41 protein-coding genes (2 of these 41 only partly in view) are annotated in these 57,671 nt (G+C 72.4%); 33 read left to right on the forward strand and 8 right to left on the reverse strand.

The window, feature by feature from the left end:
- From ACZ6ZT_RS22390 to ACZ6ZT_RS22430, 9 genes are all read left to right on the forward strand, one after another.
- Positions 1 to 30, forward strand: the 3' portion of a protein-coding gene (locus ACZ6ZT_RS22390) for an ROK family glucokinase (protein WP_469721519.1). It extends 1,158 nt beyond the left edge of the window; the window shows 30 of its 1,188 coding nt (coding positions 1,159-1,188); its start codon lies off the left edge, out of view; it ends in the stop codon at positions 28 to 30.
- Positions 27 to 638 carry a hypothetical protein gene (locus ACZ6ZT_RS22395; protein WP_469721520.1) on the forward strand — a complete coding sequence of 204 codons (612 nt, stop codon included), beginning with the start codon at positions 27 to 29 and terminating at the stop codon, positions 636 to 638. The genes ACZ6ZT_RS22390 and ACZ6ZT_RS22395 overlap by 4 nt, the downstream gene beginning before the upstream one ends.
- Positions 639 to 673: 35 nt before the next feature.
- Positions 674 to 1,306: an MBL fold metallo-hydrolase gene (locus ACZ6ZT_RS22400; RefSeq protein WP_469721521.1), complete on the forward strand. Its 633-nt coding sequence runs from the start codon at positions 674 to 676 to the stop codon at positions 1,304 to 1,306.
- 30 nt (positions 1,307 to 1,336) lie between these two features.
- Complete coding sequence (locus ACZ6ZT_RS22405; RefSeq protein ID WP_469721522.1) at positions 1,337 to 2,116, forward strand: exodeoxyribonuclease III; 780 nt, start codon at positions 1,337 to 1,339, stop codon at positions 2,114 to 2,116.
- Positions 2,117 to 2,208: 92 nt separating this feature from the next.
- Positions 2,209 to 2,649, forward strand: a complete 441-nt coding sequence (locus ACZ6ZT_RS22410; RefSeq protein ID WP_469721524.1) for a DUF6278 family protein — start codon at positions 2,209 to 2,211, stop codon at positions 2,647 to 2,649.
- 227 nt (positions 2,650 to 2,876) lie between these two features.
- A complete protein-coding gene (locus ACZ6ZT_RS22415) occupies positions 2,877 to 3,620 on the forward strand; it encodes an amino acid ABC transporter ATP-binding protein (RefSeq protein ID WP_469721525.1) in 744 nt (247 codons plus the stop codon).
- 11 nt (positions 3,621 to 3,631) lie between these two features.
- Positions 3,632 to 4,546, forward strand: coding sequence for a glutamate ABC transporter substrate-binding protein (locus ACZ6ZT_RS22420; RefSeq protein WP_469721526.1), 915 nt, complete (start codon positions 3,632 to 3,634; stop codon positions 4,544 to 4,546).
- Positions 4,547 to 4,563: 17 nt separating this feature from the next.
- A complete protein-coding gene (locus ACZ6ZT_RS22425; RefSeq protein ID WP_469721527.1) occupies positions 4,564 to 5,208 on the forward strand; it encodes an amino acid ABC transporter permease in 645 nt (214 codons plus the stop codon).
- Complete coding sequence (locus ACZ6ZT_RS22430; protein ID WP_469721528.1) at positions 5,205 to 6,083, forward strand: amino acid ABC transporter permease; 879 nt, start codon at positions 5,205 to 5,207, stop codon at positions 6,081 to 6,083. Before ACZ6ZT_RS22425 ends, ACZ6ZT_RS22430 begins: the two co-directional genes overlap by 4 nt.
- A gap of 31 nt (positions 6,084 to 6,114) precedes the next feature.
- Here the strand turns inward: ACZ6ZT_RS22430 and ACZ6ZT_RS22435 are convergent, their stop codons facing one another.
- Positions 6,115 to 7,704: a CocE/NonD family hydrolase gene (locus ACZ6ZT_RS22435; RefSeq protein ID WP_469721530.1), complete on the reverse strand. Its 1,590-nt coding sequence runs from the start codon at positions 7,702 to 7,704 to the stop codon at positions 6,115 to 6,117.
- A 135-nt stretch (positions 7,705 to 7,839) separates the two neighbouring features.
- Positions 7,840 to 9,018, reverse strand: coding sequence for a L,D-transpeptidase (locus ACZ6ZT_RS22440; protein WP_469721578.1), 1,179 nt, complete (start codon positions 9,016 to 9,018; stop codon positions 7,840 to 7,842).
- Positions 9,019 to 9,391: 373 nt separating this feature from the next.
- On the opposite strand from ACZ6ZT_RS22440, the gene murJ reads away from it, so the two are divergent.
- From murJ to ACZ6ZT_RS22465, 5 genes are all read left to right on the forward strand, one after another.
- Positions 9,392 to 11,053 carry a murein biosynthesis integral membrane protein MurJ gene (gene murJ / locus ACZ6ZT_RS22445; protein WP_469721531.1) on the forward strand — a complete coding sequence of 554 codons (1,662 nt, stop codon included), beginning with the start codon at positions 9,392 to 9,394 and terminating at the stop codon, positions 11,051 to 11,053.
- 39 nt (positions 11,054 to 11,092) lie between these two features.
- On the forward strand, positions 11,093 to 11,773 hold the full coding sequence (locus ACZ6ZT_RS22450) for a response regulator (RefSeq protein WP_469721532.1): 681 nt from the start codon (positions 11,093 to 11,095) through the stop codon (positions 11,771 to 11,773).
- Positions 11,774 to 11,784: 11 nt separating this feature from the next.
- On the forward strand, positions 11,785 to 13,230 hold the full coding sequence (locus tag ACZ6ZT_RS22455) for an ATP-binding protein (protein ID WP_469721533.1): 1,446 nt from the start codon (positions 11,785 to 11,787) through the stop codon (positions 13,228 to 13,230).
- On the forward strand, positions 13,227 to 13,748 hold the full coding sequence (locus ACZ6ZT_RS22460) for a hypothetical protein (RefSeq protein ID WP_469721534.1): 522 nt from the start codon (positions 13,227 to 13,229) through the stop codon (positions 13,746 to 13,748). Before ACZ6ZT_RS22455 ends, ACZ6ZT_RS22460 begins: the two co-directional genes overlap by 4 nt.
- Before the next feature lie 92 nt (positions 13,749 to 13,840).
- Positions 13,841 to 15,118 (forward strand): cytochrome P450, encoded by a 1,278-nt coding sequence (locus ACZ6ZT_RS22465; RefSeq protein ID WP_469721535.1) that lies wholly within the window; start codon positions 13,841 to 13,843, stop codon positions 15,116 to 15,118.
- Here the strand turns inward: ACZ6ZT_RS22465 and ACZ6ZT_RS22470 are convergent.
- Positions 15,078 to 15,803: a hypothetical protein gene (locus tag ACZ6ZT_RS22470; protein WP_469721536.1), complete on the reverse strand. Its 726-nt coding sequence runs from the start codon at positions 15,801 to 15,803 to the stop codon at positions 15,078 to 15,080. The two genes, ACZ6ZT_RS22465 and ACZ6ZT_RS22470, sit on opposite strands and share 41 nt — an antisense overlap.
- Positions 15,804 to 15,904: 101 nt before the next feature.
- Between ACZ6ZT_RS22470 and ggt the strand changes: the two genes are divergently transcribed.
- The gene (ggt, locus tag ACZ6ZT_RS22475) at positions 15,905 to 17,701 is read left to right on the forward strand and encodes a gamma-glutamyltransferase (protein WP_469721538.1); all 1,797 of its coding nucleotides are present in this window, start codon (positions 15,905 to 15,907) and stop codon (positions 17,699 to 17,701) included.
- Positions 17,702 to 17,713: 12 nt separating this feature from the next.
- On the opposite strand, the gene map is transcribed toward ggt, so the two are convergent.
- Complete coding sequence (gene map / locus ACZ6ZT_RS22480; RefSeq protein WP_469721539.1) at positions 17,714 to 18,481, reverse strand: type I methionyl aminopeptidase; 768 nt, start codon at positions 18,479 to 18,481, stop codon at positions 17,714 to 17,716.
- A 66-nt stretch (positions 18,482 to 18,547) separates the two neighbouring features.
- On the opposite strand from map, the gene ACZ6ZT_RS22485 reads away from it, so the two are divergent.
- The 10 genes from ACZ6ZT_RS22485 to ACZ6ZT_RS22530 all read left to right on the forward strand — a co-directional run bounded on the left by ACZ6ZT_RS22485 (position 18,548) and on the right by ACZ6ZT_RS22530 (position 27,585).
- Complete coding sequence (locus tag ACZ6ZT_RS22485; RefSeq protein ID WP_469721540.1) at positions 18,548 to 18,799, forward strand: helix-turn-helix domain-containing protein; 252 nt, start codon at positions 18,548 to 18,550, stop codon at positions 18,797 to 18,799.
- Between the two features lie 103 nt (positions 18,800 to 18,902).
- Positions 18,903 to 19,064 (forward strand): hypothetical protein, encoded by a 162-nt coding sequence (locus tag ACZ6ZT_RS22490; RefSeq protein WP_469721541.1) that lies wholly within the window; start codon positions 18,903 to 18,905, stop codon positions 19,062 to 19,064.
- 201 nt (positions 19,065 to 19,265) lie between these two features.
- Entirely contained in the window at positions 19,266 to 20,108 is an 843-nt protein-coding gene (locus ACZ6ZT_RS22495) for a nitrilase-related carbon-nitrogen hydrolase (RefSeq protein WP_469721543.1), read from the forward strand.
- Positions 20,105 to 21,400, forward strand: coding sequence for an aspartate aminotransferase family protein (locus ACZ6ZT_RS22500; protein WP_469721545.1), 1,296 nt, complete (start codon positions 20,105 to 20,107; stop codon positions 21,398 to 21,400). Before ACZ6ZT_RS22495 ends, ACZ6ZT_RS22500 begins: the two co-directional genes overlap by 4 nt.
- 20 nt (positions 21,401 to 21,420) lie before the next feature.
- Positions 21,421 to 22,821, forward strand: coding sequence for a dihydropyrimidinase (hydA, locus tag ACZ6ZT_RS22505; RefSeq protein ID WP_469721546.1), 1,401 nt, complete (start codon positions 21,421 to 21,423; stop codon positions 22,819 to 22,821).
- Positions 22,822 to 22,832: 11 nt separating this feature from the next.
- Entirely contained in the window at positions 22,833 to 23,831 is a 999-nt protein-coding gene (locus tag ACZ6ZT_RS22510; RefSeq protein WP_469721548.1) for a TIGR03842 family LLM class F420-dependent oxidoreductase, read from the forward strand.
- A gap of 22 nt (positions 23,832 to 23,853) precedes the next feature.
- The gene (locus ACZ6ZT_RS22515; RefSeq protein ID WP_469721549.1) at positions 23,854 to 25,248 is read left to right on the forward strand and encodes a flavin monoamine oxidase family protein; all 1,395 of its coding nucleotides are present in this window, start codon (positions 23,854 to 23,856) and stop codon (positions 25,246 to 25,248) included.
- A 266-nt stretch (positions 25,249 to 25,514) separates the two neighbouring features.
- Positions 25,515 to 25,931, forward strand: a complete 417-nt coding sequence (locus tag ACZ6ZT_RS22520) for a hypothetical protein (protein ID WP_469721550.1) — start codon at positions 25,515 to 25,517, stop codon at positions 25,929 to 25,931.
- Between the two features lie 120 nt (positions 25,932 to 26,051).
- The gene (locus ACZ6ZT_RS22525) at positions 26,052 to 26,807 is read left to right on the forward strand and encodes a GAF and ANTAR domain-containing protein (RefSeq protein WP_469721551.1); all 756 of its coding nucleotides are present in this window, start codon (positions 26,052 to 26,054) and stop codon (positions 26,805 to 26,807) included.
- A gap of 43 nt (positions 26,808 to 26,850) precedes the next feature.
- Positions 26,851 to 27,585 carry a GAF domain-containing protein gene (locus tag ACZ6ZT_RS22530; RefSeq protein WP_469721552.1) on the forward strand — a complete coding sequence of 245 codons (735 nt, stop codon included), beginning with the start codon at positions 26,851 to 26,853 and terminating at the stop codon, positions 27,583 to 27,585.
- Between the two features lie 33 nt (positions 27,586 to 27,618).
- Here ACZ6ZT_RS22530 and ACZ6ZT_RS22535 read toward each other — a convergent pair whose 3' ends face one another.
- Positions 27,619 to 28,149 carry a DUF4142 domain-containing protein gene (locus tag ACZ6ZT_RS22535; protein WP_469721553.1) on the reverse strand — a complete coding sequence of 177 codons (531 nt, stop codon included), beginning with the start codon at positions 28,147 to 28,149 and terminating at the stop codon, positions 27,619 to 27,621.
- A gap of 264 nt (positions 28,150 to 28,413) precedes the next feature.
- Between ACZ6ZT_RS22535 and ACZ6ZT_RS22540 the strand changes: the two genes are divergently transcribed.
- Together ACZ6ZT_RS22540 and ACZ6ZT_RS22545 are read left to right on the forward strand one after the other, a co-directional pair.
- Positions 28,414 to 28,986, forward strand: coding sequence for a DUF6328 family protein (locus ACZ6ZT_RS22540; RefSeq protein ID WP_469721554.1), 573 nt, complete (start codon positions 28,414 to 28,416; stop codon positions 28,984 to 28,986).
- A gap of 145 nt (positions 28,987 to 29,131) precedes the next feature.
- Positions 29,132 to 29,632 carry an STAS domain-containing protein gene (locus ACZ6ZT_RS22545; RefSeq protein WP_469721579.1) on the forward strand — a complete coding sequence of 167 codons (501 nt, stop codon included), beginning with the start codon at positions 29,132 to 29,134 and terminating at the stop codon, positions 29,630 to 29,632.
- On the opposite strand, the gene ACZ6ZT_RS22550 is transcribed toward ACZ6ZT_RS22545, so the two are convergent.
- Positions 29,513 to 30,517: a glutathione S-transferase family protein gene (locus tag ACZ6ZT_RS22550; protein WP_469721556.1), complete on the reverse strand. Its 1,005-nt coding sequence runs from the start codon at positions 30,515 to 30,517 to the stop codon at positions 29,513 to 29,515. The two genes, ACZ6ZT_RS22545 and ACZ6ZT_RS22550, sit on opposite strands and share 120 nt — an antisense overlap.
- A gap of 306 nt (positions 30,518 to 30,823) precedes the next feature.
- On the opposite strand from ACZ6ZT_RS22550, the gene ACZ6ZT_RS22555 reads away from it, so the two are divergent.
- Positions 30,824 to 31,591, forward strand: a complete 768-nt coding sequence (locus tag ACZ6ZT_RS22555; protein WP_469721558.1) for a thioesterase II family protein — start codon at positions 30,824 to 30,826, stop codon at positions 31,589 to 31,591.
- A gap of 222 nt (positions 31,592 to 31,813) precedes the next feature.
- Positions 31,814 to 34,747, forward strand: coding sequence for a helix-turn-helix transcriptional regulator (locus ACZ6ZT_RS22560; RefSeq protein ID WP_469721580.1), 2,934 nt, complete (start codon positions 31,814 to 31,816; stop codon positions 34,745 to 34,747).
- A gap of 140 nt (positions 34,748 to 34,887) precedes the next feature.
- Here ACZ6ZT_RS22560 and ACZ6ZT_RS22565 read toward each other — a convergent pair whose 3' ends face one another.
- On the reverse strand, positions 34,888 to 35,520 hold the full coding sequence (locus ACZ6ZT_RS22565) for a response regulator (protein WP_469721559.1): 633 nt from the start codon (positions 35,518 to 35,520) through the stop codon (positions 34,888 to 34,890).
- Positions 35,513 to 36,811, reverse strand: a complete 1,299-nt coding sequence (locus ACZ6ZT_RS22570) for a sensor histidine kinase (protein WP_469721561.1) — start codon at positions 36,809 to 36,811, stop codon at positions 35,513 to 35,515. The genes ACZ6ZT_RS22565 and ACZ6ZT_RS22570 overlap by 8 nt, the downstream gene beginning before the upstream one ends.
- 167 nt (positions 36,812 to 36,978) lie before the next feature.
- On the opposite strand from ACZ6ZT_RS22570, the gene ACZ6ZT_RS22575 reads away from it, so the two are divergent.
- The 4 genes from ACZ6ZT_RS22575 to ACZ6ZT_RS22590 form a co-directional block, all read left to right on the forward strand.
- Entirely contained in the window at positions 36,979 to 37,536 is a 558-nt protein-coding gene (locus ACZ6ZT_RS22575) for a hypothetical protein (RefSeq protein WP_469721563.1), read from the forward strand.
- A gap of 68 nt (positions 37,537 to 37,604) precedes the next feature.
- On the forward strand, positions 37,605 to 38,105 hold the full coding sequence (locus ACZ6ZT_RS22580; protein ID WP_469721565.1) for a PH domain-containing protein: 501 nt from the start codon (positions 37,605 to 37,607) through the stop codon (positions 38,103 to 38,105).
- Entirely contained in the window at positions 38,102 to 39,667 is a 1,566-nt protein-coding gene (locus tag ACZ6ZT_RS22585; protein ID WP_469721566.1) for a PH domain-containing protein, read from the forward strand. The genes ACZ6ZT_RS22580 and ACZ6ZT_RS22585 overlap by 4 nt, the downstream gene beginning before the upstream one ends.
- Before the next feature lie 375 nt (positions 39,668 to 40,042).
- Positions 40,043 to 57,671, forward strand: partial view of a type I polyketide synthase gene (locus tag ACZ6ZT_RS22590; RefSeq protein ID WP_469721567.1) — the 5' portion only. Its footprint extends 16,673 nt past the window's final position; the window shows 17,629 of its 34,302 coding nt (coding positions 1-17,629); the start codon lies at positions 40,043 to 40,045; its stop codon lies beyond the right edge, outside the window.

Here is a 57,671-nt window from a genome sequence, read left to right on the forward strand (position 1 = left end):
ACGGCCACCAAGGACCAGGACGACCAGTGACACCGCCCCCCTCCCTGCCCAGACAGGCGTCCTCCCCCGAGGCCGGCGGCGACCGCCCGCCCTCGGCGGAGGACGACCGGGCCCGCCAGGACCGCCGCGCCACCGTCCGGCGCCGGTGGATCACCGCGATCATCATCCTGCTGCTGGTCGGCGTCCCGGCGGGCTACCTCGCCGTCTCCGCCCAGCAGAGCCGCGAGAGCGGCCGGGACAAGGCCGCCAAGGTGGGCGCCGTCAAGGTGCGTGGCGGCTGGCCCTCCAAGGTGCAGCGCAGCATCTACGAGGTCCCCGTGCCGATGATGGCCTCGCTGGTGGGGTACCTGGAGACGAACAACTGGCACACCAGCCGGCTCTACATGCAGTTCGGCCTCACCCCCGCCCAGCTGGACACCTTCCTGGCGGACGCCGGCACCAGCCGCGCCGCGCTGACCCCGGGCGTGTCGATCTCCGATCACGACGCCAGGATCGCGGGCTGGAGCTGGAGCAAGAAGCACAAGTGGGCCGGGATCACCCTGGACGCGCAGGACCCCCGCCCCACCCGCGACATCACCGTGGACCTGACCAACCCGAAGAACCCCCGGGTCTACGTCGTCTCGACCACCGTTCCCTGACCGGTTCCGGGCCCGCCCCCGCCTAGGGTGGCCCCATGAAGCTCACCAAACGGCTGCACTCCTGCGTCCAGTTGGAGAAGGACGGGCGCACGCTCGTCATCGACCCGGGCGCCTTCAGCGAACCGGACGCGGGTCTCGGCGCGGACGTCCTCCTGGTCACGCACGAGCACCCGGACCACTTCGAGGAGGGCCGGATCCGCGCCGCCCTCGACGCGGACCCCGGGGCCGGGCTGTGGACCCTCGACAGCGTCGCCCGCAAGCTGTCCGGGGCCTATCCGGGCCGGGTGCACACCGTGGGCCACGGCGACGCCTTCGAGGCGGCCGGCTTCGCGGTCCGCGTCCACGGCGAGCTGCACGCCGTGATCCACCCGGACGTCCCGCGGATCACCAATGTCGGCTTCCTCGTCGACGGCTCCCTCTTCCATCCCGGCGACGCGCTGACCGTGCCGGACGTCCCCGTCGACACGCTGATGCTGCCGCTGCACGCCCCTTGGAACAAGATCGCCGAAGTGATCGACTACGTCCGCGAGGTCAAGCCGCGCCAGGCGATCGACATCCACGACGCCTACCTCTCCGACCTCGCCCGGCCCGTCTACGACACCGCCCTGGAGGGCCTCGGCGGGGCCCCGCACCGGCGCCTGGGGGCCGGAGAGAGCGCCGCGCTCTGACTGTCGGTGCCGGGCGGTAGGTTGGACGGCATGCGTATCGCCACGTACAACGTCAACTCGATCACCGCCCGGCTGCCGCGCCTGCTGGCCTGGCTGGAGAGCTCCGGCACGGACGTGCTCTGCGTCCAGGAGACCAAGTGCTCGCCGGAGCAGTTCCCCGCCGACGCGCTGCGCGAGCTGGGCTACGAGTCGGCCGTCCACGCCACCGGCCGGTGGAACGGCGTCGCCCTGCTCTCCAGGGTCGGGCTGGACGACGTCGTACGGGGCCTGCCCGGGGGACCGGAGTACGAGGGCGTCACCGAGCCCCGCGCCATCTCCGCCACCTGCGGCGGCGTGCGCGTCTGGTCGGTGTACGTACCCAACGGCCGCGAGGTCGAGCACGACCACTACGGCTACAAGCTGGAGTGGTTCCGGGCCCTGGCCGCGGCCGTCGCCGAAGACGCCGCCGGACCGCGCCCGTTCGCCGTCCTCGGCGACTTCAACGTCGCGCCGACCGACGAGGACGTCTACGACCCGGCCCTCTTCGCGGGCCTGACCCACGTCACCCCCGCCGAGCGGGCCGCCCTGGAGGCCCTGCGCGCGGCCGGCCTGTCGGACGTCTTCCCCCGCGCCCTCAAGTACGACCGCCCGTACACCTTCTGGGACTACCGCCAGCTCGCCTTCCCCAAGAACCGGGGCATGCGCATCGACCTCGTCTACGGCAACGAGCCCTTCACCAAGGCGGTCAAGGACGCGTACGTCGACCGCGAGGAGCGCAAGGGCAAGGGGGCCTCCGACCACGCCCCCGTCGTCGTCGACCTGGAGGTGTAGCCGGGCCCGCCCGGCGGCCCGCCCCGAACGGGGCGCGGTGATCAAGGCGCGCCCTGTGGCCAGCCGGGGATCCTGGTGCCACGCTGGGCGGTATGAACATCCCTTTCCTGGCCAACTGGCTGAACCGGCACGAAACGGAACAGGGTGCGGGGCTCGGCGCCGCCCTCGCGGCTGATCCCGAGGGCGTCGCCGAGCTGTTCTCGGAGTGCGAGATGCTGCGCGCGCAGGCGAGGGCGGCTGGGCTCGAACTCGACCAGACCCCGGCCTCCTTGGACTCCCTCGACCAGCTGATGCCCCGCTGGCGCAGGGACCCCGAGGCCGTGCCGTGGCTCGGCAACGACGCGGGCTTCTACCTCGGCACCGTGATCATCCGCACCATCCCGGGCTCCTCCTGGCAGGTGTGGCCCAACGGCCAGCCCGTGATCCGGCTGGAGTCGGGACGGGAGCTCAACGTGGTCGAGTCGGGGGTGTCCTGGGCGATGACCGGCTCGCCCGAGCTCGGCCAGGCCTACGCGGAAGCTTCCGAGGGCTGACCGCGGCCGGTCTGCTCGCGGGCCGTCCCCCGGGCCCCCGCCGGGTCTACGCCGGGCCTCCGCCGGGGCCGCCGCCGGGCCTCCGGCGCGTCCTTCCGCGGGTGTTCTCGTACGACTGAAGAGCCAATGCGCTTTATGCGCCCTTTAGGCGTGTCGCGATGAAGCCCCTCCGGCCGCTGGATAGTTTGCGCTGACCTCGACACACCGACAAGTGGGCAGGGCAGCGTATGGCCGTCGATCCGTTGATCGAGCTGCGGGACGTCAACAAGCACTTCGGGACCTTGCACGTCCTGCGGGACATCAACCTCACCGTCGGCCGCGGGGAGGTGGTGGTGATCATCGGCCCCTCCGGCTCCGGGAAGTCCACCCTCTGCCGGACCATCAACCGCCTGGAGACCATCGAGTCCGGCACGATCACCCTCGACGGCCGGCCCCTCCCCGACGAGGGCAAGGAGCTGGCCCGGCTCCGCGCCGAGGTCGGCATGGTCTTCCAGTCCTTCAACCTCTTCGCGCACAAGACCGTCCTCGCCAACGTCTCCCTCGCCCAGCTGAAGGTCAGGAAGCGCAACAAGGACGAGGCCGGCAAGCGCTCCCGGGAACTCCTGGACCGGGTCGGCCTCGCGGACCAGGCCGACAAGTACCCCGCCCAGCTCTCCGGCGGCCAGCAGCAGCGCGTGGCCATCGCCCGCGCCCTGGCCATGAGCCCCAAGGCGCTGCTCTTCGACGAGCCGACCTCCGCCCTCGACCCGGAGATGATCAACGAGGTGCTGGAGGTCATGCAGCAGCTGGCGGCCGAGGGCATGACCATGGTGGTGGTCACGCACGAGATGGGCTTCGCCCGCTCCGCCGCCAACCGCGTCGTCTTCATGGCCGACGGCAGCATCGTCGAGGACCGCACCCCGGAGGCCTTCTTCACCGCGCCGGAGAGCGAGCGCGCCAGGGACTTCCTTTCCAAGATCCTCAAGCACTGAGGGGCGGCCCGATGAAGCACATCCCGCGCGCCCCGCGCGCCCTCGTCCTGCTCCTCGCCCTCCTCGCGGCCACCGCCTGCGGCAGGTCCGGCAGCCCCCCGGTCAAGGGGCCGCAGCCCGAGGACCTGCCCGTCTACCACGTGGCCACCGGTTTCCGGCTCCCGCAGTCCCCTACCTGGGAGCGGGCCGAGAAGCGCGGCCACCTCACCGTCGGCGTCAAGGAGGACCAGCCGTACATGGGGGAGAAGGACCCCGCGAGCGGCACCTACTCCGGCTTCGACATCGAGATCGCCAAGATGATGTCCGCCTCCCTCGGCTTCGACCCCAAGACGATCGAGTACAAGACGATCGCCTCCGCCAACCGGGAGACCGCCCTCCAGAACGGCCAGATCGACTACTACGTGGGCACCTACACGATCAACGACAAGCGCAAGAAGCAGGTCGGCTTCGCCGGCCCCTACTTCATGGCCGGCCAGTCCCTGCTGGTCCGCAAGGACGAGAAGGACATCAAGGGCCCCGAGGACCTCGCCGGCAAGAAGGTCTGCTCGGCCGCCGGCTCCACCCCCTACCAGCGGATCCAGCAGGAGTACCCGAAGGCGGTGCTCGTCGCCTACGACACCTACTCGGTCTGCGTCGACAACCTGCTCACCTACCAGGTCGACGCCGTCACCACCGACGACTCCATCCTCCTCGGCTACGCCGCCAAGGTCCCCGAGGAGCTCAAGGTGGTCGGCAAGCCCTTCTCCAAGGAGCCGTACGGCGTCGGCGTACCGCGCTCGGACAACGCCCTGCGCTTCGCCCTCGACGACGCGCTCGCCGAGAACGAGAAGAACGGCAACTGGAAGAAGGCCTACGAGGCCACCCTCGGCCTGTCCGGCGTCCCCGCCCCCACACCCCCGCCCATCGACCGCTACCCGGCGAGCTGAGGGGAGACCGCACCGCCATGAACGTACTGACCGAGAACTTCGCGCTCTACGGCAAGGGCTTCCTGGGCACCGTCCAGCTGACCGTGTACGCCTCCCTCCTCGCCCTGGTCCTGGGCTTCGTGATGGCCTCCTTCCGCGTCGCGCCCGTCGGCTCCTTCCGCGTCTTCGGCACGGTCTGGGTGACCATCCTGCGCAACACCCCGCTCACCCTGCTCTTCTTCGCCGTCCTGCTCGGCCTGCCCCGCTTCGGGCTGGTGCTGCCCTTCCAGGTCTTCGCCGTCCTGGCGCTGGGCTGCTACACCTCCGCCTTCATCTGCGAGGTGCTGCGCTCGGGCATCAACACCGTGCCCAAGGGCCAGGGCGAGGCGGCCCGCAGCCTCGGCATGTCCTTCGGCCAGACCCTGGGCACGGTGGTCCTCCCGCAGGCCTTCCGGTCGGTGATCCCGCCCGTCGGCTCCACCCTGATCGCCCTGGCCAAGAACTCGGCCATCGCCGGCGCCTTCAGCGTCACCGAGCTGCTGGGCACGTACAAGACCCTCAACGAGCTGGGCTACAGCATCATCTGGACCTTCGTCTGGATCGCCGTCGGCTACCTGATCATCACCCTGTCCATCAGCGCGCTCTTCCACGTGCTGGAGAAGCGCTACGGAGTCGCCCGATGACCGCGCACGCGCTGTACGGGGACACGCGCTCCACCGCCCTCTACGACCTGCCCGGTCCCCAGGCCCGCCGCCGGCACGCCCTCTACGGGATCGTCTCGACGGTGGTGATCCTCGCCCTGCTGGCCTGGATCCTCTACCTGCTCTTCGACACCGACCAGTTCACCGCCGCCAAGTGGTCCCCCTTCACGTACAAGGGCATCCAGGAGCTGCTGCTGCGGGGCCTCGGCAACACCCTCAAGGCCTTCGCCTACGCCTCGGTGCTCTCGCTCCTGCTCGGCGCGGTCCTCGCCACCGGGCGGCTGTCGGTGCACCGGCCGCTGCGCTGGCTGGCCACGCTGTGCGTGGAGTTCTTCCGGGCCATGCCGGTGCTGGTGATGATCTTCTTCATCTTCGTCGCCCTGAAGGTCCAGCCGCTGCCCGCGCTGGTCGCGGGACTCACCCTGTACAACGGCTCGGTGCTGGCCGAGGTCTTCCGTACCGGCATCAACGCGGTGGACCGCGGCCAGCGCGAGGCGGCCTACGCCCTCGGCCTGCGCAAGACGCAGGTCATGACCCACGTCCTCGCCCCCCAGGCGCTCCGCGCGATGCTCCCGACCATCATCAGCCAGCTGGTGGTGGCACTGAAGGACACCTCGCTCGGCTTCCTGATCACCTACGAGGAGTTCCTGCACGCCGGCAAGCTCATCGCCTCGAACCTGGACTACGACCTGCCCTTCATCCCCGTCGTGATGATCATCTCCCCCGTCTACATCGGCATGTGCATGCTCCTGTCCTGGTTCGCCACCTGGGTGGCCCGGCGCGAGCGGCGCAACCCCAAAACCTCTGCCGTCGAGGTCGCTCCCGCGCTCCAGGCGAACGTGCTGCCGGGACGGTGAGGGCGCGCCCCGCCCCGGCAGCGGCCGTGGATCACTGCTCGCGCAGAGGCACCGAGACGTACGAGGGATCGGTGCGCGGCGAGGAGAAGGTCAGCTGCGCCCCGGCGGGGTTGTGCTCGATGTAGAGCGGGTCGACGGTGTCCACGACCAGGGCGAGCCGGTGGCCCGCGGGCACGTCGTAGGCGGTGGAGAACAGCTCCAGGTCCACGCCGAAGGACTGCCCCGGCGTCTTCCCGTGGAAGGTGTACGGGGCGTTGCTGACCAGCTTGCCGAGGCCGAGCGGGCCGACGTCGTAGAGGTAGGCGACGAAGGTGCCGTCGCCCCGGGTGGGCGTCACCGTGGTGTGCAGGCGTACGGTGCCGCGGACGCGGCGCTCCTCGGCGTAGCGCCCGGACTGCCAGACGGCGGCGAAGGCGCGGGGGAGCAGGGGGACGGAGGCGATGGGGGGCGCCTTCGCGAACTGGTCCAGGACGCTGGAGAGGAGCACCACGCCGCCGTCGGCGCCGGAGTCGACGTTCGCGAAGACGTGCTCGCTGCCGGGCAGGGCGATCTTCTCGGTGCCGCCGGAGCCGACCGACTTCCAGTCCGCGTACCCCTCGTAGCCCTCGTCGCTGCGGGACTTGATCTGGACGGGGGACTCGGTGTCGACGCCGTTGCGTTCGCCCTTGAGGTAGCGGTCGAACCAGCGGTGGGCGTTGGTCCAGGTGTCGTTGGGCAGGCCCAGCAGGCCGGTGCCCTCGGCGGTGGCATGGTCGCCGGGGCGGAACTCCAGCCGTTTGGGGCCGGTGAGCTTGTCGTAGAAGGCGGCGTACTGGTTGGGCGGGAAGATGGTGTCGCCCCAGGCGTTGCCGAGCATGATCGCGGCGCCGTTGGCGTTGATCCGGTCCACCTGGTCGGAGGCGGAGCGCTTCCTGCCCCATTCGATCATCTGGTCCTCGCGCTCCAGGTGGGAGCCGAGGAAGTCACCGAGGACCTGTTGGAGTTCGGGGCCGGGGCGGCCGGTGAGGTAGCCGGCGGCGCCGAGGAGTCCGGCGGCCTGGAGGTGCTGGGTGCGGCCCGAGTAGATGGAGTCGATGAGGTTCGCCCAGCCGCTGAGTGCGACCACGGCCTTGACGCGGGGGTCGTGCGCGGAGGCGAGCAGGCTGATGCCCGCGCCGTACGAGACCCCGCCGAGGCCGATCCGGGCGGCGTCGGCGGGGGTGTTCGCCAGCGCCCAGTCGATGACGGCGGAGACGTCCGCGACGTCGGCGGGGCCCGCGGTCTCGATCTGGCCGCCGGAGAGCCAGAAGCCGCGCGAGGTGTAACCGACCACCACGTAACCGGAGTCGGCGAGCGCGTGGGCCTGGGCGACGTATTCGATCTGCGGCATGCCCCAGCTGGTGGGCAGCACGATCAGGGGGTACTTGCTGCCGGGTTCGGCCCCGGCGGGGGTGAAGACGTTGCCCTTGAGCGTGATGCCGCCGGAGCCCGGGATGTCGTGGAAGCGCAGCTCCGGGGAGGCGGCGGCCACGGAGGCGGCGGGGGTGGCGGGGGCCGCCTGGGCCTGATGGGGGGCCAGGCCCAGGGCGGCCGCCGCGAGCACGGCCGCCAGGGCCGCTGCGGGGGTGGGGCGGACTCTCATCGATCGCTCCTCGCGTGCGCCGGTGCCAAAGTGACCCGACGGTAACGGGAGGGGCTTACCGAAGGTAACCCGCCGGTAAGTTACGTACAGGTAACAATTGAACAAGAGTCAGTCGGCGCCGGGCCGCGGCTGCTGTCAGCCGCTCTGGGCGCCGCCCGCCAGCGCGCTCTTCGCCTTCCACGCGTCCCACGTGAGGTTCCACTCGCCGTAGCCGTTGCCCAGTTCGGCATTGCCCTTGGAGCCCTTGCCGACCACCTCGAAGGCGTCGCCGGGCTGCACCAGCTCGTAGAAGGACTTCGCGTTGGCGTCGCTCATCCCCACACAGCCGGAACTGGTGTTGGCGCTCCCGAAGTTGTCGCTGTTCCACGGGGCGGCGTGCGCGTACATGCCCGACCAGGTCAGCCGCATCGAGTAGTCGACCATCTTGTCGTAGGAGTCGCCCAGGCCCACCGTCTGGGAATCCATCCGGATGGTGCCCTCCTTCGCCATCAGCACCATCTTCCCGGACCAGGAAGCCTTCTGCCCGCCCGGAGTTCCGGCCGAAATGGGAATAGTCCTGACCACCTGGCCGTCCTCGGAGACCGACATCTTCTTGGTGTCGAGGCTGACCTCCATCCGGCGGTCCTTGCCAATCTTGAATTCGGTGGTGTAATCACGTGCGAACAGGCCGCCGCCGGTTCCGGAGTCCACCCCGTTCAGGTTCATGTCGACCTTCACGTCGGTGCCGGACTTCCAGTAGTCCTTCGGCCGCCAGTCCACCCGGTCCTTGCCGGAATAGTCCTTGAACCAGCCCCAGGAGCCCTCGGTGTTGTTCGAGGTCGTGACCTTCAGCTGCTTCTCCACCTCGGCCTTGTTCTTCACCGGGTTGTCGAAGACCAGCGAGACCGGCATGGCCACGCCCACCGTGCTGCCCTTGGAGATGTTGATCGAGACCTTGTTCACCTTGTCGGCGGGCGAGGTCTTGAACTGGGCGGTGGCGCTCTGGCTGTCGGCGTTCTGCGCCTCGACCTTGTAGTCGGTGGCGGGGGAGGCGTTGCGCTCGGAGGTCCAGGTCCTGCCGTCGGCGGCTATCCGCCCCGGCAGCTCCCCGCCCTTGCCGTCCGTCACCTTGACCTGTGCCAGCCTGCCGTCGGCGATGGTCACCTTGACGGGCTCGCCCGCCTTGACCTGGTCGCCCGTGAGGTTCACCGACACCGCCATCGCCGGCTTGTTCTTCGCGTCCGTCCCGCCGGCTCCGCCGGGTCCGCCGGAGCCCGTGTCCGAGCCGCCGCCGCAGGCGGTCAGCGCGGCGGCCAGGAGTGCGGTGCCCGCCAGCGTGGCGTGCCGGCCACGCAGGCGCGGCAGTGCGGTACGGCCCTCGCGGTCGGTGCGGCGGGCAAGGCGAGTAAGGCGGGTAACGCGGGTACGGCGGGTACGGCTCGGCAAAACCCCTCCAAGTAAAGATCGTCCGTAAACAAGGAGCGAACGGAACGACTTTAGGTTGCGTTTCCGGCGGAAAATATCCGCCGGCCGTTTGTGACGTGCGCCGCAGCGGAACAGTTGCCATTCGGTCACATGGCAGGCGGCATTCCGGAAAGGACCTTCGTCCCGGCGGCCAGGCCGAACGCCCCTACCGGGACCGCCACATCGGCCCCCCGCACCCCCGGGGTACCCTCCACCTTCGACCCGGTGAAGGGAAAAGCCCCCGATGGACAGCAGTACCCGTACGGAGCCCAGGGCGACGGCCGCGCCGCCCGGGGGCGGCCCGGAGGCGCCCGGGCGCGAGGGCTCCCTCCTGCGCAGCGGCGCCCTCATGGCGGCCGGTTCCGTCGTCTCCCGCGCCATCGGCTTCGTCCGCTCCGCCGTGGTCGTCGCCGCGATCGGCAGCGGAACCCTCGGTGACGGCTACACCGTCGCCAACACGGTCCCGAACATCCTCTACATGCTGCTCATCGGCGGCGCCCTCAACGCCGTCTTCGTCCCCGAACTGGTGCGCGCCGCCCGGGAGCACCGGGACGGCGGCGCCGCCTACACCGACCGGCTGCTGACCGCCTGCACCGTCGCGCTCCTCGCACTCACCGCCGTCGCCGTCCTCGCGGCCCCGCTGATCGTCGAGGTCTACGCGCCCTCCTACGACGGCGCCCAGCGGGCCACCACCATCGCGCTGGCCCGCTACTGCCTCCCGCAGATCCTCGTCTACGGGCTCTTCACCCTGCTCGGACAAGTCCTAAACGCCCGCGGCCGGTTCGGCGCCATGATGTGGACCCCTGTCCTCAACAGCCTCGTCGTCATCGCCGTCTTCGGACTGTTCCTGTACGTGTCCCACGGCGCCACCGACGGCCTCACCGCCGAGGGGACCCGCCTGCTCGGCATCGGCACCACCGCCGGGATCGCGGTCCAGGCCCTCGCCCTGCTCCCCGCGCTGCGCGCCGCCCGCTTCCGCTGGCGACCCCGCTTCGACTGGCGCGGCAGCGGCCTCACCCGCCCGCTGCGCAACGCGGGCTGGCTGGTCCTGCTCGTGTGCGCCAACCAGTTCGCCTACTGGGTGGTGACCCGGCTGTCCACCGGCGTCGGCCACGACCTCGGCAACGCCGGATACGCCGCCTACACCAACGCCTACCAGCTGTGGGTCGTCCCGCAAGGCATCGTCACCGTCTCCCTCGTGACCGCGCTGATGCCCCGGATGAGCGCGGCCGCCTCCGACGGCGACCTCGGCGCCGTCCGCGCGGACGTCTCCTACGCCCTGCGCTCCAGCGCCGCCCTCGTCGTACCGGCCGCCGCGCTCTTCGCCGCGCTCGCCCCCTGGGTCATGGACTGCGTCGCCGGATACGGCAACAACGACCCCGCCTCCGTCGCCGCCATGGCGGGCATGCTGACCGCCTTCGCGCCCGGCCTGATCGCCTACTCCGCCCAGTACGTGCTCGGCCGCGGCTTCTACGCCCTCTCCGACACCCGGACCCCCTTCTTCCTCAACCTGGTCGTCGTCGCCGTCAACGCCGGGCTGTCCTACGCCGCGTACCTCTTCCTGCCGCCGCGCTGGGCCGTGACCGGCATGGCCGCCGCCACCGGCCTCGCCTTCGCGGCGGGCGCGGCCGTGACGGCGTACGCCCTGGCCCGCCGGCTCGGCCCGCGCACGGGTCCCCGTACCGCCACCGCCCTGCGGACCCACCTGCGGCTGCTCGCCGCCTGCCTGCCCGCGGGCGGCGCCGGCTACGCGGCCGCCCGGGCCGCCGACGGCCTCGGCTCCTACGCGGCGGCCGGGGCGGGAACCATCGCGCTCGCGCTGGTCGTCGTACTCCTCGCCGGGCCGCTGCGCCTGACGGAGATCACCGACCTGATCGACTCCCTGCGCCGGAAGATCGGCCGATAGCGGGAGGAACCGCACGAAACACCCTGGGATACTGAACGGATGCCACGCGTACTGCTGATCGAGGACGACCCTTCCATCCGGGAGGGGGTGGGGCTCGGCCTGCGCCGCCGCGGCCACGACGTGCGGGCCGCCGAGACCGGCGAGGCCGGCCTCGCCCTCATGGGTGCCTTCCGCCCCGAACTCGTCCTGCTCGACCTCATGCTGCCCGGCATCAACGGTGTCCAGGTCTGCCGCCGCATCCGGCAGACCAGCGAGGTCCCGATCATCATGCTCACCGCGCGCGGCGACGACTTCGACATCGTCGTCGGCCTGGAGGCCGGAGCCGACGACTACGTCGTCAAACCCGTCCGCACCGAGATCATCGAAGCCCGCATCAAGGCGGTGCTGCGCCGCCTCAGCGATCCCGTGGGCCGTCCCGGGGTGGAACACCACGGGGAACTCGCCGTCGACCGCGCCGGACTGACCGTCGCGAAGAACGGCGAACGCGTCCCCCTCGCCCCCAGCGAGATCAAACTCCTGCTCCACCTGTCGGCCTCGCCCGAGCAGGTCTTCTCCCGCCAGCAGCTCCTGGAGTACGTGTGGGAGCACAGCTACCACGCCGACGCCCGGCTCGTGGACGCCTGCGTGCGCCGGCTGCGCCACAAGATAGAGGACCCGGCCGGCAGCCCCCGCTACATACAGACCGTGCGGGGCTTCGGCTACCGCTTCGGACCCCTCTAGGGCCGCCGGCCGTGCGACACCTCGCGCCGCTCGGACTGCGCACCCGCCTCATCGCCGCGTTCCTGCTGGTCGCCGCGATCTGCGCGGTCACCACGGCCGCCCTCACCTACCGGCAGGCGCGCAGCGCCGTCCTCACCCAGAGCCAGGACACGGCCGTCAGCACCCTGCGCGACCAGCTGGAAACCCAGGCGCTCACCCTGCCGATGGACCAGCCGCAGCTCCAGCGCGTCGTCAACGAGATCGGCAAGCGCGGCAAACCCCACCCCTGGACCGTCTACGCCGAGTACGGCGTCCTGCGCGTCTCCTCCAACGTCGCCCCCACCACCTCCGGCGTGCTCACCGACGCCCTGCGCGCCCAGGTCGCCGACCATCCGCACGGTGCCTTCCAGCGCGTGGCGGACGAGCGGGGCGAGCCGTACCTGACCATCGCCATGCCCGCCGTCTTCCAGCACAACGGGGCGCGCGAGGGGACCGGCCTCGTCCTCTACGCCGTCATGCCCCTGCTGAGCGAACAGCAGACCGTCGACGCCATGGTCCAGGCCGCCCGGCAGGGCGCCGTTCCCGGCCTCGCCATCGCCGTCGTGCCGGCCCTGCTCGCCGCGCGCAGCGTCCTGCGGCCCGTACGGGACCTGCGGCGGGCCGCCCAGAACATGGGACGCGGCCGCCTCGACACCCGCATCGAAGTCCGCGGCGCCGACGAACTGGCCGGGCTGGCCCGCACCTTCAACGAGACCGCCGGGGCCCTGGAGGAGTCCGTGGCCGAACTGCGCGAGGCCGAGAGCCGGGCTCGCCGCTTCGCCTCCGACGTCTCCCACGAACTGCGCACCCCGCTCGCCGGGATGCTCGCCGTCACCGAGGTCCTCGACGAGGACGCCGAACGGCTCGACCCCGACACCGCGAAGGCGCTGCGGCTGATCAGCGCCGAGACCGGGAAACTGGCCGTGCTGGTGGAGGACCTGATGGAGATCTCCCGCTTCGACGCGCGCGCCGCCGAACTCAACCCCGACGACGTGGACGTGGCCGAGGCCGTCCGCAAGACCCTGGAACGCCGCCACTGGGACGACGACCGGGTCCGCGCCGACCTGCCCGAGGCGGTCCGCGCCCGGCTCGACCCGCGCCGCTTCGACGTGGTCCTCGCCAACCTCGTCGGCAACGCCCTGCGGCACGGTGCCGCGCCCGTACGGATCACCGTGCGCACCGAGCCCCGTCCCGAGGGGGAACGGCTGCTCATCGAGGTCGCCGACAGCGGCCCCGGCATCGCCCCCGAGGTGCTCCCGCACATCTTCGACCGCTTCTTCAAGGCCGACGCCGCGCGCACCCGCTCCGCCGGCAGCGGCCTCGGCCTCGCCATCACCCTGGAGAACGTCCGGCTGCACGGCGGCACGCTGAGCGCGGCCAACGCCGAGGCCGGGGGAGCCGTGTTCACCCTCGACCTGCCGCTGGAGGTCACCGCGTGATCCGCCTGACCGCGACCGGGCGCCGCACGGCCGTGGCGGTGGCCGCCGCCCTGCTGGGACCGGCGCTGCTGGCCGGCTGCGGGATCGAGCCCACCGGGGTCGTGGAGAGCGGCGCCGCCGCCCGGGTGCTGGTCGCCGGACCCTCCCGGACCCCGATGGCGTACTTCGTCTCGGGCGAGGGCCGCCTGGTGCCCGCGCCCGAACCCGACTACGCCGACACCACTCCGCAGGGCAGCCTGCAACTGCTGCTCCGCGGGCCCGGGCCGGTGGAGCGGGAGGCCGGCCTCGGCACCCGGCTGCCGCCGGTGGAGGGGGTGCTGGGCGGGGGCGCCAGGGCCCGCTTCACGGCGGGGGACCGGGTGGAGGTACGGGTCCCCTTCCCGGTGGCGGCCCTCGACCCGCTGGGGCTGCGCCAGCTCGTGTGCACGGCCCTGGCCACGGCGGGCGCCTCGGCCGACGCGGTGGTCGTCGGCCCGGACACCGAACTGGGCCCGGCCCGCTGCGACCCGGGCCGCTGAGGCGGGGCGCCCGGGCCGGGCGGCGCCGGGCGGGGCCTTGCGGGGTCGCGCGGGGCCTTGCGGGGTCGCGCGGGCCGGGACACCGTGGGGGCATGGACCGCGTACCGGCAGCCCCCGCCGCCACCACCGTGCCCGACGTGTTCGATCCGCGCCTGTACGCCGCGGGCGTCCCGCACGACCGCTACCGGCTGCTGCGCGACCACCACCCCGTCTCCTGGCAGGCGGAACCGGAGGTCGGCGGCTGGCCCGCCGGGCCCGGCTTCTGGGCCGTCACCCGGCACGCCGACGTCGTCCGCGTCCTGCGCGACCACGCCACGTACTCCTCCTGGGCCGGCGCCACTCAGATCCGCGACCCCGACCCGGCCGACCTGCCGTTCCTGCGGAGCACCATGCTGAACCAGGACCCGCCCGCGCACGGCCGGCTCCGCCGCCTGGTCTCCCGGGCCTTCACCCCCGCCCGCGTCGACGCCTTCACCGGCCGGGTCCGCGAGCGCGCCCGCACCCTGCTGACCGCGGCCCGGGACGGTGCGGAGGGCGGCGCCGTCGACGTGGTGGGGGCCGTCACCGACGAGTACGCGCTGCTGAACCTCACCGACCTGCTGGGCGTCCCGGCCGCCGACCGGGGCCTGCTGCTGGAGTGGACCGTACGCGTCATCGGCTACCAGGACCCCGACGACGCCCCGGCGCCGCTCCCCGGCCCCGACGGCACGCCGCTGAACCCGCGCTCACCGGCGCTGCTCGGGGAGATGTTCGCGTACGCCCGCGAACTGGCCGCGTACAAGCGCGCCCACCCGGCCGACGACGTGATGACCGCGCTCGCGCGGGCCGGGCTGGACCCCGCCGAGCTGGAGATGTTCTTCTTCCTGCTGACCGTCGCCGGGAACGACACCGTCCGCGGCGCCGCCCCCGGCGGCCTCCTCGCCCTCGCCCGCGACCCCGCCGCCTACCGCCGGATCGCCGCCGGCGAGGTGTCGCCGGCGGGCGCCGTCGAGGAACTGCTGCGCGTGCACCCGCCGGTGCTCAGCTTCCGCCGCACCGCCGTCCACGACACCGAACTGGCCGGCCGGCCGATCCGCGCGGGAGACAAGGTCGTCGTCTTCCACGCCTCCGCCAACCACGACGAACGCGTCTTCACCGCCCCCGGCCGCCTCGACCCCGCCCGCTCCCCGAACCCGCACGTCTCCTTCGGCGACGGCCCCCACGTCTGCCTCGGCGCCCACTTCGCCCGCCTCCAACTGCGCGTCCTGCACGAGGAGTGGCGCCGCGCCCTGCCCGCGCCCGAACTCGCCGGAGAGCCGCGCCGGCTGGTGTCCAACTTCATCAACGGGATCACCCGGCTGCCGCTACGGGTGTCCGGGCCGCCCGCGTGACATCGGCGACCAGCTCCGTCACGTCGGGCCCGTAGGCGTCGGAGTTGACCACCTTCAGCAGCAGACAGAAGGAGTCCCTGCCGTACGTACGGGCCAGCCGCCGGTGGTGGCGGGCCAGGTAACGGGCCGCCGCCTGGTTGCTGTTGGCCGTCTGCCCCGACAGCAGGAACACCGGCCGGGTGCCCGGCCCGGTCGTCAGCCGCGCCAGCAGCACGTGTTCGAGCACCCCCTTGTCCCAGCGGTACGTCTCCCCGCCGACACTGATCGCACCCCGGTCCGGACCCGGGTCGCCGCCGGTCTCGACCCGGACCCCGGGCAGCATGGAGGCCAGGTGGGCGGTGGTCCGCAGGTTGGAGGACGGCCCGCCGACACAGAACTCGGCGCGCTCGCCGAAGCCCTGCCGGGCCCCGTCGTGGGTGAGGATCTGCACGGTCGCCCCGCAGTCCCGGATCAGGGCGGATATCTCCAGCAGCGCGAAGGCGTCGTTGCGGTGCAGCGAGGAGTCCGTGCCGCCCATCTGCCGGTTGGCCACGAACACGCAGTCCGAACCCGTCGGCAGCCCGAAGAACGCCTGCTTGCGGCGCAGATCACGGCGCCACAGGTAGGTCCGCGCGAACCAGCCGAACCCGCCGCTGACGGCGGAGGCCACCACTCCGAGCACGATGTTGCGCACGTCGTCGTTCATGCGGCGGATGGTAACCGCCGGGCGGTCGTCATGACGCGGGCGGTGCGCTGAAGTTACGCTGCGCCTCGCAGGTCTGACAGGCCGTCGACTGGAGGAACCGGATGCGCCGTCCCGCCGCACGTCAGTTCGCGCTCGTCGCCCTCGCCGGGGCGCTCGTCACGACGGGGGCCGCCGCCCCGCCGTCCGCCGCCGCCCCGCCCAAGGTCCCCGTGGCCACCGGCTACGGCGGGGCCGTCGCGAGCGTCGACGCCGACGCCTCCGCCGCCGGGATCGCGGTGCTGAAGGACGGCGGCAACGCCGTGGACGCCGCCGTGGCCGCGGCCGCCGCGCTCGGCGTCACCGAGCCCTACTCGGCGGGGATCGGCGGGGGCGGCTACTTCGTCTACTACGACGCCTCCTCGCACCGCGTCCAGACCATCGACGGCCGCGAGACCGCGCCCGCGAGCGCCACCGCCACCCTGTTCCAGGACAACGGCGTGCCGATCCCCTTCGAGGAGGGCCAGACCAGCGGCCGGTCCGTCGGCGTGCCCGGCACCCCCGCCACCTGGCAGAGCGCCCTCGACGCGTGGGGCACCCGCCCGCTCGGCCGGCTGCTGCGCCCCGCCGAGAAGCTGGCCCGCGACGGCTTCACCGTGGACACCACCTTCCGGGCCCAGACCGAGCTGAACCAGGACCGCTTCAAGGACTTCCCCGCCACCCGAAAGCTGTTCCTGCCGGGCGGGCGGCTCCCGGTGGTGGGCTCCACCTTCAAGAACCCCGACCTGGCCGCCACCTACGCGGAACTCGCCCGCAAGGGCACCGGCGCCCTCTACCGGGGACCGCTCGCCGAGGACATCGTCCGGGCCGTCCGCAAGCCCCCCGTCGACCCGGCCGCCACCCGCGTGGTCCGCCCGGGCGACCTGACCACCGACGACCTGAGGGCGTACGGAGTCAAGCGGCCGGCGCCCAGCCAGGTCGGATACCGCGGCCTGGACGTGTACAGCATGGCGCCCTCCTCCTCGGGCGGCACCACGGTGGGCGAGGCGCTGAACATCCTGGAGCGCACCGACCTCTCCAAGCTGTCCGAGGCCCAGTACCTGCACCGCTACATCGAGGCCTCCCGGATCGCGTTCGCCGACCGGGGCCGCTGGGTCGGCGACCCGGCCGCCGTGGACGTCCCGACGCGCGAGCTGCTCTCCCAGCGGTTCGCGGATACCCGCGCCTGCCTGATCCGGCCCGACCGGGCCCTGACCAGCCCGCTCGCCCCCGGCGACCCGCGCCACCCGGCCCCCTGCGCCACCACGGGCCAGGCCGCCCCGACCACCTACGAGGGGGAGAACACCACCCACCTGACGGTCGCCGACCGCTGGGGCAACGTCGTCTCCTACACCCTGACCATCGAGTCCACCGGCGGCAGCGCCATCACCGTCCCGGGGCGCGGCTTCCTGCTCAACAACGAGCTGACGGACTTCTCCTTCGCCCCCGCCGCTCCCGGCGTGCCGGACCCGAACCTGCCCGGCCCGGGCAAGCGCCCGCGCTCCTCGATGTCCCCGACGATCGTCCTGGAGCACGGCCGGCCGGTCCTGGCCGTCGGCTCCCCGGGCGGGGCCACCATCATCACCACCGTCCTGCAGACCCTGCTGGGCCATCTGGACCGGGGCCTGCCGCTGGTGGACGCCATCGCGGCGCCGCGCGCCAGCCAGCGCAACCAGACCACCACCGAACTGGAACCGGGCCTGTGGAACAGCCCGCTGCGCACCGAGCTGGAAGCCCTCGGCCAGGGTTTCCGGCAGAACCCCGAGATCGGCGCCGCCACCGGCGTCCAGCGCCTGCCGGACGGCCGCTGGCTGGCCGCCGCCGAACCCACCCGGCGCGGGGGCGGCTCGGCGATGGTCGTCCGTCCGTACGGGAAGCCGTAGGCGGCGCGGGCCTCACAGGGCGGTGAGGATCCTCGGACCGTCGTCGGTGATCGCGACCGTGTGCTCCGCGTGGGCGGCGCGGCTGCCGTCGGTGGTGCGCAGGGTCCAGCCGTCCGGATCGCAGGTGTAGTCGTCCGTACCGCCCGCGATCACCATCGGCTCGATCGCGAGGACCATGCCGGCGCGCAGTTTCGTGCCGCGTCCCGGCGGGCCCTCGTTGGGGACGCCCGGGTCCTCGTGCATCTCGCGGCCGATGCCGTGGCCGCCGAAGCCCTCCGGGATGCCGTAGCCGGCGGAGCGGCAGACCGTGCCGACCGCGTGGGCGATGTCGCCGACGCGGTTGCCGGGTACAGCGGCGGCGATGCCGGCCGCGAGGGCCGCCTCGGCCGTCGAGATCAGCCGCAGGTCTTCGGGGCGGGCCCGGCCGACCGTGAAGCTGACGGCCGCGTCCCCGGCCCAGCCGCCGAGCTTCGCCCCGCAGTCGGCGCTGACGAGGTCGCCGTCGCGCAGCCGGTAGTCGTCCGGCACGCCGTGCACGATCGCGTCGTTGACGGAGACGCACAGCACGGCCGGGAAGGGCACCGGCGCGAAGGACGGCCGGTAGCCCAGGAAGGGGGAGGAGGCCCCGGCCTCGCGCAGGACCGTCCGGGCCACCGCGTCGAGTTCCCGCAGGGAGACGCCGACGCGCGCCTTCTCCCGTACGGCGGCCAGGGCGTGCGCGACCACCCGGCCGGGGGCACGCATCTGATCGATCGCTTCGTCTGTCTTGAGCTTCACCATGCCAATAACTATACCGGTAAATTTATACCGGGATAGTTATTGGGGTGGAGTGGGTAGGATGGGGACATGGTCCGTACCCCCCTGACTCCCGAAGAGCACGAGCGCGGCGAGCGGCTCGGCGCCCTGCTCCGCGAGGCCCGCGGCACCCGCAGCATGGTCGAGGTCGCGGCCGGTGCGGGGCTGTCCGCCGAGACGCTCCGCAAGATCGAGACCGGCCGCGCGCCGACGCCCGCGTTCTTCACCGTCGCGGCCCTCGCCGGTGCGCTCGGCCTCTCCCTCGACGAGGTCATCCGCCGCTGCTCCCTCGTACCCGTCTGACCGGACCCCCGCCCGGGCCCGGGCGGGGCCTATCCGGCCGCCGATCGGCCCAAGCGGCGTGGCGGGGGCCGCGGCGCGGGGCACAGCTCAAGGCGTGTCAGCCATGAACGCAGCCCAGCGGATCGCCCTCGGGCTCCTCGGCGCCCTCCTCGCGGCGGGCCTCCTCCTCGCGGCCTGCACCGCCCCCGACGGGCGCTCCCGCGGCGACTCCGCGGGGCCGCCCGCGCCGCCGGGCCAGGACCGCCCGCCGGAACGGTCCGGATGACCGGGGGCGTTCCGGGGGTCCCGACCGGGTGCGGCGCGCCCGTCTGCTGACAACAAACGACCACGCGGCGACGTAATTTGATCGACTACTCCAACCGCGCAAGGTGGTCTTGCCCCGCGCTGTGACGAGGCCTACCTTCGACTCCCTACGCACACCGTCTACGTGCGTAGAAGCCGGCGTCACCGTCGCGAGGAGCAGCTCATGGCCCAAGTCGTCCGCGCCGCACTCGTCCAGGCCACCTGGACCGGGGACACCGAGTCGATGATCGCCAAGCACGAGGAGCACGCCCGCCGGGCGGCCGCCCAGGGGGCGAAGATCATCGGCTTTCAGGAGGTGTTCAACGCCCCCTACTTCTGCCAGGTCCAGGAGCCCGAGCACTACCGCTGGGCCGAAGCCGTCCCCGACGGCCCCACCGTCCGCAGAATGCGGGACCTGGCCCGCGAGACCGGCATGGTGATCGTCGTACCGGTCTTCGAGCTGGAATCCGAGGGCTTCTACTACAACACCGCCGCGGTCATCGACGCCGACGGCAGCTACCTCGGCAAGTACCGCAAACACCACATCCCGCAGGTCAAGGGCTTCTGGGAGAAGTACTACTTCCGCCCGGGCAACCTCGGCTGGCCCGTCTTCGACACCGCCGTCGGCCGCGTCGGCGTCTACATCTGCTACGACCGGCACTTCCCGGAGGGCTGGCGCCAGCTCGGCCTCGCCGGAGCCCAGCTGGTCTACAACCCCTCCGCCACCCACCGGGGCCTGTCCGCCTACCTCTGGCAGCTGGAACAGCCCGCCGCGGCCGTCGCGAACGAGTACTTCATCGCGGCCATCAACCGCATCGGCCAGGAGGAGTACGGCGACAACGACTTCTACGGCACCAGCTACTTCGTCGACCCCCGCGGCCGGTTCGTCGGCGAGACGGCGAGCGACAAGGAGGAGGAACTCCTCGTCCGCGACCTCGACTTCGACCTGATCAAGGAAGTCCGCGACCAGTGGGCCTTCTACCGCGACCGCCGCCCCGACGCCTACGGAGGACTCGTACAGCCGTGACCAACCCCATCCCGCTGCACAGCCGCCACGCCGCCGTCCTGCCCGACTGGCTCACGCTCTACTACGACCGCCCCATCGAGCTCACCCACGGCGAGGGCCGCCACGTCTGGGACGCGGACGGCAACCGCTACCTCGACTTCTTCGGCGGCATCCTCACCACGATGACCGCCCACGCCCTCCCCGAGGTCACCAAGGCCGTCTCCGAACAGGCCGGGCGGATCATCCACTCCTCCACCCTGTACCTGAACCGGCCGATGGTCGAGCTGGCCGAACGGGTCGCCGCCCTGTCCGGCATCCCCGACGCCCGGGTCTTCTTCACCACCTCCGGCACCGAGGCCAACGACACCGCCCTGCTGCTCGCGACGACCTACCGGCGCTCCAACCAGATCCTCGCGATGCGCAACAGCTACCACGGCCGGTCCTTCTCCACCGTCTCGGTCACCGGCAACCGCGGCTGGTCCCCGACGAGCCTGTCGCCGCTCCAGACGTACTACGTCCACGGCGCCGTCCGCACCCGCGGCCCCTTCGCCCACCTCGACGACACCGCCTTCACCGCCGCGGCCGTCGCCGACCTGGACGACGTACTGGGCCAGGCGCGCGGGGGAGTGGCCGCGCTCATCGCCGAACCCATCCAGGGCGTCGGCGGATTCACCGCCCCGCCCGACGGGCTCTACGGAGCCTTCCGCGAGGTCCTCGACCGGCACGGCATCCTCTGGATCAGCGACGAGGTCCAGACCGGCTGGGGCCGCACCGGCGAGCACTTCTGGGGCTGGCAGGCTCACGCGCAGAACGGCCCGCCGGACATCCTCACCTTCGCCAAGGGCATCGGCAACGGCATGTCCATCGGCGGGGTCGTGGCCCGCGCCGAGGTGATGAACTGCCTGGACTCCAACTCCATCTCCACCTTCGGCGGCTCCCCGGTCACCATGGCGGCCGGCCTCGCCAACCTCACGTACCTGCTGGAGCACGACCTCCAGGGCAACGCCCGCCGCGTCGGCGGCCTGCTGCTGGAGCGGCTGCGCGCCATCAGCGCCGCCGTGCCCGCCGTACGGGAGGTGCGCGGCCGGGGCCTGATGGCCGGACTGGAGCTGACCAGGCCCGGCACCGACGAGGCCGACCCGCGGGCGGCCGCCGCCGTCCTGGAGGCCGCCCGCGCCGGCGGTCTGCTGCTCGGCAAGGGCGGCGGCCACAACACCAGCGTGCTGCGCATCGCACCGCCGCTCTCCCTCACCGTCGCGGAGGCGGAAGAGGGCGCCGAGATCCTCGAACAGGCCCTCCGCAGCATCCAGTAGTCCAGCCGTAGGGGAGTTCCATGAGCACGCGCACGCTGATCCGCGGCGGACTGGTCATCACCGCCGCCGACGAGCTCCACGCCGACGTCCTCATCGAGGACGGCCGGATCGCGGCCCTGGCCGCACACGGCACGGCCGCCGCCGACGTCTGGACCGCCGACCACACGATCGACGCGAGCGGGAAGTACGTCATCCCCGGCGGGGTCGACGCGCACACCCACATGGAACTCCCGTTCGGCGGCACCGCCGCCTCGGACACCTTCGAGACCGGCACCCGCGCCGCCGCCTGGGGCGGCACCACCACCATCGTCGACTTCGCCGTACAGGGCGTGGGCCGCTCCCTGCGCGAAGGGCTCGACACCTGGTACGCCAAGGCCGACGGCAACTGCGCGATCGACTACGGCTTCCACATGATCGTCTCGGACGTCAACGAGCGCACCCTGAAGGAGATGGACACCCTCGTCGAGGAGGGCATCAGCTCGTTCAAGCTGTTCATGGCCTACCCGGGGGTCTTCTACTCGGACGACGGCCAGATCCTGCGGGCGATGCAGCGGGCCTCCGGCAACGGCGGGCTGATCATGATGCACGCCGAGAACGGCATCGCCATCGACGTACTCATCGAACAGGCCCTCGCCCGCGGCGAGACCGACCCCCGCCACCACGGCGAGGTCCGCAAGGTGCTCCTCGAAGCCGAGGCCACGCACCGGGCGATCCAGCTCGCCCGGGTCGCCGGCGCCCCGCTGTACGTGGTCCACGTCTCGGCGCAGGAGGCGGTGGCCGAACTGGCGGCCGCCCGGGACAAGGGGCTGCCGGTCTTCGGGGAGACCTGTCCGCAGTACCTGTTCCTGTCCACCGACAACCTGGAGGAGCCCGACTTCCAGGGCGCCAAGTACGTCTGCTCCACCCCGCTGCGCCCCCGCGAGCACCAGGCGGCGCTGTGGCGGGGCCTGCGGACGAACGACCTCCAGGTGGTGTCCACCGACCACTGCCCGTTCTGCTTCCGCGGCCAGAAGGAGCTCGGCCGGGGCGACTTCTCGAAGATCCCCAACGGGCTGCCGGGTGTGGAGAACCGGATGGACCTCCTGCACCAGGCCGTCGTGGACGGGCACATCAGCCGCCGCCGCTGGATCGAGATCGCCTGCGCGAGCCCGGCCCGGATGTTCGGCCTCTACCCCCGCAAGGGCACCATCGCGCCCGGCGCCGACGCCGACGTCGTCCTCTACGATCCGCACGCCGAGCAGGTCATCTCCGCCGAGACGCACCACATGAACGTGGACTACTCGGCGTACGAGGGCAGGCGGATCACCGGACGCGTCGACACGGTGCTCTCGCGCGGCGAACTCGTCATCGACCGGCGCGAGTACGCCGGCCGGGCCGGGCACGGCACCTTCCTCCACCGCTCGACCTGCCAGTACCTGTAAGGGGCTCAGACATGGACTTCGGCCTCGTCCTGCAAACCGACCCGCCGGCCTCCCAGGTCGTCAGCCTCATGAAGCGTGCCGAACGCAACGGCTTCCGCTACGGCTGGACCTTCGACTCGGCGGTCCTGTGGCAGGAACCGTTCGTCATCTACAGCCAGATCCTGGCCAACACGACGAAGCTGACCATCGGCCCGATGGTCACCAACCCGGGCACCCGCACCTGGGAGGTGACCGCCTCCACCTTCGCCACCCTCAACGACATGTACGGCAACCGCACGGTCTGCGGGATCGGCCGCGGCGACTCGGCGATGCGGGTGGCCGGCCGGGCCCCCAACACCCTGGCCCGGCTCGGCGAGGCCATGGACGTGATCCGCGACCTGGCCGAGGGCCGCGAGGCGGAGGTCGACGGCAACCCGATCCGCATCCCGTGGATCAAGGACGGCCGACTGCCCGTCTGGATGGCCGCGTACGGCCCGAAGGCCCTGGCCCTGGCCGGGCGGAAGGCGGACGGCTTCATCCTCCAGCTGGCCGACCCCTACCTGACGGAGTGGATGGTCAAGTCGGTCCGCGACGCCGCCTCGGCGGCCGGCCGGGACCCGGACGCGATCACCATCTGCGTGGCGGCCCCGGCCTACGTCGGTGACGACCTCGCCCACGCCCGCGACCAGTGCCGCTGGTTCGGCGGCATGGTCGGCAACCACGTGGCCGACCTCGTCACCCGCTACGGCGAGCACTCGGGCCTGGTCCCGGACGCCCTCACCGAGTACGTCAAGTCCCGCCAGGGCTACGACTACAGCCACCACGGCCGCGCCGGAAACCCCTCGGCGGACTTCGTCCCGGACGAGATCGTCGACCGCTTCTGCCTCCTGGGCCCGGCCGAGGCCCACATCGAGAAGCTACGGTCCCTGCGCGACCTCGGCGTCGACCAGTTCGCCCTCTACGCCATGCACGACGCCCGCGAGACCGTCATCGACACCTACGGCTCCGACATCATCCCGTCGTTCGGCTGACTCCTGTACGAAGGGGTGGGCGATGGGCGAGTCAGCGGACGTGGTGATCGTCGGGGCCGGCGTGGCGGGCCTGGTGGCCGCCCGGGACCTCGTGCGGAACGGAGTGGACGTACGGGTCCTGGAGGCCCGTGACCGCGTCGGCGGCCGGCTCCTCAACAGTGAACTGCCGGGCGGCGCCCCCATCGAGGTGGGTGGTCAGTGGGTCGGTCCGACCCAGTACCAGGCCATGGAACTGATCGGGGAACTGGGCCTGCGGACCTACCCGACGTACGGGGACGGCGAGCACATCGGAGAGTTCGGCGCCACCCGCTGCCGGTACACGGGCCGGATCCCCAGGCTGAACCCCCTGGTCCTCGCCGACATCGGCCAGGCCCAGTACCGCCTGGACCGGATCGCCCGCCGGGTCGCGGCGAGCGACCCGTGGCGGGCGCCCCGGGCCGAGGAGCTGGACCGCCAGACCTTCGACACCTGGCTGCGCAGGACCGCGCGCACCCCGGGCGGCCGGCAATTCTTCCGGCTGGTCACCGAAGCGGTCTTCTCCGCCGGGCCCGAGGACATGTCGGCGCTGTGGGCCGCCTTCTACGTCGGTGCGGCCGGCGGCTTCGACCCGCTGATCAACGTCGTCGGCGGGGCTCAGCAGGACCGCGTCGTCGGCGGGAGCCAGCGCATCGCCCTCGCACTGGCAGAAGAACTCGGCGACCGGATCGTCCTCGAAGCACCCGTCACCGGCATCGCGTGGCAGCCCGCGGCGGCCTCGGGCCTGCGGGTCACCGCAAGCGGCGGCCTGACCGTCCGCGCCCGGCGGGCCGTCATCGCCGTCCCTCCGCCGCTCGCCGCCCGCATCCGGTACACCCCGGGCCTTCCCGGCGACCGCGACCAACTCGTCCAGCGGATGCCGATGGGCCGGGTGATCAAGGTCAACGTCGCCTACGCCGAGCCCTTCTGGCGTCACGCCGGCCTCAGCGGCCAGGCGAACAGCACGCACCGCCCCTTCGGCACCGTCCTCGACAACACCCCGCACGACGGCTCGTGCGGCGTGCTCGTCGGCTTCCTCGAAGGCCGCCACGCCGACGCCGGCTCACGTATGGACCCCGACGAGCGCCGCGCCCAGGTGATCGACGACCTCGTCGGCTACTTCGGCCCCAAGGCCCGCCACCCCATCGCCTACATCGAACACGACTGGTCGCAGGAGGAGTACAGCCGAGGCTGTTACGGAGCCTTCGCCGTGCCCGGCACCCTCACCCGCTTCGGCCCGGCGCTGCGCCGCCCGGTCGGCCCCCTGCACTGGGCCGGTACCGAGACCGCCACCCGCTGGGCCGGCTACATCGACGGAGCCGCCGAATCCGGCCACCGCGTCGCCGACGAGATCCTCGACGGGGCCCCCTTCGGGGTACCACGGAGCCGGACCGGGCTGTAGGAGCCCTGCGGTCCCGGCGGGCCGGCGCCTGCCCATCCCTGCCGGCATGTGGGAGGGTGTAGGGGAACGACGACGAAGACTGACCAGCCTGGCTCTGTCGGTTTGAGGCTTCGGGAAGCCCGCTTGAACGCGGGACGATGTTGAGCACACTGCACGGGTGCTGTTCGCGGCTTTGGACCCTGGACGTCGTACGACTCCCGTCGTGCGTCCGGTCGCGGAGGGATCCCGGCCCCTGGGCTGCCGCCCGCTCTGGTGCGGAGGCCGCGATGCGAGCGCTGCGCGTGCACGTGCAGGTACTGGGAGACACGGCCCTGGTCACCCTGCGGGGCGAGCCGGACGCCCGCACAGAGGACTGCGCGCGCGCCGCACTGGCCGCCCTGCCCGCCACCGTATCGGCGGTTGTCCTCGACCTGGTCCACGGCCCCCGCCGGGACGCACGCTCCGTGGGCGTGGTCCCCGCATGCGTACGGGAACGGCCCTGGTTCCTCGCGGTGATCCGCGGCAGACGTCATCCGTGGACCCGCACGTCACCCGTCGTGGACGCCTGGGCTCCGACGGAACCGGGGGTTCCAGGAGCCGGCGGGGGAGCCGGTGAGGTGCTCGCCGCCGCCCTGGAGGCCCGGGCGCTGGGCGGACGCGCCCGGGGCATCTACGTGGCCCGCAGCCGGCGGGGTGCGTCCTGACGGAGCAGCGCACGGGCCCTGGCAGGCAGCGGCGCGCTCTGCGAGCCGAGAGGCGGATGCCTTCGCCCGGGGCGCCGGGGTGAGACGATGAACGGGAGCTGCTGCGGGAGGTGGAGCGTCGTGGACCCTGTCCCTCACGACGGCGGACAGCACCGGTTCGGTGCGCGGGAAGAGCGACGTACCTCGGAGGTCTTCGCGGACGCGGCGTCACGTGTGTCCCCCCATCAGCTTCCGGCCGCGTTGTGCCGGGCGTGCGTCGACCTGCTCGACGTGACGGGAGCGTCCGTCTCGCTGGCGGCCGAGGGTGACGCCCGGGCGCTGTGGTGGTCCTCCGACGAGCGGGCCGGCCGGCTCGCGGAGGCGCAGTACACGCTGGGTGACGGGCCGTGCCGCAGCGCCCTGGCACTCGTCGCCCCCGTGCTCGCGGCGGACCTGGCGGGCGGACAGGACGCGCGCCGCTGGCCGGTCTTCGCCGAGCAGGCCGTCGCGCTCGGCGTACGGGCCTTGTTCTCGCTGCCGCTGGGCAGCGGGGGAAGCGCCATCGGAACGCTGGACCTGTACCGCGACACGCCGGGGCCGCTCTCGCAGCGGGACCGGTCCTTCGCCTATCCGGCCGCGGACGCGATCACGACGGCGCTCCTCGCCCTGCCCGGCCAGGACGATTCCGACGACGGCGTCCGCCCCGCCCACTGGCTGGACGCGGCGGAGACCGATTATGAGGAGGTCCACCAAGCCACAGGGATGATCATGGTGCACCTGGGGGTGAGTCCCGAGGACGCCCTGGCCCGCTTGCGGGCGCACGCGTTCGGGAACGGACAGTCCGTGACCGAGGCGGCCCACGACGTGATCGCCGGGAGAATCAGGTTCCATGAGTAGGCCCGCTCGTACGCAGGACCGCGGCAGGGAAACGGTGACCGGCATGACCCGCGAACAGCACATCACCGAGGCGTTCGTCAGCCTCACCGACACCACGGCCGACGATGTCGACCCCCTGGTGCTGCTGCGCCGGCTGATCGACCACAGCGTCCGCCTCACCGGCATGGACGCGGCCGGCGTCATGCTCGCCAACGCACGCGGCCGACTGCGCCCCGTCACCGCGACCTCCGACCAGGTGGAGGTCACCGAGATGTTCCAGGGGCAGATCGCCCAGGGCCCCTGCGTCGACGCGTACACCAGCGGTCGCCCGGTCCACGCCGAGCACCTCGGCGAGCACGCGGGCCGCTGGCCCGACTTCACGCCGCTGGCCGCGGCGGCGGGCTTCCGGGCCGCTCACGCGCTGCCCTTGCGCCTGCGCCACCAGCAGGTCGGGGCCCTCAACCTGCTCGCCCACCGGCCCACCGGCCTCACCCCCACCGAGACCGACCTCCTCCAGGGCCTCGCGGATGCCGCGACCACCGCCGTGCTCACCTGGACGGCAGATCCGCTGCGGCCCGACGACGTCGTCACCCGGGTCCAGGCCGCCCTCTCCGGGAAAGCCCTGGTGGACACGGCCGCGGGCATGATCGCCGCCACCGCCGACTGCACCCCCGGACAAGCCGTGCGCCACCTCCTTCGCTATGCGAGCGAACAGGGGCAACGCCCCACCGAGGCGGCTGGGCAGCTCGTACGGCGCACCCTCACCCCGCACGAGGTGCTGCAGGACGCCGCTCGCTGAGAACGAGGTGCCGGACCGGCCCGGTGCGCCTCGTCACGTGCTGTGGCAGGTACCGCCGCGGACCATCTCCAGGTGCATGGCGACCACCGGGCGGGCCTTCTTCGCCGCGGCCGTGGTTTCGGCGTCCTTGCCCTGGTGGATCTGCTGGTCGATCAGGGTGAGCGCTTTGGTGTGGCCGGTTTCCTGGGTTGCCAGCCATGCCGTGTCGTAGGCGGAGCTGCCCGCCTTGGCCCGTACGTCGGCGAGAGCGGCCCGCTGATCGGCGGCCGGGGCGCCCGGCAGAGTGACGTTCCCCTTCTTCGCGAGGGCGGAGAGGTCCGCATCCAGCTTGGTGTGGTCGCGCACCAGTACGGCACCGACCTGCTTGACGCAGTCCGTCGTCGCGTTCTTCTGGGCGTCCTGACCAGCGGCTATCTCCGCCAGGTTGCTCTGGTGGACCATCTGGACGAACCGGGCGTCGGCGCTGCCGGGAGTGGGAGCGGCGGGAGCGGCGCTGGCCGCGGACAGTCCCGGGCACGCGAGGGACGCGGTGAATACGGCGATGATCAGCACTTTTGCTCGCATGATGTCCTCCTCGCCGCGGAAGGTCCGGGCGGACCGGCGAGACCGCGGCAACCGGCGCCTGTCCATGACGTCGGAAATCACACGCCGACGAACTGCTTTTCTCCCATCGGGGGCGTTTGCCGATGCGACTCCTCCCGTCCCCGCCCGCCCCGGCCGGGGTGACGGCGTCGGCATGATCGCCGGGGCGGAGGGTAGTCGCCCAGAGACGCCGGTCGCGCGCGGCCGAAACGCGGGCGGGCCCGGCGAGGCGGGTGGTGGTGCGCGGTGAACATCAGGAACGCGAACGTAGGACAACGCCAGGAGACGTGCGACGAGCGGGCCGACCGGCTCTGGACGGATCTCCTGCAGGAGATCCGTCTGGTGCTGACCGCGGTCCAGCTGCTGCTGGCGTTTCTGCTGGCCGGTGCGTTCACTCCCGCGTTCGCACGCCTGCCCGCAGGCGACCGGACCCTGTACGTCTGGTGTCTGGCATGCGGGGTCGCCGCCATGGGCGCGCTGACGGCACCGGTCGCGATCCACCGCCTGGTGGCGGGCCTGCAGGTCAAGCCGGAGGCCGTGGGATGGGCGTCCCGCATGCTGGCGGCCGGGATGGTCCTGCTGCTGGCCATGATCACGCTCGGAGTCCTGCTGGTGCTGCGACGGATCGCCGACGCTTCGCAGGCGGTCGAGGTGGCCGGCGTGCTCGTCGTCTGGTGCGGGCTCTGCTGGTTCTTCCCCGCTGTGCTGCTGCGCCGCCACGCGAAGGCCCGGCGCGGCGGAGGGCGGGTTGTGCCGGGGCCGGTGAAGGGCCATGGTGGTGAGCAGCCGGTCCCGACGCCGCTCGATACGGGCCGGTGAGGCAGGTAAGGCCCGCTGTGGAGGGAGGAACCCGTGGATTCCTTCGAAACCGTGGTCACGCCGCTCGGTGACACCCTGCTGATGACCATGACGGGCGAGGTCGACCTCTCGGCCGAATGCGACTTGTGCCCTGCTCCTGCGCACGCTGCCGCCGGTCGAGGCTGTCGTCCTGGACCTCGGCGGCGTCCCCTTCATGGACCTGACCGGCCTCCATTTCATCCGCACCCTGCGCGAGCGCAGTCACCGTACGGGTACCGCGCTGCTGATCATGGGCTTGCAGCGGCAGCCCGCCCGCCTGCTCCGCATCGCCGAGGACCTGGGTGTCCTTAGGGAACCGCCCTCTGCGGGAGCGGCCGAGCTGTGTGCGGACATCGTGGCCCGAGCCCGCTTCGCACGCCTCCTCGGCCAGCTGCGCGACCAGGCGGCACCGGCAGCGGACCCGCGCCCGCCCGGGCCCGCCGACGGGCCCGCGGCGGGAACACGCGGACACCCGGCTCGGCGGTCCCGACTTTCCGCGGCTTCCGCATCAAGGGGCAGTGGTGAGGGGCGGGACGGCCTCGGCCGGGACGGGGGGACCGGGCGGGGTGCCGTTGCCGAAGGGGTGGGCGGGGAGGGTGGTGCGGTTGTGGGGGGCGAGCCAGGTTGAGGGGTCGGGGCCGGCGGGGACGATGCCGGACGGGTTGAGGTGGCTGTGCACGAGGTAGAAGTGCTTCTTGATGTGGTCGAAGTCGACCGTGTCGCCGAAGCCGGGCGTCTGGAACAGGTCCCGGGCGTACGCCCACAGCACCGGCATCTCGCTCAGCTTGTTCCGGTTGCACTTGAAGTGGCCGTGGTAGACGGCGTCGAAGCGTACGAGTGTGGTGAACAGCCGGATGTCCGCTTCGGTGATCGTGTCGCCGACGAGGTAGCGGGAGTGCTCCAGCCGTTCGGAGAGCCGGTCGAGGCGGGCGAAGAGGCGTTCGTACGCGGCCTCGTACGCCTCCTGCGTCTTGGCGAAGCCGGTGCGGTAGACGCCGTCGTTCACGTCCGTGTAGATCTCCTCGCTGACCGCGTCGATCTCCGCCCGCAGCGCCGCAGGGTACAACTCCGGCGCTCCGGCGCGGTGGTACGCCGTCCACTGCGTCGACAGGTCGAGGGTGATCTGCGCGAAGTCGTTGGTGACCACGGCGCCGCTCGGCACGTCCACGATGGCGGGCACGGTGATGCCCCGGTCGTACTCCGGATCGCGGGCGAAGTACGCCTCCTGGAGGCGCTCGATCCCGAGCACCGGGTCGCGGCCCCCGGGGTCGAGGTCGAAGGTCCAGCTGCGGACGTCGTGCGTCGGTCCGGCGACGGCCATGGGCAGGGCCTTCTCCAGGCCGAGGAGCCGTCGGACGATCGTCGCGCGGTGGGCCCAGGGGCAGGCCCGGCTCACCACGAGGCGGTAGCGGCCCGGCTCCACCGGGCGGCCGTCGCGGCCGTCGGCGGTGATGCGGGTGGTGATGTAACGGCTGTCACGGGAGTACCCCTTGGCGGGGCGTACGGTGCTCATCCCGGGGCACTACCCAGGAAACGCGCCGTCCAGCGGCCGCTCCACCGGCGCTCCGGCGTCCCTCCGTTCCGCCCGCCGGGACCGGACGGCGAGCCCCGGGTCAACGGTTGAATTGTGAACGGTTTCGGCCACGCGGCGCCACGGGTGGCGATTTTCGGGCGTATAGGGGTTCGGAACTTAGGGGTACTGGGGGGTTTGGCGCTCTGCTAGACATAGGGCAACGGAACGCGTGTGCGGAAGCCGCGAATGAGCTCGGATCGCCGGGTTCAGGCGCTGCTCCGGACTGGAACACGGAGTTTTCATCCCTTGATCGACAACCGTAATACCGATGGCTGGATCCGCCGCTATCACGCCGCGGACGAAAGCCCGATCCGCCTGGTATGCCTCCCGCACGCCGGCGGATCCGCCTCCTTCTACTTCCCCATGTCCCAGGCCCTGGCCCCGGCGGTGGACGTCGTCAGCGTCCAGTACCCCGGACGCCAGGACCGCCGGCACGAGCCGGGGATCACCGACATCGGCGTCTACGCCGACGCCCTGACCAGCGCACTCCTGCCCTGGACGGACAAGCCGCTGGCGTTTTTCGGCCACAGCATGGGCGCCGTCCTCGCCTTCGAGGTGACCCGCCGGCTGGAGCGTGACCACGGGATCAGCCCCGTCCGCGTCTTCGCCTCGGGCCGGCGCTCACCGTCGAGTTTCCGCCACGAAACCGTGCACCTGCGCGATGACGACGGCATCGTCGCCGAAATGCGGGAACTCAGCGGTACCGACGCGGCCATTCTCGGTGACGAGGAGATTCTCCGCATGGTGCTCCCCGCCATTCGCAGCGACTACACGGCGATCGAGAACTACCGGGCCGCGGCCGATGACACGGTGAACGCCCCCCTCACCGTGCTGACCGGCGAGTCCGACCCCCGCACCAGCCGCGAGGAAGCGGAAGCCTGGGAAGCGCACACTCGGGGCGAATTCGGCCTCCATTGTTTCCCCGGTGGTCATTTCTTTCTCGCCCGGCACCAGGCGCGCATCCTGAAGATCGTTTCGGAGGGCCTCGCGACGGTCGCCGCCCCGAAGGGCTGAGCACGCCGGGACGGACCGCACGACCGGCGGCCGGCCCGGCGACGTACGGACGAACGGGATCCGCGGAGCGCCCGGCACACCCCCTCCCCGCACGGAGGGGAGCCGGAGCGCCCCGGACCACCCCAATCACCCCGCCCGCCCGGCGGGGGCGCGAGGAGGCACGACGCAGTGCAGGGCAGGGCACGCTCAGGCAGGCCGGGGGAAGGGGACGCCGTGGAGGCGATGCTGATCGAGCGCGAGTACGAGTGGGAGACGCTGAACGGCCTCTTCGACAGCGCCCGCCGGGGTCGCGGACGCGTCGCCGTCATCAGTGGCCCCATCGCCGGCGGGAAGACGACCCTGCTGGAACGCTTCACGGAACAGGCGCTGAACGACGGGGCGTTGGTCCTCGAAGCAGCGGGCTCCCGCGCCGAGCGCTACCTTCCCTTCGGCATCCTGCGCCGCATCCTCGACAGCGCCGCACCGCTGGACCCCGCCGTCCACGCCGAAGCCACCGCGCTGCTCGACGGGGTGAGCGCCCACGCCGAGGACGGCGCCGACGCCACGAGCGCCGTCGAGTCGGGCATGCGGGTGCTGCCCCACGTCTGCGCCTCGCTGCTGCGGATCGCCCGGGACCGTACCGTCGTCATCGCCGTCGACGACGTTCACCACGGAGACGAACTCTCCCGCGCGTTCCTGCTGTGTCTGGCGCGCAGGGTGCGCCAGGCCGGTGTCCTGGTCGTCCTCACCGAGGCCGTACGCCTGCTGCCCGCCCAGCTCGACTTCCACGCCGAACTCAAGCGCCAGCCCAACTGCACCACCCTCCGCCTCCCCCTGCTCAGCGCGGACGGCACCGGCCGCCTCCTCGGCGGCCACTTCTCCACCGCCGCCGCACAGCGGCTGTCCGCCGACTGCCACGAGGCCACCGGCGGCAACCCGCTGCTGGTCAAGGCCCTGTTGGAGGACGGTCTGGCCACGCTCGGCGACAGCGAACCGTTCCAGCCGCTCCACCCCGCCGAGACCTTCGAGCGCGCCGTCCTGGACTGCCTGCACCGTGGTGACCCCGACGTGCCCGCCGTCGCCCGGGGCATCGCCGTCCTCGGGGACTCCTGCCCGCCCGCCCTGCTCAGCCGCATCACCGACGTGCACGTCAAGACCGCCGAACAGGCCGTCCAGGACCTCGGACGGTGCGGGATCCTGCGCGACGGCGCCTTCCGCGCGGCCGCGACCCGGACCGCCGTGCTCACCGCGACCCCGCCCGGGGCGCTGTCCGCACTGCACCAGCGCGCCGCGCGGCTCCTGCACCAGGAAGGGGCGGCCTCCCTCGACGTCGCCCGCCACCTGCTCGCCGCCCGCAAGCCGGTGGAGGACTGGGCGATCCCGGTCCTCCAGGACGCCGCCGAGTACGCCCTCGTCGAAGGCGACCCCGAACTGGCCCTGCGCTGCGGTGAACTGGCCGTCGACTCCTGCCCCGAGGGCTCCCGCCGCACCGCCCTGAAGTCCCGCCTGGTCAGCATCGTCTGGCGCAGCAGCCCGGTCGCCGCCGAGAGCCACCTGCGCCAGCTGTCCCGGGAGTTCTGCGCCGGCCGGCTCACCGACCGCGACCTGCTGCACGCCGTGTCCTGCCTGGCCTGGATGGGCGAGGCCCGCCAGGCCGCCGAGGAGATACGCCGCCTGCAGAGCGACGCCGACACGGCGCGGGAGACCGGAGCCCCCTTCGCCTACGAACCCGGCACGCTCGCCGCCGCCCAGGACTGGCTGTCCGTGATCAGCCCTCCCGTACGGGAGGTGTTCGCCCCGGCCGGAGCCCTTGGCGGAGCCCTCGCCGGAGCCCCGGCCGGAGCGCCCGCCGGAACCCCCGGCGCCACCGCGCCCGGCCACCCGCGTACACCGGCCGCGGGCCGGTTCCTCGCGGGCGCGGGCACCGCCGCCCACGACGACATGCCCGACGACGCCCACGTACCCGCCGCCGAGGCCATGCGCACCGCGCTGCGCGGTGGCCACGCCGAAGCCGCCGTCGCCGAGGCCACCCGGGTCCTGCAGCGCTACCACCTCAGCGACCGCACCCTCACCCCCCTCGTCCTCGCCGCCCTGACGCTCGTCTACGCGGGCCGCCTGGACCTCGCGCTGACCTGGATCGACCGGCTGCTCGGCGAGTGCTCCGCCCACAACGCGCCGACCTGGCAAGCGGCCCTCGGCGTGGTCCGGGCCGAGATCTCCCTGCGCCAGGGCGACCTGCCGGGGGCCGCCGCCCAGGCCCGCCAGGCCATGTCCCTGATATCCGTACCGTGCTGGGGTGTGGGCGTCGCCCTGCCGCTGGGCGTCCTCATCGAGGCCGAGACCCAGATGGGCAACATCGAAGAGGCGATGAGCCTGCTCGAACAGCCCGTACCCGAGACGATGCTGGAGACCCGGCTCGGGCTGCACTACCTCCGGGCGCGGGGCCGCTGCCACCTCGCCACCGGCCGCTACCACGCCGCCCTGCGCGACTTCCTCACCTGCGGGGAACTGATGCAGGCCTGGAACATGGAGGCCGCCGAACCGGCGCCGTGGCGGCTGGACGCCGCCGAGGCGTGGCTCGCCATCGGCAACGTGCCGCGCGCCCGGGAGTACGTCGAACAGCAGCGCCAGCGCGAGACGGCCCCGGCCGGCGCCCGCCCGCGCGGTCCCCTGCTCTACGCGCTCGCCCGCACCAGCGGCGACCTCGGCTACCGCCTGAAGCGGCTCACCGAGGCCGTGGAGATCCTGGAACAGGGTCCTGACCGGCTCCAACTGGCCAGGACGCTCGGGGAACTGGGCAGCGCCCACCGCGCCGCCGGAGACTTCAACCGGGCCCGGATGCTCGTCCGCAAGGCCTGGCACGTCGCCAAGTCCTGCGGGGCGCAGCCGCTGTGCCAGGAGTTCACCCCGGGCCGCGGCGACGGCGAACCCGTCCCCGCCGTGGCCGGGCGCGAGGCGGAACCGCCGAACGAGGCCGAGGTGCTGTCCGAGGCCGAGGCCCGGGTGGCGCTGCTGGCGGCGCGCGGCCACACCAACCGGGAGATCGCCACGAAGCTGTACGTCACCGTCTCGACGGTCGAACAGCACCTGACCAGGATCTACCGCAAGCTGAAGGTCAAACGGCGCCGCGACCTGCCCGGCCGGCTCTGGGACCTCAGCCTGCCCGGAATCGCCTGACGCCCCTGACGCGGGTCCCGTGCGGGGAACCCGATGCAAGAAAAAAGGGGGCCGGGTGCCCGGGGGAGTGCGACCCCGGGCACCCGGCCCCCGCCCCGCCCTGCCCCGCCCACCGCGCGGGCCGGCCGCGCGGTGGCCCGTCAGGACAGCAGGCCCCGCTCCAGGGCCGCCATCACCGCCGCCGTGCGGTCCGACACCGCCAGCTTCTTGAACGACCGCAGCAGATGGGTCTTCACCGTCGCCTCGCTGATGAACAGCCGCCGTCCGATGTCCGCGTTGGTCCGGCCCTGCCTGACCAGCTGCAAGACCTCCCGCTCCCGCTCCGACAGCACCGGCGGCTCCACCACCCGGGCCCGGAACAGCTTCGGCGCCAGCGACGGCGTCAGCACCGTCTCACCGCGCGCCGCCGCCTTCACCGCCTGCACCAGCTCCTCGCGCGAACTGCCCTTGAGCAGATAGCCCGCCGCGCCCGCCTCCACCGCCCGCAGGATGTCGGCGTCGTCCTCGTACGTGGTCACGATGACCACCTTCGTACCGGGCGACTCCCGCAGGATGTGACCGGTCGCCGTCACCCCGTCCATCGCGCCCATCCGCAGGTCGAGCAGGACGATGTCCGGCCGTAGCCGCCCGGCCTGCAGGACCGCCTCCTCGCCGGAGCCGGCCTGCCCCACGACCCGGATGCCCGCGTCCAGCTCCAGCATCGCCGACAGACCCTCCCGCACCACCGGGTGGTCATCGACGAGCAGCACCCCGATCGGGTCGCGCTCACTCACCGTCCGACTCCTCTCCCGCCGCGCCCAGCGGCACCGTCACCGCCACGGTCGTCCCCGCACCCGGGCTGCTGTCGACCCGCACCGTTCCCCCGATCTCCGCCACCCGGGCGCACATTCCGCGCAGCCCGAAACCGCTCTGCGCGTCGCCCCCGTCCGCCCCGGCCCCGGGCCCGGCCCCCGGCCCGGCCTCCGGTCCGGCGTCCACAGCGAAGCCCGCGCCGTCGTCGCGGACCACGAGCCGTACCTCCAGCGGCGCGTACCCCACCAGTACCTCCACTTCCCGGGCGCCGCGCGCGTGCTTGCGCACGTTCGCGAACGCCTCCTGCGCCGCGCGCAACAGCACCACGCTCACCGCCATCGGCAGGGCCTGCTCCTCGCCCCCGGTCGTGCACCGCACCGCCAGGCCCGTCTCCTCCTTCAGCAGGTCCGCCTGCCGGCGTACGGCCCGCACCAGCGAGCTCTCCCGCAGCGCCGGCGGGGTCAGCTTCGAGACGAACCCGCGGGCCTCCGCCAGGCTGTCCCGGGCGACCCGTCCCGCCAGGCCGAGCCGCGACCGCGCCCGATCCGGATTGCCCACGACCTCCGACTCCGCGGCCTGCACCAGACTGATGATGCTGGTCAGGCTCTGCGCCAGGGTGTCGTGGATCTCCCGGGCGAGCCGCTCCCGCTCGGCCGAGATGCCGGCCTGGTGGGACAGGTACGCCTCGCGCTCCCGGCTGCGCCGCAGCTCGTCGATCAGCTCGGCCCGCTCGGAGCTCTGCTGCACCACCCGGGTGATCCACAGGCCGAGCAGCACCGACAGGGCGATGCCCAGCAGCGAGATGGGCAGCACCGAGAGGATCGCCGGGTCGAACTCCCCGGCCCGCAGCCACACCACCGTCACCGGCCACAGGTTGGCCAGGACGACCAGCACGATCGCCGGCGGTATCGACAGGCTCATCATGAGCATCGGGACCACCGCGAAGAGCGCGAAGGAGCCCCCGAGGTCGAGCGTGCTGGAAAAGGCGAACAACAGGAACAGGCCGGCGGAGAAGACGAGGTTGCGCCGCCCCCTGGTCCGCTCGATCATCGGTTTGCGGCCCACCCCCGCGTACCAGGGCACGATCAGCGTCAGCGCCCCGATGGCGAAGGCCCGGTGGACCTGGCCCTCGCCGGAGGTGAACAGCAAGGCGACCGTGACGAGGTAGGACACGGCGAAGTACCCGTCCCACAGACCGAACCAGCGGCCCCCCGAGTCGAGCCCGCGATCGTGGGCCTTCCGCGGAACCTCCTCCTGCGTGTAAATGTGCACGGCACCAGTCCTACCACGAGCCCCGACGGTGTCCGTCGATCGGTTGACAGCCGGTCCCACCGATCGGTCGGCACCCCGGCCGCCCCGCCCCGCCTACGGTGGAACCAGCGGACGGAGCGCCGCGACGACGGACGTCGGGGCAGTGCGGAAAGGGCGGGTTCGGTCACGTGGGGCAGTTCACGACGGCGGTCATCACCAGCGCGACGATCCTGGCCGTCATCCTCGCGACCGACTCCGGCAACCGGCGCATCACCGTCCTGAGGATCACCGGCCCCACACTGGTGGCCGTCGTCGTCATCGGCGTCTGCGTACACTCGTTCCCGACGGCCGGCAACGACATGTCGCTGCACTTCGCCGCCATCGGTGTGGGCGGCATCTGCGGACTCGTCGCGAGCGCCCTGCTCACCGCCCACCAAGACCGTGCGGGAGACGTCCGCAGCGTCGGCGGGCCGGGCCACGCGGCCGTCTGGGCCTTCCTCTTCGGAGCCCAGATCCTCTTCGCGTACGGCTGCGAACACTGGTACGGCGCGGGCATCGCGCGCTTCACCACCGACTACCAACTCAGCGGCGTCGAGGCCCTCCAGAGCTCGCTCGCCCTGATGTCGCTGTCGATGGCCGGAGCCCGGGCCGCCGTCCTGTTGTCCCGGCTGCGTGCCGTACCGGCCGCGACGGCACCGGTCGCCGACGGCCGTGACGCGAACCGAGAACCAGGCGGTACGAGTTGACCGGCGAAACCAGGCGGTACGAGTTGACCGGCGACGATCCAAGATCCTTCAGGAACCAGGGTGACGCAGTGCTAGACAACCAAGAACTGAGGCTCCGTCCGCCTCGCAACCGGGTCGAGACCCGCGCCATCGGCTGGTGGACCCTCCAGTCGTCCCTCTTCGCCCTGCCGCTCCCGATCGTCTTCGGCGTGCTCTGGCTGTTCATCACTCCGGCGCGCTTCGTCTTCGGGCCCTTCTTCCTCATCACCCTCGTCCCCGGCCTCCTCTACATGGGCATCATGCCCATCTGGCGCTACCGGGTGCACCGCTGGGAGATGACCGACGAGGCCGTCTACGCCGCCTCCGGATGGCTCTGGCAGCGCTGGCGGGTCGTCCCCCTGTCCCGCGTCCAGACCGTCGACATGCTCCGCGGCCCGCTCCAGCAGCTCTTCGGGCTCTCCGGGATCACCGCCACCACCGCCTCCTCAGCCGGCGCGGTGAAGATCAAGGGACTGGACCACCGGACCGCCACCGAGCTCGTCGAGCGGCTCACCAGCGCCACCCAGGCCGTACCGGGAGACGCGACGTGACCCGGGACAGCGCGGCACGGCACGCCGACCGGGCCGAGACCGATACGGCCGCCACCGATACGTGGGGACGCCTCAACCCCCGCCTGTTCCTCGTCAACCTGAGCGTCGTGGCCGCACCGCTGGCCACCTTCGGCGCCACCACCGTCCTCACCGGCGGCAAGATCACCCTTCAGGTCCTGATCACCTGCGCCACCTTCCTCATCACCTGCCTCGTCATCGCGGGCATCAGCGTGATGCGCCTGCTCACCACCCGGTACCGCATCACCGACAACCGGGTGGAACTCCACAAGGGCTGGTTCTTCCGCAGCGAACGCGCGATCCCCGTCGACCGCATCCGCAGCGTCGACCTGACGGCCAACCCCCTCCACCGGGTGTTCGGCCTCACCTCTCTGAAGATCTCCACCGGCGACCAGGCCACCTCCGGCGGCGGCCTGTCCCTGGACGGCCTCGCCGTCCGCGACGCCGAGGAACTGCGCGGGCGGCTCAGCGAACTGCGCCACGCCCGCCAGGGCCTGAAGACCGCCGACCCCGACACCGACGCCACCCTCGCCGAGCTCGACTGGGCATGGCTGCGGTACGCGCCGCTCACCCTCTGGGGCGTCGGCGGCGTCTTCATCGCCGTCGGCTCGGTCTACCGCACCCTGCACGAGATGAAGGTCGACCCGCTGGAACTCGGCGTCGTCAAGGACCTGGAGGACCGCTTCGGCTCCGTACCCCTCTGGTACGGCCTCCTGGTGGCCCTCGTCGCCATCGTCCTCATCGGCATCGCCGGCTCCACCGCCACCTTCATAGAGGGCTGGGGCGGCTACCGCCTCGACCGGCCCGAGACCGGCCTGCTCCGGGTCCGCCGCGGCCTCCTCGTCACCCGCTCCGTCAGCATCGAGGAACAGCGGCTGCGCGGTGCCGAACTGGCCGAACCGCTGCTGCTGCGCTGGGCCGGCGGCGCCCGCGTCAAGGCCGTCGCCAGCGGCCTCGGCGACGAGGACGAGAACAGCAGCCGCAGCCGCCTCACCCCGCCCGTCCCGCTGGCCCTGGCCCGGAGCATCGCCGCCGACGTCCTCGGCGAAAGCGAATCCCCGATCACCGCGGCACGGCTCGCACCGCACCCCCGCGCCGCCCTGCGACGCCGGGTCAACCGCGCCCTGACCTGGTCCGTCCTGATCGCCGCCCCCCTCGTCGGCCTCGGACTGTGGCTGACCCCGGTCCTCGTCCACACCGGATGGATCACCGCCGTCGTCCTGCTCTGCGCCGGCGTGGCCTTCGCCTTCGACGCCTACCGCAACCTCGGCCACGCCGTCCACGGCCCCTACCTCGTGACCCGGTCCGGCACCTTCACCCGCCGCACCGCGGCCCTCCAGACGGACGGCGTCATCGGCTGGTCCCTCACCCGCTCCGTCTTCCAGCGCCGCGCCGGCCTGCTCACCCTCGGCGCCGCCACCGCCGCCGGCAACGGTGTCTACAAGATCCGCGACGTGGCCCTCACGGACGGCCTCGCCCTCGCGGAGGACGCCGTACCGGGCCTGCTCGCCCCGTTCCTCGAACGGGTCCCGGCCCGGCACTGACGCCGCCGCACGGCGCCCGCCCGGGCGCCGGCCCGCGGCACCGCACCGCACGAGACCACACCGGAGCACACCACAGACCAACTGGCGCACCCCCGGAGGCGGAGGGGCGGTCCCCGTGACCGCCCCTCCGCTTCGTACCCGGGCACCACCGCGCCGCAAAGGGGCCCCAGGTCCCGAATTTCAATTCCTCCGAATTCTTGCGCCCGCCCCTCTTCGTGGGCATTATGATGCGGTCGCAACTCGCATATGTGCCAGGCAATGCGCGGGACCCCCATAGGGGCCCGTAGGGGACCGTTAGGGGTTTCTGCGCCGCCTGCCCCGTGCCAGGGTCATAACCGGTCTTAGGTTTCTCTGCACGGAGTGATGGAGCGCGCGATGTTGAACGAGTCCCAGGATTTCGCAGCCGAAATCGACGGCGCCCCCGAGGCCGGCGAAACCCTGGACGTCAGCGGCGGCGACAGCCCGGAACGGTGGCGCGCGCACCTCTCCGGGCTGACCGAGGGAGAACAGCACGCCCTCCTGCTCGACCGGGTCGGAGACCTCGTCCTCGCCGCCCTGCGCGACAACGCACCCACGGTCCTCGACCCCCACCGCTCCTTCCTCGACCTCGGTTTCGACTCCCTCGCCGCCGTTGACCTGCACGCCCGCCTCGTGGCCGGCACCGGCCTGCGGCTGCCCGTCACCCTCGCCTTCGACCACCCCACCCCCGCCGCCCTCGCCCGCCGCATCCACGCCCTGCTCCTGGGCCTGACCACCCCCGCCGAGGCCCCCGTCACCGCCGCCATCAGCAGTGACGAACCGATCGCCATCGTCGGAATCGGCTGCCGCTTCCCCGGCGACGTCCATTCCCCCGAAGCGCTCTGGAACCTCGTCGCCACCGGCACCGACGCCATTTCGGAATTCCCCACCGGACGCGGCTGGAACCTCGACTCCCTCTACGACCCGGACCCCGACCGGTCCGGCACCAGCTATGCGCGTGAAGGTGGATTCCTGCACGACGCCGACCAATTCGACGCCGCGTTCTTCGGAATCTCCCCGCGCGAAGCCCTCGCCATGGACCCCCAGCAGCGCCTGCTGCTGGAAACCTCCTGGGAGGCGTTCGACCGGGCCGGCGTCGACCCCGCCGCACTCCGCGGCGGCCAGGTCGGCGTCTTCGTGGGCGCCGAAACCCAGGAGTACGGGCCCCGGCTCGAAGACGCCGCCGACGGCTTCGAGGGCTACCTCGTCACCGGCAACGCCGCGAGCGTCGCCTCCGGCCGCATCGCCTACACCTTCGGTTTCGAAGGCCCCACCGTCACCGTCGACACCGCCTGCTCCTCCTCCCTCGCCGCCCTGCACCTCGCCGTCCAGGCCCTGCGCACCGGCGAATGCTCCCTCGCCCTCGCGGGCGGCGTCGCCGTCATGGCGAGCCCCGGCTCGTTCGTCTCCTTCAGCCGCCAGCGCGGCCTCGCCCCCGACGGCCGCTGCAAGCCCTTCGCGGCCGCCGCCGACGGCACGGCCTGGGGCGAAGGCGCCGGCATGCTCCTCGTCGAACGCCTCTCCGACGCGCGCGCCCACGGCCACCGCGTCCTCGCCGTCGTCCGCGGCACCGCCATCAACCAGGACGGCGCCAGCAACGGCCTCACCGCCCCCAGCGGACCCGCCCAGCAGCGCGTCATCCGCCAGGCCCTCGCCAACGCCGGCCTGACCCCCGCCGACATCGACGCCGTCGAGGCCCACGGCACCGGCACCACCCTCGGCGACCCCATCGAAGCCCAGGCGCTCCTGGCCACGTACGGGCAGGACCGCCCCGGAGACCGGCCGCTGCGCCTCGGCTCCCTCAAGTCCAACATCGGCCACACCCAGGCCGCCGCCGGCGTCGCCGGGATCATCAAGATGGTCATGGCGATGCACCACGGCGTGCTGCCCAAGACCCTCCACGTCGACGCGCCGACCCCGCACGTCGACTGGGCGTCCGGAGCCGTCTCCCTGCTGACCGAACCCCTCGCATGGCCCGCGACCGACGCTCCGCGCCGGGCGGGCGTCTCCTCGTTCGGCATGAGCGGCACCAACGCCCACGCCATCATCGAAGAGCCGCCGGCCGAGGACCGCGAAGAAGCGGAAGCAGCGCGAGGGGACGACGACCAGCCCGCCGGGCAGGCGGCGGCCGGTCCGCTCCCCTGGACGCTGTCCGCCAAGACCCCCGAAGCCCTGCGCGCGGCCGCCCGGCGCCTCGGCGACTGGCTCGACACCCACCCCGACGCGGACCCCCTCGACATCGGCCACTCGCTCGCCGCCACCCGCGCCCGCTTCGAACACCGGGCCGTCGTCCTCGGCGAGGACCGCCCCGCCCTCCAGCGCGGCCTGCACGCCCTCGCGGACGCCACCGACACCCCCGCCGTCGTCCACGGCGCACCCGCCGCGGGACGCACCGCCATCCTCTTCACCGGCCAGGGCAGCCAGCGCCTGGACATGGGCCGCGAACTCTACGAGACCTACCCGGTCTTCGCGGACGCCCTCGACGACGCCTGCTGGTACCTGAACGAACAGCTCGAACTCCCGCTCCTCGACGTCCTGTTCGCCGAAGAGGACACGCCCGAAGCGGCCCTCCTGCACCAGACCGGCTACACCCAGCCCGCCCTCTTCGCGGTCGAGGTGGCCCTCTACCGGCTGGTCGAGTCGTGGGGCGTCACCCCCGACTTCGTGGCCGGACACTCGATCGGAGAGATCGCCGCCGCGCACGTGGCGGGCGTCCTGTCGCTGGAAGACGCCTGCGCACTGGTCGCTGCCCGCGGCCGGCTGATGCAGGCGCTGCCCGCGGGTGGCGCGATGATCGCCGTGCAGGCCTCGGAGGACGAGGTCCTGCCGCTGCTCACCGACGGCGTGAGCATCGCCGCCGTCAACGGCCCCCAGTCGGTCGTCGTCGCGGGCGACGAGGACGCCGCCCAGGCGGTCGCCGACGCCTTCGCGGCGCTCGGCCGCAAGACCAAGCGACTGACCGTGAGCCACGCGTTCCACTCGCCGCACATGGACGCCATGCTGGACGAGTTCCGCCGGGTGGCCCAGGTCCTCGACTACGGCACGCCCACCCTGCCCGTCGTCTCCCTCCTCACCGGCACCACGGCCACGGCCGCCGAACTGGCCGACCCCGAGCACTGGGTCCGCCACGTCCGCGAAGCCGTCCGCTTCCTCGACGGCGTCCGCACCCTCCGGGCCCGAGGCGCCGACTCCTTCCTGGAACTCGGCCCCGACCCGGTCCTCACCGCCCTCGCCCAGGACTGCCTGATCACCGACCCGCAGGACCCCGCCCACCCCGTGTTCGCCGCCGCCCTGCGCGCCGGCCGCGCCGAACCGGCCACCCTGCTCGACGCCGTCGCCCGCATGTTCGTCCGGGGCACGGCCGTGGACTGGGCCGCCTGCTACGCCGATACGGGCGCCCGGAGCGTGGAACTGCCGACGTACGCCTTCCAGCGGCAGCGGTACTGGATGAACGCCCGCACGGCGGCGGCCGAGCCGGCCCACACCCCGGCGCACGGGAGCGACCCGGCCGACGCCCAGTTCTGGGACGCGGTCGAGCACCAGGACGTGGCCGCGCTCGCCGTCGCCCTCGAACTGGACGCGGACGGCGAGCAGCCGCTCAGCGAGGTCGTTCCGGCCCTGTCGGCGTGGCGCCGCCGGGTACGGACCCAGTCCGAGGTGGACGGCTGGCGCTACCGGGACGCGTGGAAGCCGCTGGTGGATTCGGCGGCTGGTGCGCGGTTGTCGGGTGCTTGGTTGGTTGTGGTGCCGGCCGGTGGTGTGGATGACGCTGCTGTGGTGGGTGCGCTGGCCGGGCGGGGGGCTGAGGTCCGCCGGGTGGTGGTGGAGGGTGGTGCGGTGCGTGCCGCGCTGGCTGATGCCGATACGGCTGCGGTCGCGGGTGTGGTGTCGCTGCTGGCGCTGGATGAGGTGGCGGGGGTGGTTCCCACCGCTGAGCTGGTGCGGGAGTTGGGTGTGGCCGGGGTGGAGGCGCCGCTGTGGTGTCTGACCCGGGGTGCGGTGAGTGTGGGGCGTTCGGATCTCCTGGTGTCTGCTGTTCAGGCGCAGGTGTGGGGTCTGGGTCGGGTTGCCGCTCTGGAGCTGCCGGAGCGGTGGGGTGGTCTGGTCGATCTGCCCGAGGTGTGGGACGAGCGGGCGATGGGCCGGCTGGTCGCCGTGCTGGCGGGTGGTCTTGCTGGTGAGGACCAGGTCGCGGTGCGGTCGTCGGGGGTCTTCGGGCGTCGGCTGGTTCGCGCGGCTGCTGGTGGTTCGGGTGCGTGGGTGCCGTCCGGGACGGTGCTCGTCACCGGTGGTACTGGTGCCCTGGGCGGTCGGGTGGCTCGTTGGCTGGCCGGTGCGGGTGCTGAGCGGCTGGTGCTGACCAGCCGTCGGGGTGCGGATGCGCCGGGTGCTGCTGAGCTGGTGGAGGAGCTGTCCGGGCTGGGTGTGGAGGTGTCGGTGGTGGCGTGTGACGCCGCCGATCGCGATGCGCTGAGTACGCTGCTCGCGGGTGAAGCCGACGGCCTGACCGCTGTGGTGCACACCGCTGGGATCCTGGACGACGGTGTGCTCGACGCGCTGACGCCCGAGCGGTTCGAGAGCGTGCTGCGGGCCAAGGCCACGTCCGCTCTGAACCTGCACGAGCTGACCGTCGAGCTCGGTATCGAGCTTGCCGCCTTCGTGCTGTTCTCCTCGATGAGCGGCACGATCGGTGCGGCCGGTCAGGGCAACTACGCTGCCGCGAACGCCTACCTGGACGCCCTGGCCGAGCAGCGGCGTGCTGCCGGGCTGGCCGCGACGTCGATCGCCTGGGGTCCGTGGGCCGAGGGCGGTATGGCCGCCGACGAGGCGATGGACGCGCGCATGCGGCGTGAGGGCGTGCCGCCGATGGCTCCCGACGCGGCGATCGCCGCGCTGGCGCAGGCCGTGGGTGCGGGCGAGACCGCCCTGACCGTCGCGGACATCGCCTGGGACCGGTACGCGGCCGTCCTGGCGGCCGTCCGGCCCCACCCCCTCGTCCACGACTTCGTCACCACCGCGTCGGCGGGCGAGGCCGCGCGTACTGGTCACGGCACCGTGGTGACTGGCGCCGAGGTCGCCGGAGCGGCGTTCGCGAAGCTGGCCGGGCTGCCGCGGGCCGAGCAGGAGCGCGAGCTGCTCGCCCTGGTCCGTACGCAGGTCGCCGCCGTCCTCGGACACGAGGGCTCCGACGCGGTGGGCGCGGAGCGTGCCTTCAAGGAACTGGGCTTCGACTCCCTCACCGCCGTCGACCTGCGCAACCGCCTGGGCGCGGCCACCGGGCTGAAGCTCCCGACCACCCTGGTGTACGACTACCCGACCTCGACCGCCCTCGCCGGGTACCTGCGCGGCGAGCTGGCGGGCAGCGCGCCGGAGGCGGACGCCGCACTGCCGACGGCGGTGGCGACCGACGGCGACCCCATCGCGATCGTGGCGATGAGCTGCCGTTTCCCGGGCGGAGTCCGCACTCCGGAAGAGCTCTGGCACCTCCTGGCCCAGGGCACCGACGCCGTCGCCGGGTTCCCGGCCGACCGCGGCTGGGACCTGGAGCGGCTGTACGACGCCGACCCCGACCGGCCGGGCACGTCCCACACGCGCGAGGGCGGATTCCTTTACGACGTCGCGGACTTCGACGCCGACTTCTTCGGGATCTCGCCCCGCGAGGCCCTCGCCATGGACCCGCAGCAGCGCCTGCTGCTGGAGACGTCCTGGGAGGCCTTCGAGCGGGCCGGCATCGACCCCGCCGGGCTGAAGGGCAGCCGGGCCGGTGTCTTCGTCGGCACGAACGGCCAGGACTACCTCTCCCTCGTCGCCGGCGAGGCCGACGGCCTCGAAGGCCACGTCGGCACGGGCAACGCGGCGAGCGTGGTCTCCGGCCGCCTCTCCTACGTGTTCGGGCTCGAAGGCCCGGCCATCACCGTCGACACGGCCTGTTCCTCCTCCCTCGTCGCCCTGCACCTGGCCGTGCAGGCGCTGCGGCAGGGCGAGTGCACCATGGCGCTCGCCGGTGGTGTGACCGTGATGTCCACCCCTGATGCCTTCGTCGACTTCAGCCGTCAGCGCGGTCTGGCGGAGGACGGCCGGATCAAGGCGTTCGCGGCCGGTGCGGACGGTACGGGCTGGGGCGAGGGCGTCGGCATGCTGCTGGTGGAGCGGCTGTCGGACGCGCGGCGCAACGGCCACCCGGTACTGGCCGTGGTGCGCGGGTCGGCGATCAACCAGGACGGTGCCAGCAACGGCCTGACCGCGCCGAACGGGCCCTCCCAGCAGCGGGTGATCCGTGCGGCGCTGGCCGGGGCGGGTCTGTCGGCCGCTGATGTGGATGCGGTGGAGGCGCATGGTACGGGGACCCGGCTGGGTGACCCGATCGAGGCGCAGGCGCTCCTGGCCACGTACGGGCAGGAGCGTCCGGAGGGGCGGCCGCTGCTACTTGGTTCCGTGAAGTCGAACATCGGGCACACGCAGGCCGCTGCCGGTGTGGCGGGTGTGATCAAGATGGTGATGGCGATGCGGCACGGGGTGCTTCCGCAGACCCTGCATGTCGATGAGCCGACCCCGCACGTCGACTGGACGGCTGGTGACGTCGAGCTGCTGACCGAGGCGGTGGACTGGCCGGAGACCGGCCGTCCGCGCCGGGCCGGTGTCTCCTCGTTCGGTCTGAGCGGCACCAACGCCCACACGATCATCGAGCAGGCCCCCCTGGCGGAGGCGGACGAGGCCGCGGCGCCCGACGCCCCGATCCGTGGCACCGTACCGGCCCTGCCCTTCGTCGTCACCGGCAAGAACCCCGCCGGGCTGCGCGCCCAGGCGAGCCGGCTGGCTTCCTGGCTGAGCGGGAACCCGCAGGCCGTCCTCGCGGACACCGCGTACTCGCTCGCCGCCCAGCGGTCGAAGTTCGAGACGCGAGCCGTCCTGGTCGCGGGCTCCGAGAGCCGCGAGGCACTGACGGCGGCCTTGCGCGCCATCGCCGCCGGTGAGGACGTACCCGGGCTGGTGCGGGGCGAGGTCTCGGGTGGTGGGCTGGCATTCCTCTTCACGGGTCAGGGCAGCCAGCGGCTCGGGATGGGGCGTGAGCTGTACGAGGCCTTCCCGGTGTTCGCGGACGCGCTGGACGCGGTGTGCGCGCGGTTCGACCTCGAACTTCCGCTGCTGGACGTGCTGTTCGGTACGGACGGCGATCTGCTGGACCGGACCGAGTACACGCAGCCGGCGTTGTTCGCGGTGGAGGTGGCGCTGTTCCGGCTCGTGGAGAGCTGGGGTGTGCGGCCGGACTTCGTGTCCGGGCATTCGATCGGTGAGATTGCCGCCGCGCACGTGGCGGGTGTGCTGTCGCTGGATGACGCGTGCGTGCTGGTGGCGGCGCGTGGTCGGCTGATGCAGGCGCTGCCGGGTGGTGGCGTGATGATCGCCGTGCAGGCCTCGGAGGACGAGGTTCTTCCGCTGCTGACGGACCGGGTGAGCATTGCCGCGGTCAATGGGCCGTCGTCGGTGGTCATCGCCGGTGACGAGGATGCTGCGGTCGCCGTGCTGGAGGCGTTCTCCGGGCGTAAGAGCAAGCGGCTGACGGTCTCGCATGCGTTCCACTCGCCGCACATGGACGGGATGCTGGACGACTTCCGCCAGGTGGTGGAGGGGCTCACCTTCGAGGCACCGCGTATTCCGGTGGTGTCGAACCTGACCGGTTCGGTCGTCTCCGACGAGATGGCCTCGGCCGAGTTCTGGGTGCGGCACGTCCGGGAAGCCGTCCGCTTCCTGGACGGTGTCCGGGCGCTGGAGGCGGCCGGTGTGACGACGTTCGTCGAACTCGGGCCGGACGGAGTGCTGTCGGCACTGGCGCAGGAGTGCCTGACCGGTGACGCGGACACCGCGATCGTTCCGCTTCTGCGCGCGGGGCGCGCGGAAGCGGAGTCCGTGGTCGGCGCCGTGGCCCGGGCGTTCGTACGGGGTGCGCGGGTGGACTGGTCCGCCTTCCTCGCCGGTACGGGTGCCGGGCCGGTGGAACTGCCGACGTACGCCTTCCAGCGCCAGCGCTTCTGGCCGGAGCCGGCCCTGGCGGGCGGAACCGCTGCCCCCGCCGTGTCCGGGGACGCCGTGGACGCGCGGTTCTGGGACGCGGTGGAGCGGGGCGATCTGGCGTCCCTGCTGACCGAGCTGGAGGTGGACGACGAAGCGAGCTTCAGCGACTTCGTCCCCGCCCTGTCGGCATGGCGCCGGCAGAACCAGGAGCAGGCGCGGGTCGACGGCTGGCGCTACCGGGTGTCGTGGAAGCCGCTCACGGCGGCGGCCGTGTCGTCCGTGGTGCCGCGTGGCACATGGGTGGTCGTCGTGCCGGACGCGTGCGAGGACGACGCCCTGGCGGCGGCCGTGGTGGACGCGCTGGCCGGTCGGGGTGCCGAGGTCCGTCGGGTCGGGGGCGGTGCGGTGCGTGCCGTGTCGGCCGAGACGGATCCGGTGGCCGGTGTGGTCTCGCTGCTGGCGCTGGATGAGGCCGCGGGTGTGGTGCCCACGGCTGAGCTGGTGCGGGAGTTGGGTGAGGCCGGGGTGGAGGCGCCGTTGTGGTGTCTGACCCGGGGTGCGGTGAGTGTGGGGCGTTCGGATCTCCTGGTGTCTGCTGTTCAGGCGCAGGTGTGGGGTCTGGGCCGGGTCGCTGCTCTGGAGCTGCCGGAGCGGTGGGGTGGTCTGGTCGATCTGCCCGAGGTGTGGGACGAGCGGGTGATGGACCGCCTGGCCGGGGTGCTGGCGGGTGGTCTTGCCGGCGAGGACCAGGTCGCGGTCCGGTCCTCGGGCGTGTTCGGGCGTCGGTTGGTTCGTGCGGCTGCTACGGGTGGTTCGGGTGCGTGGGTGCCGTCCGGGACGGTGCTCGTCACTGGTGGTACGGGTGCTCTCGGTGGTCGGGTGGCGCGTTGGCTGGCCGGTGCGGGTGCTGAGCGGCTGGTGCTGACCAGCCGCCGTGGTGCGGACGCGCCGGGTGCCGCTGAGTTGGTGGCGGAGCTTGGCGGGCTGGGTGTTGAGGTGTCGGTGGTGGCGTGTGACGCCGCCGACCGGGGTGCTCTGCGTACGCTGTTGGCCGCTGAGGCCGACACGCTGACCGCTGTGGTGCACACCGCTGGTGTGCTGGATGACGGTGTGCTGGACGCGTTGACCGCCGAGCGGTTCGAGAGCGTGCTGCGGGCCAAGGCGACGTCCGCGCTGAACCTGCACGAGTTGACCGTCGAGCTCGGTATCGAGCTGTCGGCCTTTGTGCTGTTCTCCTCCATGAGCGGCACGATCGGTGCGGCCGGTCAGGGCAACTACGCTGCCGCGAACGCCTACCTGGATGCCCTGGCCGAGCAGCGGCGTGCCGCCGGGCTGGTCGCGACGTCGGTCGCCTGGGGTCCGTGGGCCGAGGGCGGCATGGCCGCCGACGAGGCCCTTGAGGCACGGATGCGCCGCGACGGCGTACCGCCCATGGACGTACAGCACGCCATCCGTGCCCTCCGGCAGGCCGTCGGAGCCCAGGACGTCGCCGTCACGGTGGCCGACGTCGAATGGGACCGCTACCTCGCCCACCACACCGCCGTGCGCCCCAGCGAACTCTTCGGCGAGCTGGACGAAGTACGCGAGAACCGTGCCGCCACGCAGTCCATGGCCGTGTCCGGGGGACGACACGGGCAGGCGGGCGCGCACGCCGGCAGCTCGCTCACCCTGTCCGGCCGCCTCGCCGTCCTCGCGCCCACCGAGCAGGAGCGGGAGCTGCTGACCCTGGTCCGCACGCACGTCGCGGCCGTCCTCGGTCACGGCGGCGCCGAAGCGGTCGGCGCGGAGCGTGCCTTCAAGGAGCTGGGCTTCGACTCCCTCACCGCCGTCGAGCTGCGCAACCGCCTCGGCGCGGCGACGGAGCTGCGGCTCCCCGTCACCCTCGTGTACGACTACCCCACCTCCGCCGCCCTGGCCGAGTACCTCCGCACCGAGCTCGTGGGCAGCGTCCCCGTCTCGGGCGCGCTGCTGCCCGTCGCGTCGGCGGTCGACGGGGACCCGATCGCGATCGTGGCGATGAGCTGCCGTTTCCCGGGCGGGGTCCGTACTCCGGAAGACCTGTGGCGCCTCCTTTCCGAGGGCACGGACGCGGTGGCGGAGTTCCCGGCCGACCGCGGCTGGAACCTGAACCGGCTCTACAGTCCCGACCCGGACCGGGCGGGCACCTCGTACACCCGCGAGGGCGGATTCCTCGCCGACGCGGCCGAGTTCGACGCCGACTTCTTCGGGATCTCGCCGCGCGAGGCCCTCGCCATGGACCCGCAGCAGCGCCTGCTGCTGGAGACCGCGTGGGAGGCGTTCGAGCGCGCCGGCATCGACGCCGGAATGCTGCGCGGCAGCCAGGCCGGTGTCTTCATCGGCACCAATGGCCAGGACTACCTCTCCCTGGTCGCCCACGCACAGGACGGCCTGGAAGGGCACGTCGGCACGGGCAACGCGGGCAGCGTCATGTCCGGCCGCGTCTCCTACGCCCTCGGGCTCGAAGGCCCGGCCGTCACCATCGACACCGCCTGCTCGTCGTCGCTCGTCGCCCTGCACTGGGCGGTCCAGGCGCTGCGGCAGGGCGAGTGCGACATGGCGCTGGCCGGCGGTGTCACCGTCATGTCGACGCCCGAGAACTTCATCGACTTCAGCCGTCAGCGCGGTCTGGCGGAGGACGGCCGGATCAAGGCCTTCGCGGCCGGTGCGGATGGTACGGGCTGGGGTGAGGGCGTCGGCATGCTGCTGGTGGAGCGGCTGTCGGACGCGCGGCGTCACGGGCACCCGGTACTGGCCGTGGTGCGCGGGTCGGCGATCAACCAGGACGGTGCCAGCAACGGCCTGACCGCGCCGAACGGGCCCTCACAGCAGCGGGTGATCCGTGCGGCGCTGGCCAGTGCCGGTCTGTCGGCGGCCGATGTGGACGTGGTCGAGGCGCACGGTACGGGGACCCGGCTGGGCGACCCGATCGAGGCGCAGGCGCTGCTGGCGACGTACGGGCAGGAGCGGTCGCAGGGCCGTGCCCTGCTGCTCGGTTCGATCAAGTCGAACATCGGGCACACGCAGGCCGCTGCCGGTGTGGCGGGTGTGATCAAGATGGTGCTGGCCATGCGGCACGGGGTGCTGCCGAAGACCCTGCACGTGGACGCGCCGACGCCGCACGTGGACTGGGCGGCGGGCGAGGTCAGCCTGCTGACCGAGGCCGTCGAGTGGCCGGAGACCGGCCGTCCGCGCCGCGCCGGTGTCTCCTCGTTCGGCATCAGCGGTACCAACGCGCACACCATCATCGAGCAGGCACCGGACGCCGCCGAACCGTCCGAGAGCGTCGCCGCGCCGTCGGCCGTACGCCCGGCCGGTGTCCTTCCGTATCTGCTCTCCGGCAAGACCAAGGAGGCCGTCCGGGCCCAGGCGGCGACCCTGACCGCGTACCTGGACGCGGCCGACGGAGCGGGCCGCCAGGGCGCGCTCGACGTGGCCTACTCCCTCGCCACGAGCCGCGCACACCTCGACCACCGGGCGGGCATCGTCCTCGTGGGCGCCGGGGATGACGGTGAGGACCTGCGGGACGCGCTGACGCGCCTCGCCGCTGGTGAGCCCACGCCTCGGACCGCGACGGGCGCGGCCGGTGACGGCCGCACCGCCTTCCTGTTCACCGGTCAGGGCAGCCAGCGGCTCGGGATGGGGCGTGAGCTGTACGAGGCCTTCCCGGTGTTCGCGGACGCGCTCGACGCGGTGTGCGCGCGGGTTGATCTCGAAGTGCCGCTGCGGGACGTGCTGTTCGGCGCTGATGCGGAGCTGCTGGACCGTACGGAGTACACGCAGCCGGCGTTGTTCGCGGTGGAGGTGGCGCTGTTCCGGCTGGTGGAGTCGTGGGGCGTCACGCCCGACTTCGTGGCCGGGCATTCGGTCGGTGAGATTGCCGCCGCGCATGTGGCGGGTGTGCTGTCGCTGGATGATGCGTGCTCGCTGGTGGCGGCTCGTGGGCGGTTGATGCAGGCGCTGCCGGGTGGTGGCGTGATGATCGCCGTGCAGGCCTCGGAGGATGAGGTTCTGCCGCTGCTGACGGAGCGCGTGAGCATCGCGGCTGTCAACGGGCCGACGTCCGTGGTCATCGCCGGTGACGAGGATGCTGCGGTCGCGATCGTGGAGGCGTTCTCCGGTCGTAAGAGCAAGCGGCTGACTGTTTCGCATGCGTTCCACTCGCCGCACATGGACGGCATGCTGGAGGACTTCCGCCAGGTGGTGGAGGGCGTCACGTTCGCTGCTCCGCAGATCCCGGTGGTATCGAACCTGACCGGTTCGGTCGTCTCCGACGAGATGGGTTCGGCGGAGTTCTGGGTGCGGCACGTCCGCGAGGCCGTGCGGTTCCTGGACGGCATCCGCGTCCTGGAGGCCGCGGGCGTGACGACGTACGTCGAGCTCGGGCCGGACGGTGTGCTGTCGGCGCTGGCGCAGGAGTGCGTGAGCGAGGACGCCGTCTTCGTGCCCGTGCTGCGCAAGGACCGGGCTGAGGCAGAGGCGCTGGTCACCGCCCTCGCGCAGGCGCACGTACAGGGTGTGGACGTCGACTGGTCGGCGTTCTTCGCGGGTACGGGTGCGCGGCGGGTGGACCTGCCGACGTACGCGTTCCAGCGGCAGCGCTTCTGGCCCGCTGCGGCGGCCTTCGCCGGCGGTGATCTGGAGTCGATCGGCCTCGGCGACGCCGGTCACCCGCTGCTGGGCGCGACCGTGGCCCTCGCCGACTCCGAAGGCGCGATCCTGGCCGGCCGGCTGTCGCTCGACACGCATTCCTGGCTCGCCGATCACGTGATCCATGGCGGTGTGCTGCTGCCGGGTACGGCCTTCGTGGAGCTGGCGGTGCGAGCCGGTGACCAGGTCGGTTGCGATGTGGTGGAGGAGCTGACGCTGGAGGCGCCGTTGGTGCTGCCCGAGCGTGGGGGCGTACAGCTCCAGTTGGTGGTCGAGGCGCCGGCGGTGGGCGGCGGGCGTCCCTTCGCCGTGTACTCGCGTCGTCAGGACGCGGCGGGCGAGGAGCCTTGGACGCGTCACGGGACGGGTGTGCTGGCGGCCGGTGGCCGCTCGGAGGCTTCGCAGGAGTTCGGTGAGCTGGCGGTGTGGCCGCCGGTGGACGCCGTCCCGGTCGACATCAGCGGTCTCTACGCGGAGCTGGCCGAAGGCGGAGTTTCCTACGGTCCCCTGTTCCAGGGGCTGACGGCCGCCTGGCGGCGCGGAGACGAGCTGTTCACGGAGGTGGCGCTGGCGGAGGACGGGCGTCGGGAAGCGGCCCGGTTCGGGCTGCACCCCGCCCTGCTCGACGCGGGGCTCCACGCGATCGGTTATGGCGACCCGTCCGGGCAGGCCGCTTCGGGTGCGCTGCTGCCCTTCTCCTGGGCTGGTGTCTCGCTGTACGCGGTGGGTGCTGCTGCTCTGCGGATGCGGTTGACGCCGACGGGTGCGGGTGATCCGCATGTGCTGGCGTTGCTGGTGGCGGATGAGTCGGGGCGGCCGGTGGCGGCGGTGGAGTCGCTGACGCTGCGTCCGGCCTCGGCGGAGCAGGTCAACGCGGCCGGTGCCGGTCACGTGGAGTCGCTGTTCCGCGTGGAGTGGGCGGCTGTGGCCCCCCAGGAGGTCGCCCTCAGGGAGCTTCGGTGGGCGGTGCTGGGCCGGGACGAGCTCGGACTGGGCGCGACGGGCGCGCTGGTCATCGAGTACGCCGACGCGGAGGCGTTGGGCGCAGCGCTGGCGGCGGGCGAGCCGACTCCGGACGCGGTGTTCGTCGCTCCGTCCGCCGGGCTGCCGGTCGACGGTGTCGTGGGCGCTGTCCATGGCGCCGTGAACGCGGCGTTGGAGACGGTGCGCGAGTGGCTGGCGGACGAGCGGTTCGCCGGTACGTGTCTGGTGTGGCTGACCTCGGGTGCGGTGGCCGTCGGGGCCGGTGCGGGTGTGGCGGATCTGGCGGGCAGCGCGGTGCGCGGCCTACTGCGGTCCGCGCAGTCCGAGAACCCGGGTCAGCTGGTCATGCTGGACGTGGACGAGGTGTCCTCCGCGTCTGCGGCCGTGGTCGCGGCGGCGTTGGCTTCCGGTGAGCCGGAGCTGGCCATTCGTGGTGGTGTGATCAGTGCGCCGCGTCTGGTGCGGGTGCCGTCGTCGGAGCGTGTGGACGGGGTGCGGATCGGGTCCTCCGGCACGGTGCTCGTCACTGGCGCCACGGGCAGTCTGGGGCGGCTTTTCGCCCGCCATCTGGTTTCCGCGTACGGGGTCGAGCGGCTGCTGTTGACGAGCCGTCGGGGTCCGGCGGCCGAGGGTGCGGATGAGCTCGTCGCGGAGCTCGCTGGGATGGGTGCGCACGTCGACCTGGTCGCCTGTGACACGGCGGACCGGGAGGCGCTCGCCGCGCTGCTGGATGGCGTGCCGGCCGAGTATCCGTTGACCGCTGTGGTCCACACCGCGGGTGTGCTGGACGACGGGGTGCTGGAGTCGTTGACCCCGGAGCGGGTCGCCGCCGTACTGCGTCCGAAGGTGGACTCGGGCTGGAACCTGCACGAATTGACCCGGGACCTGGATCTGGATGCCTTTGTCCTGTTCTCGGGTGCGGCTGCCGCGTTCGGGGCGGCGGGGCAGGCGAACTACGCCGCCGCGAATGCCTTCCTGGAGGGTCTGGCGGAGCAGCGGCGGGCCGAGGGCCTGCCGGCGACCGCACTGGCCTGGGGGCTGTGGGCCCCGCAGGGCGGTGGCAGCGGTATGGCGGCACAGCTCAACGAGGCCGACCTGCGGCGCATCGCCCGGGACGGGGTCGGCGCGCTGGCGGCCGAGGAGGGCCTGGCGCTCTTCGATGCGGCGATGGCGGTGGAGGACGCGGCGGTACTGCTGCCGATGCACCTCGATGTCGCGGTGCTGCGGGCGCAGGCGGTGTCGGCCGGTTCGGTGCCGGCGCTGCTGCGGGCACTGGTACGGGTTCCGGCGCGCCGGACGGTCGAGCGTCGGGGCGGCGCTGGGGAGGGTAGGTCGCCGCTGGTCGCGCGGTTGCTGGCGCTGCCGGTGGCCGAGCACGAAGGGGTGCTGCTGGAGCTGGTCTGCGGCCGGGTCGCGGCGGTCCTGGGCCACGCGGGTGCGGGGGCGGTGGACGCCGAACGGGCCTTCCGGGACCTGGGCTTCGACTCGCTGACGGCGGTGGAGCTGCGCAACGTACTGAAGGCCGAGACCGGTCTGCGTCTGCCGCCGACACTGATCTTCGACTACCCGACGCCGGTCGCCCTTGCCCGTCACCTGCTGGCCGAGCTCGCCGTGAACGGCGGTTCCGTTGACCGGGCTGAGCACGGTCGGCGGACGCCGGTACGGGCCGCAGCGGGCGTCGCGGACGACCCGATCGTGATCGTGGGCATGGGCTGCCGGTTCCCGGGTGGCGTGCGGACGCCGGAGGACCTGTGGCAGCTGGTGGCGTCGGGTGGGGACGGCATCACGGCCTTCCCGACCGACCGTGGCTGGAACGGTGAGGCGCTGTACCACCCGGACCCGGACCACGCGGGTACGTCGTACACCCGTGAGGGCGGTTTCCTGCACGACGCGGCGGAGTTCGACCCGGCGTTCTTCGGGATCTCGCCCCGCGAGGCCCTCGCCATGGACCCGCAGCAGCGGTTGCTGCTGGAGACCTCGTGGGAGGCCTTCGAGCGGGCCGGGATCGACCCGGCGTCGCTGCGGGGCAGCCGTACGGGCGTCTTCGCCGGCGTGATGTACCACGACTACGTGAGCGGCATCGGCATCGGAGACGGTGCGGGCGCGGGAGACGAACTGCCCGAGGGTGTCGAGGGCTACCTCGGCACCGGCAACGCCGGCAGCATCGCCTCCGGTCGTATCGCCTACACCTTCGGCTTGGAGGGCCCTGCGGTCACGGTCGACACGGCTTGCTCGTCCTCGCTGGTGGCGCTGCACTGGGCGATCCAGGCGCTGCGTAACGGCGAGTGCGACATGGCACTGGCCGGTGGTGTGGCGGTGATGGCCACGCCGGAGACGTTCATCGACTTCAGCCGTCAGCGCGGTCTCGCGGCGGATGGCCGTTGTAAGTCCTTCGCGGACGGCGCGGACGGCACCGGCTGGGCCGAGGGTGCGGGCATGCTGCTCGTGGAACGGCAGTCGGATGCGCGGCGCAACGGCCACCAGGTCCTCGCCGTGGTGCGCGGATCGGCGGTCAACCAGGACGGTGCGAGCAATGGCCTGACGGCTCCGAACGGTCCGTCGCAGCAGCGGGTGATCCGTGAGGCCCTGGCCAGTGCGGGGCTGTCGGCCGCCGAGGTGGACGCGGTGGAGGCGCACGGTACGGGGACCCGGCTGGGTGACCCGATCGAGGCGCAGGCGCTGCTGGCGACGTACGGCCAGGAGCGTGGGGAGGGGCAGCCGCTGCTGCTCGGTTCGATCAAGTCGAACATCGGGCACACGCAGGCGGCGGCAGGTGTCGCGGGCGTGATCAAGATGATCATGGCGATGCGGCACGGCGTGCTGCCGAAGTCCCTGCACGTGGACGCGCCGTCGTCGCAGATCGACTGGGAGGCGGGCGAGGTCAGCCTGCTGACCGAGGCGGTGGAATGGCCGGAGACGGGCCGTCCGCGCCGCGCCGGTGTCTCTTCGTTCGGTATCAGCGGTACGAACGCCCACACGATCATCGAGCAGCCGCCGGTCGCGGTGGAGGCGGAGACACCTGTAGAGGGGGCGCTGCTGCCGGTGGTGCCGTGGGTGCTCTCGGCGAAGGGTGAAGAGGCCCTGCGGGCGCAGGCCCGTCAGCTTGAGTCGTACGTGCTGTCCGCGGCGGATGTGCGTCCGGTGGACGTGGCGTGGTCGCTGGCGTCGGGCAGGGCGTCGTTCGAGGACCGTGCGGCGGTCGTGGCCACTGACCGTGAAGGGCTGCTGGCGGGTCTTGCGGCGCTGGCGGAAGGCCGTACGTCGGCTGCGGTGATCGAGGGGGCGCCGGTCTCCGGCAAGGTCGCCTTCCTGTTCACGGGGCAGGGCAGCCAGCGGCTCGGGATGGGGCGTGAGCTGTACGAGGCCTTCCCGGTGTTCGCGGATGCGCTGGACGCGGTGTGTGCGCGGTGTGATCTGGAAGTGCCGTTGCGGGATGTGCTGTTCGGTGCGGATGCCGATCTGCTGGACCGTACGGAGTACACGCAGCCGGCGCTGTTCGCGGTGGAGGTGGCGCTGTTCCGGCTCGTGGAGAGCTGGGGGCTGAAGCCCGACTTCCTCTCCGGGCATTCGATCGGTGAGATTGCCGCCGCGCATGTGGCGGGTGTGCTGTCGCTGGATGACGCGTGCGTGCTGGTGGCGGCGCGTGGTCGGCTGATGCAGGCGCTGCCGGGTGGTGGCGTGATGATCGCGGTGCAGGCGTCGGAGGATGAGGTCCTGCCGCTGCTGACCGAGCGGGTGAGCATCGCGGCGGTCAACGGGCCGACGTCGGTGGTTATCGCCGGTGACGAGGATGCGGCGACGGCGGTCGTGGCTGCCTTCCCGGACCGGAAGTCGAAGCGGCTGACCGTTTCGCACGCGTTCCACTCGCCGCACATGGACGGGATGCTGGACGGCTACCGCCAGGTGGTGGAGGGGCTCACCTTCGAGGCGCCGCGTATTCCGGTGGTGTCGAACCTGACGGGCGCCCTCGTCTCCGATGAGATGGGTTCGGCGGACTTCTGGGTGCGGCACGTTCGGGACGCCGTGCGCTTCCTCGATGGTGTCCGTGCGCTTGAGGTCGCGGGCGTGACGACGTACGTCGAACTCGGGCCGGACGGTGTGCTGTCGGCGCTGGCGCAGGAGTGCCTGACCGGTGACGCGGACACCGCCTTCCTCCCCGTTCTGCGGGCAGCCCGTGGGGAGGCCGAGTCGGTCACCGGTGCCGTGGCTCAGGCCCATGTGCGGGGTGTGCAGGTGGACTGGTCCGGCTTCTTCGCCGGTACGGGTGCCCGCCGGATCGAGCTGCCGACGTACGCCTTCCAGCGCCAGCGCTACTGGCTGC

This window comes from Streptomyces sp. NPDC102258 (assembly GCF_055584685.1).

What these genes read in the sequence shown, in the direction of transcription:
- ACZ6ZT_RS22490 (WP_469721541.1), top strand. Translation starts at nt 18,903, where the DNA reads ATGAACGCAGCCCAGCGGATCGCCCTCGGGCTCCTCGGCGCCCTCCTC.
- ACZ6ZT_RS22485 (WP_469721540.1), top strand. Translation starts at nt 18,548, where the DNA reads ATGGTCCGTACCCCCCTGACTCCCGAAGAGCACGAGCGCGGCGAGCGG.
- ACZ6ZT_RS22405 (WP_469721522.1), top strand. Translation starts at nt 1,337, where the DNA reads ATGCGTATCGCCACGTACAACGTCAACTCGATCACCGCCCGGCTGCCG.
- hydA (WP_469721546.1), top strand. Translation starts at nt 21,421, where the DNA reads ATGAGCACGCGCACGCTGATCCGCGGCGGACTGGTCATCACCGCCGCC.
- ACZ6ZT_RS22530 (WP_469721552.1), top strand. Translation starts at nt 26,851, where the DNA reads ATGACCCGCGAACAGCACATCACCGAGGCGTTCGTCAGCCTCACCGAC.
- ACZ6ZT_RS22400 (WP_469721521.1), top strand. Translation starts at nt 674, where the DNA reads ATGAAGCTCACCAAACGGCTGCACTCCTGCGTCCAGTTGGAGAAGGAC.
- ACZ6ZT_RS22420 (WP_469721526.1), top strand. Translation starts at nt 3,632, where the DNA reads ATGAAGCACATCCCGCGCGCCCCGCGCGCCCTCGTCCTGCTCCTCGCC.
- ggt (WP_469721538.1), top strand. Translation starts at nt 15,905, where the DNA reads ATGCGCCGTCCCGCCGCACGTCAGTTCGCGCTCGTCGCCCTCGCCGGG.
- ACZ6ZT_RS22435 (WP_469721530.1), bottom strand. Translation starts at nt 7,704, where the DNA reads ATGAGAGTCCGCCCCACCCCCGCAGCGGCCCTGGCGGCCGTGCTCGCG.
- ACZ6ZT_RS22550 (WP_469721556.1), bottom strand. Translation starts at nt 30,517, where the DNA reads ATGAGCACCGTACGCCCCGCCAAGGGGTACTCCCGTGACAGCCGTTAC.
- ACZ6ZT_RS22520 (WP_469721550.1), top strand. Translation starts at nt 25,515, where the DNA reads ATGCGAGCGCTGCGCGTGCACGTGCAGGTACTGGGAGACACGGCCCTG.
- ACZ6ZT_RS22450 (WP_469721532.1), top strand. Translation starts at nt 11,093, where the DNA reads ATGCCACGCGTACTGCTGATCGAGGACGACCCTTCCATCCGGGAGGGG.
- ACZ6ZT_RS22495 (WP_469721543.1), top strand. Translation starts at nt 19,266, where the DNA reads ATGGCCCAAGTCGTCCGCGCCGCACTCGTCCAGGCCACCTGGACCGGG.
- map (WP_469721539.1), bottom strand. Translation starts at nt 18,481, where the DNA reads ATGGTGAAGCTCAAGACAGACGAAGCGATCGATCAGATGCGTGCCCCC.
- ACZ6ZT_RS22510 (WP_469721548.1), top strand. Translation starts at nt 22,833, where the DNA reads ATGGACTTCGGCCTCGTCCTGCAAACCGACCCGCCGGCCTCCCAGGTC.
- ACZ6ZT_RS22535 (WP_469721553.1), bottom strand. Translation starts at nt 28,149, where the DNA reads ATGCGAGCAAAAGTGCTGATCATCGCCGTATTCACCGCGTCCCTCGCG.
- ACZ6ZT_RS22470 (WP_469721536.1), bottom strand. Translation starts at nt 15,803, where the DNA reads ATGAACGACGACGTGCGCAACATCGTGCTCGGAGTGGTGGCCTCCGCC.
- ACZ6ZT_RS22465 (WP_469721535.1), top strand. Translation starts at nt 13,841, where the DNA reads ATGGACCGCGTACCGGCAGCCCCCGCCGCCACCACCGTGCCCGACGTG.
- ACZ6ZT_RS22415 (WP_469721525.1), top strand. Translation starts at nt 2,877, where the DNA reads ATGGCCGTCGATCCGTTGATCGAGCTGCGGGACGTCAACAAGCACTTC.
- ACZ6ZT_RS22430 (WP_469721528.1), top strand. Translation starts at nt 5,205, where the DNA reads ATGACCGCGCACGCGCTGTACGGGGACACGCGCTCCACCGCCCTCTAC.
- ACZ6ZT_RS22410 (WP_469721524.1), top strand. Translation starts at nt 2,209, where the DNA reads ATGAACATCCCTTTCCTGGCCAACTGGCTGAACCGGCACGAAACGGAA.
- ACZ6ZT_RS22560 (WP_469721580.1), top strand. Translation starts at nt 31,814, where the DNA reads ATGCTGATCGAGCGCGAGTACGAGTGGGAGACGCTGAACGGCCTCTTC.
- murJ (WP_469721531.1), top strand. Translation starts at nt 9,392, where the DNA reads ATGGACAGCAGTACCCGTACGGAGCCCAGGGCGACGGCCGCGCCGCCC.
- ACZ6ZT_RS22425 (WP_469721527.1), top strand. Translation starts at nt 4,564, where the DNA reads ATGAACGTACTGACCGAGAACTTCGCGCTCTACGGCAAGGGCTTCCTG.
- ACZ6ZT_RS22515 (WP_469721549.1), top strand. Translation starts at nt 23,854, where the DNA reads ATGGGCGAGTCAGCGGACGTGGTGATCGTCGGGGCCGGCGTGGCGGGC.